The following is a 57,671-nucleotide window of genomic DNA, read 5'->3' as shown; positions in this document are numbered from 1 at the left end:
AACGGGAGACGCGATCCACGGTCGCCGGGCACGTGCGCCGAGTGGAAGGTCCACTCCACCGCGATCCGCGTGCTGAGCGCGGACACCGTGGAAGGGCGAGAGACCTCGGTCCTCAGGCGGTAGGCCCGTTCGGCGGCGGGCAGGGTGAGGGTGTCCGAACGGCTCAGGGGCCGATCCGAGGAGAAGATCTCCTCGCCGTCCGCCGTGAGCGAGGTGCTGGCGTCGCCGTAGGTGGCCTCGCCGGTGTTCCCCGCGCCGTCACCGAACATCGGCACGTTCACGCGGACCGTGTCTCCCTTCCTGACGGCTCCAGCCCACAGGTGCTCGGGAACGGAGTCCGTGCTCAGGACCGGGCCGAGGACCCCGTAGTTCATCCGCAGCGTGTGCCGGTCGCGCGGAAACGTCGTCGGAAGGGTCGTCAGCGTCGCCTCCCAGGTCGGGTCCGAGCCGTCCGCGCCGGGACTGTACTGGTACAGGTCGTACTCCCAGCGCACGTCGTCGCCGCGCAGCAGGTACTCCGTCCGCCTGGCGGGCAGCGCCATGTCGGCGGCGTCGAATCCGCTCCAGCTACTGCCCTGGTGCGTCCACGGTCCGGCGATCAGCGCCCCCGTACGGCCCCGCGCGGGCGCACCCGCCTCGACGGTCACCTCCGAGAGCTGGGAACGCCGCACCCGCGCGGTGAACCCGCTGAAGGAGGACGCCGCGCGGTTCCAGGCCAGGCGGTACGTGGCCGCGGGGCTCCGGAAGTTCTCCGCGAACTGGAAGGACGCCTCGTCGAGCGGCACCGCGGGTCCCGTCCCGCCGAAGCGGTACGGGGCCGACTCCGGGTACATCCGGTAGACGGTGCCGTACCCGTAGGGCCCGGCCACCTCGTAGGAGACGAGCCGTTCGGTACTCGACGCCTCCGGGGCCGGCGGGGTGATGTCGACCGGTCCGGCGGTCCGCGCGTCCATCACCACGGTCGCGTCCGCCGTGAGATCGAAACGGGGGCGTACGAGTACGGCGGTGCCCTCCCGCCCGGAAGGAGCGCCGAACACCGTGCCCTGAAGGGCGTAGCGGCCACGCGGCAGCCGGACGGTGACCTCGCCGTCGGCGTCCTCGACGGACCGCCAGACGGAGGCGTTGGCCGACTGGATGCCCTTGACGCCGCTGTACGCGTCACCGGTCAGCCGACCGGCGGCGTCCAGGTGCCGGATCGTCAGGTCGTAGGACTCGACCTCGCGTTCCGCGCCCAGGGCGGTGCGGGCGACGACCGTGGTGCCGGAGGTCGCCACCAGGGCGCCGCCGAACAGCCCGTCAGTGGTCCCCGACCGGGTGTCCGCGGTGACGTGGGCGGTGGCGCTGCCGCCCGCGGGCACGGTGAGCCGTGCCGGGGCGACCCGGAACATGCCCTCGGCGGCGGGGGCCCCGTCGCCGCCGAGGGCGTGGGTGGCGAGGTCGAGGGTGACGGGCTCGGCGCCGCTGTTGTGGTAGGTGACCGTCTTGCTGACCACCGGGTCGTCTCCGTGCGGCCACCGCTGGGTGCCGAAGTCGACGGCGGTGGGCGTGGTGGTGACGTGCTGTCGCAACACGGCCGCCACGTCGACCCGGCCGCTTCCCTGTACGTAGGCGGAACGCCCGGCGGAAGGGGACGCCGACGCGGTGAGGGCCCCCTTCAGACGCGGTCCGTCCCACTCCGGGTGACGCTGGGCGAGGAGGGCGGCGGCTCCCGCGACGTGCGGAGTGGCCATCGAGGTGCCCGACATCGACACATAGCCCTCACCGGCCGGGTCGCCCTCCCGGCCCCCGGCCGCGCGGGCCGCCACGATGGCGGTGCCGGGTGCGGTGAGGTCGGGCTTCAGGGCCCCGCTCGCGGTCGGCCCTCGACCGGAGAACGCGGCGGGAACGTCCCCCCGGTCGACGGCACCCACGGTCAGCGCCGCCGGGGAGCTGCCGGGCGAGCCGATCGTGCGCGCCCCCGACTCGCCGTCGTTCCCGGCCGCGACCACGAACAGCGCCCCGGTCCGCGCCGAGAGCCTGTCGACGGCCTCCTCCAGCGGGTCGGTGCCCTCGGTGTCCTCGCCGCCGAGACTGAGGTTGACCACGCGGGCGCCCTCGTCGACGGCCCACTGCATACCGGCGATGATGTCCGAGTCGTTCCCGTAGCCGCTCTCGTCGAGCACCTTGCCGTTCAGCAGCCGCGCGCCCGGCGCGACGCCGCGGTGGCTCCCCGCCGAGGCGGCACCGGATCCCGCCACGGTGGAGGCGACGTGGGTGCCGTGGCCATTGCGGTCCTCCGTGTCCTCGTCGTCGGAGAAGTTGCGTTCGGCTGCTATCCGGCCCCTCAGGTCCGGGTGGCCGGCGTCGATCCCGGTGTCCAGGACGGCCACGGTGACGCCCGTGCCGTCCAGTCCTTCCCGCCACGCCGCGGGCGTGCCGATCTGGGGCCCGCTGCGGTCCAGCACGGCGCGCCGCCTGCCGTCCAGCCACACCCGGTCGACGCCCGCGGCGACGGTGCGGCGCCCGGCGTGCGGTGACCGGCCGCGACCGTCCGCCCGCCCCGCGGTCAAGGTCTCCCACAGGGCGGCGGCGTGTGACTTGGGGGCGCTGACCGCCGACCCGTTCACCGCCGGTAGCCGGTGCTCGACCGTGGCGCCCGCCTGGACCATGTCCGGCGCCGGGAGGACAGCGCCCTTGTCGTGGGTCACGATCAGCGGCAGGTCGGCGCGCTGCCGGTCGTCGTACCCCATGGCGACCAGGGCTGTGACGTCGAAGAGGCGGGCGTCGAGTCTGCCGCGCGCGAGCGGCAGTTCCGCGTCGGCGGGCACCACATGGACATGGCCGTCGACGCGTCGCGTCGAGAAGACGACGTGCTCACGCCCTCGGGCGGGTTCGACCGTGACCCGGTCGCGGCGGTCGATGGTGACCTGGTCGCCGGTGACGAGCGTGACGGTCCGCGTGGGTTCGCCGGTGCGGCTCGCGACGGGCTGCGCGGAAGCGTGTGACGGTGTGGGGGCTGCCGCGGGCAGTACGGCGGCCAGACTCGCCGCCAGTGCCGTCAGCGCGACGGTTCCTGGTTTTCTGCGCACGGGTGTGCGGCCTCCTAGACGGTATCGGGACGGAGGAAGCGACGGCGCCGACTGGTCCGGGGCGGTTCCCCGGGTTCGGCGTGGGCCGGGCGGCGGGTGGGACGCCGCGGTGGATGGCCCTCCTCCGTCACCTGGGATCTGTCCGCCTGGAGAGGGCCGTTCCGGTGATCCCTGCCACAGGGGCAAGGAGGAACGCGCTCGGGCCCGTTGGTCCTCACTGACCGGGGGACGCCCCTCCGGTCGGTGCCCGGAGCGCCGCCGTGGAGGGTTCCAGGAGCTGGCCGAGCAGGTGCGGGGGCGCCGCGGTGATGGCGGCCTGTTCCATGGCGTGCCAGTAGGCAAGGGCGGTGGGGCCGTCAACCAGGCCCCGCACCAGCGGCACGTTCGCGCCGGATGCGTGCAGCAGCGACTCCGTCCGACAGGAGGCCAGGGTGCCGGGAATCCCGTACCGCGCCGCTGCCCCGGCGGTCGCGACGAGTCCGGGCAGGCCCTCCGCCAGGGTGCGGCGAGTCGCGCCGACCGTGAGCAGGCCCCCGCCCAGCACCAGGACGTCCCCCTCCTCGCGCATACGGGCGAGCGCCCGGCCGGTGTCGAAGCAGTGCGGGAAACTGTCGTCCACGACGACAGTGCCGGGACGCAGCCGGTCGATGTCCACGAGGGCGCCGTGTCCGCTGACGGCCGCGATGACAAGACCGGCCTCGTACACCGCGTCGGGCAGGGCGGGGTCCGAGAGGCGCACGGTGACCTGTTCGGCCAGGCCGCGTTCGCGCAGCCGCTGCGCCAGGTCACGCAGGCGCGGGCCGCTGCCCGGTACGTCGCACAACAGGAGCCGGGCTGGCGGTCGCTCGGCCAGGGTGAGCAGCAGCTCCAGCGAGGAGGCCCCGATCGAGCCGAGCCCGACCACGGCCAGGTCACAGTCGTGCAGGTCCCGGCGGATGACCGACAGCGCCGCCCGCACGGTGTGCACCACGGAGACGACCGTGGCCGCGTGCCCGGTGGTGAGCGCAGCCGCACCGCGCGAGGCGCGCAGGACGTCGAAGCCGTAGCCGGTGAGTGAGGGGATCATCCCGGCCAGTGACACGCTACGGGCGCCCAGCGCCGAAGCGGTGTCCACGGCGCGCGCGGTGTGCGCCGCCAGCGCGCCGTCGCCGACGAGTTCGTCGGCGAACAACGGCAGGGCGACGAACCCGGACCGGCCTAGCGACGTGGTGGTCGTCTCCAGCAGCCGGGGGGCCTGGTCCGGAAAGAGCAGGCGGCGGATGTCCTCGCGGCCCGCGCCGCTCTCCGGCAGGCCCGCGAACTGGGCCAGTTGGGCGGGCGCGGGCAGATAGCCGACGAGTGCGGCGTCCAGGGCCTGCCCGCCCACGTGCGGGGATCGCCGTACCGGCCGTGTCGCCCAGGACACGAGCCGCTCGCGCAGTCCTTCCGCGAACGTGGCGAGCGCGGGCTCGTCGAAGGCCGCCGCCGCACCCCGTACGGTCACCCGCAGCCGGTCGCCGTCGGGCCGCACCATGAGGAAGACGTCCGTACCGGCGGAGGGCGGGGTGAAGTCGCTGCCCTCCTCGTCCCACCGCACCGCCAGGAGGTCACTCTCGCGGGGGGCCAGGGAACGGAAGTCGAGGAAGGTGAAGAAGAACTGTGACGTCAGCGGGAGCCCGCCGACGTCGCGGGGGACGATGTCCTCGTGGAGACGGGCGGCGATCGTCTCGTCGACGACCCTGCGCACCCGTCGCGGGACGTCGGTCCTGGCAGGGGGCTGGACGCCGGGGCCGAAGGGGCGGACGGCGACGGCAGTGGCGAACGGCCCGAAGACGCGCTGGATGTCGGCCAGCGGGTGGTCGCGGCCCGACACCGCCAGCCCGATGACCAGGTCCTCCTGGCCGGTGAGCGTGGCGAGCGCCAGGTGGTAGGCGGTGAGCAGCGGCGCGTACAGGCTGGCACCGGCCTCGGCCGCGATCTCGCCCAGGGCGTGAACGACGGTGGCGTCCACGACGAAGCCGCAGGAGTGGAAGTCGTCGGGGTCGGCCGCTTCGGTCCGCCGCTGACCGGCGCTGTCGGCCGGACCGCGCAGGACCGGCTTGGTGTACGGCGCGCAGAGGTCGGCCCGGCGCCGCCGCGCCTCGTCGTCCTCCGGCCGTGGCCGCGCGGTCAGCTCCGCGAGGCGCTCCGCGTGCTCGCGGAACGTGCCGCGCAGCTCCGGCAGTCCGGGTGCCGTGCCGCGCGCCAGGGCGTCGTGGACGCTGGTCAGTTCCTCCAGCAGGAGAGCGGCGCTGTAGCCGTCGCCGATCAGGTGGTGGGCGTGGGCGACGAGGAGGTGGTCCCGCGGGGCCAGGGTGAGCACGCTGAGGCGCAGCAGGGGCCAGGCCCACGGTTCGAAACGGCGCCGCCGTTCGTCCTCGACCCACCGCGCCAGCTCCCGCGGCCCGGACACGGTCGCGAAGGTGACCGGCAGCCGCAGCGACGGGGGCAGTTCCTGCTGCACCGGTGGCCTCGCTCCCGAGGGGAAGACCGTGCGCAACATGGGGTGCCGCTCCACCAAGGTGTCGACGGCACGCTGGAGACAGGTCTGGTCGAGCGGGCCGGTCAGGCGCAGCCGGGCCAGCCAGGTTCCCGCCCCGCTGTCGGAGGCGAGGGCCCCGGCGAGCAGGAAGCCCCGCTGGCTCGGGGTGACGGGAAAGGCGTCCGGGAACGCCGGGGCGCGGTCGTCGGCCGTGGCGTGGGGGCCGTCGTCCCGCGTCGCCTCCGCACGGACGGGCTCGGCGTCGACGGCTTCGGCGAGCGCGGCCAGGGTGCGGTGCCGGTAGACGGCGGTGGGCCGGGGCAGCGGACCGTGGCGCCGCCGGGCGAGCAGGTCGAAGACCCGGAGGGCGAGCAGGGAATCGCCGCCGAGGGCGAAGAAGTCGTCGTGGCGCCCGACCTGGTCGATGCCAAGCACCTCGCACCAGACGCGCCCGAGCAGTTCCTCCGTGGCGCTCACCGGCGTCGGCGGGCCTGAGGCGCGCGGCGTGCCCGCGGCTGTTTCCTGGGCCCGCGCCAGCAGCGCCCGCCGGTCGGTCTTGCCGGTGCCGGTCAGCGGCAGGGCGGCTATCGGGATGATCCGGGCAGGCAGCATGTAGGGCGGCAGGGCGTCCGCCAGACACCGCCGCAGCGCCACCGCGTCGAACTCATCAGGTGCCGTGGGCGTGACGAAGGCCAACAGCCTGCCCGCGTCGGCCAGTACGGTGGCCTGGGCCACTTCCGGACGGGCGCGCAGCACCGCCTCCACCTCGCCGGGTTCGACTCGGTGGCCGCGTATCTTCACCTGGTCGTCGAGGCGGCCGACGAACCGCAGCGCTCCGTCGGGCAGGATCTCCACCCGGTCCCCGCTGCGGTACCAGCGGCGTCCGTCCCGCCACATGAACGCGGCCCGCGTCAGCTCGGGTTCGCCCAGGTAACCGGCGGACAGGCCACACCCCCCGATCAGCAGCTCGCCGGTGCCGCCCGGACCGGCCCGTTCACCGTCGGGGCCGACCACGAGCAGCTCCGTCCCGGCGACGGCCCGGCCGATGGGCAGCGCCGTGACGTCGTCGGCGGGGCGCTCCTCGACGAGGTGGTAGGTGGCGTTGATGGTCGTCTCGGTCGGCCCGTAGAGGTTCACGATCCGCTGCCGGGGGCCGAACAGGTCGAACCAGCGACGCACCCAGTCAGCCCACAGCACCTCCCCGCCGACGTGCACCAGGCGCAGCGCGGAGAGGTCCGGCAGCCGCTCACCGTGGCGGAGGCGGTTCTCCGCCGCGGCCAGCAGCCGCTCCCACAGCGACGGCACGGAACTCCACACGGTGATCCGCGTCCGCTCCACGTGGTCCAGCAGCAGTTCCGGGTCGCGCACCAGGTCACGGTCCGCGGTCACCACGGTCGCGCCGGTCAGCAAGGGGGCGAGCAGTTGGCGGACCGAGGCGTCGAAGCACGGGGAGGAGGTGTTGGCGAGCCGGTCGCCCGGGCCGTAGGCGAACGTGGTCACGGCCCAGTCGAGGTGGTTCTCCATCGCTTGGAAGGTGATGGGCACGGCCTTGGGACGGCCGGTGGACCCCGAGGTGAAGATGACGTAGGCCGTCGCGGCGACGTCCGCGGCGATCACGTCGGGGGAGTCGTCCGGTGGTCCGCCGTCGGGCCCGGTGGCGGTGATCACCGGTACGGCTGTGGAGGCCGCGAGCGCCCGCGCGGCTGAGCGCGTGCCGTCGTCGTGCACGACCACGCGTACGCCGCAGCGGGTCGTCTGCTCCGTCAGGCGGGCCACCGGGTGTTCCACGTCCAACGGCACCCATCCCGCGCCCGCCCGCAGGATGCCGACGACGGCGATCACCGTGCCGGGCCCCGGGGAGGTGGCCATGCCGACCAAGTCGCCCCGCCGGACGCCTCGCTCGCGCAGCCGGACGGCGAGGGCGTGACTGGCCGCGTCCAGCTCCCGGTACGTCAGGACCGTACGGCCGTCGTCGACGGCGACCGCGTCGGGATCGGCGCGGAACCGTTCCACGAGCCGTCCGGCGACGGTCGCCTGGGGGACTTGGGCGGGTGTCGGAGCCTGGAGGTCCCGCCGCGGGTCCAGGGCACGCAGTTCCCGCGCGAAGTCGCTCGCGTACCGGTCCGTCGTGGCGGCGGTGAGGAGACGCTCGGGAACGTTCCAGGACAGCCGCAGCAGGGGGCCGTCCTCCCAGAGCAGCAGGCTCAGCCGGGTGGCGGACGAGCCGGTGCCCGCGGCCGTCGGCCGGACGTCGACGGGGCACTCCGGGTCCAGGGCGGCGGGGAAGCGGGCGAAGCTGAAGCCCGCCGGGCTCACCGCGCGCGGGCCGGGGGAGTCGCCCGGCAGCATCCTGGCCAGGTCGAGGCTGCTCACGGTGGCGTGCCGCTCGCTCTCCAGCCAGGCGGAACGCACGCGTTCGGCGAGGCGGGGCAACGGCTCGTCCGGGTCCGTGCGCAGCAGCAACGGCAAGGTGTCGGCGAGGGGGCCGACCAGCCGGTCGAGTCCCGGCAGCCGCGCGTCCCGACCGGCACGGGCGACGTTGACCGCGACCGCTTGGTGCCCGCTCCACCGGCACAGGCAGCGGACGTAGGCGGCGAGCAGGAGATGGAAGAGGGAGACGTTCCACTCGGCGGCCCGTTCGCGCAGCGCGGCGACGAGACCTTCGTCCAGGGCGTCGTGCACGGCGATGAGCGGTCCCGGGCCGTCCTCGGCGTCGGGACGGCCGTCGTAGGGCAGCGGCAGGGGGGTGTGGTCCGCGAGGCGGGCCGTCCAGTACGCGAGGTCCTCGGGGCGCGCGGCAGGCCGCCGCGCGTCGGCGGTGTAGGAGGCGAAGTCGGCGGCGGGCGGCAGCGGGGACGGGGTGCGGCCGAGGGCCAGATCCGTGTAGAGCGTCCACAGCTCCGTGCCGAGCACGTTGAGGCTGTAGCCGTCGGCGGCCACGTGGTGCACGGCGAGCACCAGATGGGCCACGTCGGGGCTTTCGGTCACCAGCATGGCCCGCAGGGGGAGTTCGGTGGTGAGGTCGAGAGGCATGTTCGCCAGTTCCGCCTCCAGGGCGCCGAGCGCCGCTCCGCCCTCCGGGCACGAGCGCGTCTCGAACCACAGCCGGGAGGCGTCCCACGGCGCCACGATCTGGTGGGGTACGTCGCCGTCGCGCCCGACGCGCACCCGCAACATGCCGTGCCGCCCGACCAGCGTGCTGAGGGCACGGCGCAGCAGGGCCGGGTCGAGCGGCCCTCGCACGGTGTGGCGCACCCAGCCACGGGCCGGGGTCCGCGGATACAGCATGGTGCCGGTGTACAGAGCCAGTTGGACGGGGGTCAGCGCGAACGGTGCCCCCTCCTCGGCGGGAGCGGCCCCACCGGGTACGTCGCCGGACGGCGCCGCTGCCGCCGGGGTGCCGCTCTCTACGGCCCGGGCGTCGAGGTGGGCGGCGAGTTCGCGCACCGTGCGGTACTCGAAGAACAGCGTGGCCGGAAGCTCTCGCCCCAGGGCCTGTTCCAGCCGCCGGACCAGGTCGACCGCCGCGAGCGAGTCGAGGCCGAGCGAGAGGAAGGGCTGGTCCTGGTCGACGGCCTCCGGCGGGAGGTGCAGGGCCTCGGCCAGGAGGGCGCGTACCAGGCGGTGGGTTCTGGGCACGGCGCCGGGGGCGGTGGTGGGGGTGGCGGAGCCGGTGATGGGGGTGGCGGAGCCGGTGACGGTGGCGGGGGCGGTGGGGTCGGTGACGGGGGTGGCGGGGCTCGTGTCGGAGACGGTGGGGCCTGTGTCGGAGGTGGCCGGGTAGGCGGCGGCTCGCTCGGCGGCGCGCGCCGGTTCGGGCGCCCCCGCCGCGGCCTCGATGTCCGTCCGCTCGCCCTGCGCGGAGCCGTCCCGGTCCGTCAGGTCGGCGACGACCACTTGAGCGGTGTCGATGGCACAGGCCATGCGCAGCGCGCGCAGCGCCTCGGTCACGGGCAGGGACAGACCGCCCGCTCGCAGGGGCGCCCCGTCCCCGGCGGCGGTGAGTCCGGTACGGGCGACGGGGCCGAGGTTCAGTGCCAGCCAGCGCCGCCCCGCGGCGCGTTCGGCCGCGGCGAAGGCGTCGAGGAAGGCATTGGCCGCCGCGTAGTCGCCGAGGGCTCCCGCGGCGCCGGGAAGCAGGGAGGCCACCGAGGAGAAGGCCACGCAGAGCCCCGGGCGGTGCCCGTGGCGGTCCAGGGCGCGCGCCAGCAGTTGGGTGCCGTAGGTCTTGGCGGCCAGCGCATGGTGCGTGTCCTCGCCACGGGTGCCGCGCAGTGAGCCGGGCAGGACCACCCCGGCCGCGTGGAACACGACATCCGGTGGGGGAGTATCGGCGAAGAGGGCGTCGAGGTGCCGCTCGTCCGTCACGTCGGCCTGCCGGTAGCGGGCGTCGGCACCGAGTTCGGCGAGTTCCGTGAGCAGCCCGGCAGGGGGCCGCGGTGACCGGCCGGTGAGGACGAGCGTGGGGCGACCGCGCCCCGCGAGGTCCCGGGCGAGTGCCGCGCCGAGGCCCCCCGCGCCGCCGGTGACGAGGTAGACGCCGTCGGCGGGCAGCGGTCCACCCGCGCCCGGTGCGGAGGCGGGCGGCAGGGGTTCGGTGCCCCGCAGCAGCCGGGTACCGCGCCGCCAGGCGGTCACGGTCGTACCTGCTCCGCTGGCCGTTTCCCTCACCTCGGCGAGGACGGCGTCCAGCCGCCGCTCCCGCGGGTCCCGGGAGGACAGGTCGGCGCAGACTAGCTGGGCACCGTCGGTCTCCGCCGGGAACGCCAGTGCGAGACCGGTGAGCAGAGCCTGCTCGGGCCGTGGCGGGGCCTCACCGTCGGTGCCGGTTCGGTGGGCGTCCTCGGTGATCACCAGCAGCCGCCGCGCACCGGCCCGGTCGAACTGCCGTACCACGTCCCGGAAGTCGGCCGCCACGGACGGCCCGTCAGTGGTCCCACCGGCTCGGCGCGACAGGTGTACGACGGTGTGGGCACGGGCCGTGCCCGAGTGCGCCACCGGCACGCCGCCTTCGGCCAGCCACGTGGACAGCTCCTGTACCGCCTTCCTGTCGGGCCCGGTAACGAGGGTGACCGGGGCGGTCGATCCGGTGGACAGGGCGAGGGGAGCGGCTGCGGCCGACGGAGTGAGAGGGGTCGGCGTCCACGTGACGCGGTGCAGCAGCCGGGCGGCGCGGGTGTCGGGCCCGTAGGCGCGCCGCTGGAAGGGGTAGGTGGGCAGCGGCACGCGGCGTCCCGTCGGTGCCAGCGCGGCGTGGTCGACGGCGACGCCGCGTGTCCACAACCGGGCGACGGTGCGCAGCAGTTGGCCGCACCCGCTGCTTTCCGCACGAGGGTCGGCGGGCAGGGCGCAGAACACGCCTGCGGGGGTGCCAGGTCCACCCGCGAGGGTCCTGCGCAGCGCGCCCCGCAGATCTGTGCCGGGCCCCATCTCGACGAAGGTGTCGTACCCGTCCTCGGCCAGCCGCCGGACCGCGGCCTCGAACTGGACGGGGCGCAGCAGGTGTGCGCGCCAGTGGGCGGTGGGGAGGACCTCTTCCCAGTCGGCTGTGAGGGTGCTCATGAGCGGTATCGGGCCGGTACGGGGCGACAAGGCGCGTGCGGCGTCCCGCACCGCCCGCGCGGCCGGTTCCATCAGCGGTGAGTGGAAGCCGTGTGCGACGTGCAGCCTGCGCGCGGCGACGCCCCGCGCGGTGAGTTCCCGCACGGCGTCCTCCACCGCCCGCACCGTTCCGGAGAGCACCAGACGGCCGGGGGCGTTGCGGACCGCGACGGTCAGGGCACCGCCCGAGGCGGCGACCAGCGCCCGTACCGCCTCGTCGGCGCCGAGTACCGCGGCCATCGCACCGCGCTCGGTCAGCCCGGCGATGGCCTCGCCCCGGGCGGCGGCGAAGCGCACCGTGTCCGACAGCGGCAGTCGTCCGGCGGCACAGGCCGCGGCCAGTTCACCGACGCTGTGGCCGACGACCGCGTCCGGTACGACGCCCCAGGCGTCCAGTTGGCGGGCCAGCGCCACGCCGAAGGCGACGAGGACGGGTTGGGTGATCTCGGTGCGGGCGAGCGCGGCCGGATCGACGCCGGGATCGACGCACCAGTGGGTGAGGGTGTGGCCGTCCAGCGGGCCGAGTGCGGCGGACGCCTCGTCGAGGGTGTCCCGGAAGACGGGCGCCGTGGCGTGCAGCCGCGCGGCCATGCCCGGCTGCTGGGTGCCCTGCCCGGGGAAGAGGAAGACGAGGCGGGGGCGGCTGCGGACGGTCCCGGTGAACAGGTCCGCCCGCGGACCCTCCACCGCGGCGTCGGGCCGCTCGGGCCGGTCGTCCGCCAGGGTCGCGGCGAGGTCGGCGAGCCGCGCGCGTGGGTCACCGTCCTCGTCGCAGACGAGAGCCAGCCGGTGCCGGTCCTCGTCCCGGGACGTCGCGACCGTCAGGCACAGGTCGGCGGTGGCGACCGGCGGGTGGGAGCCGAGGTGGTGCGACAGGTCGCGGACCAGGGCGTGCAGGGCGGGCCGGGTGGCGGCGGAGAGTGCCAGCACATGAGGCCCTCCGCTCCGTCGCGGTGCGTGCGGGTGAGGTTCGGTGGGCTGCGGGTGACGGTCGGTGGCCTGCTGGAGCACGGCGTGCGCGTTGGTGCCCCCGAAGCCGAAGGCGTTGACGCCCGCGACCAGCGGGCCCTGGGACGGCGGCGCGGGCCAGGCGACGAGCCGGTCGGGCACCCGGAACCCGGACTCGGCGACGAGCGCGGAGGGCTGCTCGGCATGGAGCGAGGGCGGCACTTGGCCGTGGCGCAGGGCCAGCACGACCTTGACCAGGCCGGGGAGCGCGGCGGCGTTGAGCAGGTGGCCGATGTTGGTCTTGGCGGACCCCAGCAGCCGGGGACGCGCGCCGGGAAGCGGTGGGAAGGCGTGGGCGAGCGACTTCAGCTCGACCGGGTCGCCCACGGCGGTACCGGTGCCGTGCGCCTCGACGTACGTCACGTCGCCCGGGTCGACGCCTGCCGCGGTGTGGGCGGCGGTGATGACCTCCCGTTGGCGGGCGGGGTTGGGCGCCAGCAGGCTGAGCGACGTGCCGTCGTTGTTGACGGCGGTGCCCCGCACCACGGCGAGCAGGTCGTCGTCGGCGCGCCGGGCGTCCTCCGCCCGTCGTACGACGAGCACCGCGCCGCCCTCGCCGGGCACGAAACCGTCGGCGTCGGCGGCGAACGCCCGGCTGCGGCCGGTCGGTGAGAGGGCCTGCGCGGCGTGCAGCATCCGGTGCGCGGTCGGGGTGAGATGCAGGTTGACGCCGCCGACCAGCGCGATGTCGCACTCTCCCGCCGTGAGGCTGCGCCGGGCCAGGTGCAGGGCGACCAGGGCGGAGGAGCACGCGGTGTCCACGGCCAGGGCGGGGCCGTCGAGGTCGAAGTACTGGGCGACCCGCGCGGCGAGGAGGTTGGGAAGGTTCCCGGTGAGGGCTGAGGCAGGCAGGTCCGTGCCGTCGTCCTCGGCCGCGCGGTCCAGCAGTTCCCGGTACCCGCTCTCTCCCGCTGTGGTGAAGACGCCGATGCGGTGGGCTCGGCGGCGCGGGCCCGCGTATCCGGACCGTTCCAGTGCCTCGTGCGCCAGTTCCAGGAGCAGGCGTGCCTGGGGATCGAGGGTGTGCGCCTCCGCCTCCGACATCCCGAAGCGATCGGCGTCGAAGGCGGCCGGGTCCTTGAGGAAGGCGCCCCAGCGGGCCGCGGGGACCCGGGCGCCGTCCCAGCGGTGCGGTGGCACGGGGGTGACAAGGTCCCGTCCCTCGGCGAGCAGCCGCCAGTACGCCTCGGGCGTGTCGGCCCCGGGGAACCGGCAGGCGAGACCGATGACGGCGACATCCGTGCGCTCCGACCGGGCCGGTTGGCCGGGGCGAGCCGTGCCGGGGGTGCGCACGGGATCGCCACGGTGCCTGTCCTGCGCACCGCTGTCCGCCCGGGCCAGCAACTGGTCGACGAGCCCGGCCACCGTGTCGGCCCCGGGGCGCAGCGCCGCCGACTCCAGCGGGATGCCGAAGGCGTCCTCCAACGCGGCCAGCACCTCCATGGCCTTCAACGACGTGCCGCCCAGCGTGCGGAACGACGCGTGGCCGTCGATCCGCGCGCCGTCCGTCCCGAGGGCCTGCGCCCACGCCTCGCGCACGACCCGCTCGATCGCCGCGCGCGACCGCGGCAGGCCAACGCCGCCCGAAGCGTGCCGTGCGGCGGGGGCCGCCGGGGCCGCGCCACGAGGGCGTACGACGACCCGCGGGTACCGGCCCGCCTCGAACCGGTCCCGCAGCACGTGGCGGCGCACCTTGCCGCTGGTGGTGCGCGGGAACTGGCCGGGTGGCAGGGCGACGACACGTACGTCGTCGTGGAAGAGCGCCTCACCCACGCGCGCGGCGACCCGTTCCAGCACCTCCTCGGCGGTGCGGGGCGGGCGGGCCCAGGAGACGAAGACCACGACGCGCTCGCCGCCCGTGTCCGGGTCCGTGGACCCCACCACCGCGGTCGTGCCAGGCGGCAGCCCCGGCGTGGCGGACGCCACGTCCTCCAGGTCAGCGGCGTGGTGCTTCAGCCCGTTCAGGAACAGCACGTCCTTGTACCGGCCGGTGACGCACAGCCGCCCGCCCCGCAGGAACCCCATGTCACCGGTGCGCAGCCAGCCCTCGGGTGTGAACGTCTCGGCGGTGGCGTCGGGCAGGCGGTGGTAGCCGCGGGCTGTCTGGGGACCGCGCACCAGGACGTGTCCCACGCGGCGGTCACCCAGCTCACGCCCGGTGTCGTCGACGATCCGGACGGCACAGCCGGGCACGGGATGCCCCACGTCCATGAGTTCGACGGCGGAGCTGTCGCCGCCCGGGGCGTCAACCGCACGTCCTCGGCTCAGCGCCGCGCGGTCCAGTGCCCGGGGTACGGCGGTCTCGCCCGGCGGCGGGAACGTCACGGCGAGGGTGGCCTCGGCCAGGCCGTACACCGGCTGCAACGCGTGCGGGGCCAGTCCCGTGGGCCGTACGCGGTCGCTGAACTGGCGCCAGACGGACGCGGAGACGGGTTCGGCGCCCACGACGACCCGCCGGACGGAGGCGAGGTCGAAGCGGGCGATGTCCTCGTCGGACAGGCGTCGTGCCGCCAACGCCAGCGCGAAGTTGGCGGCCGACAGGTGCGTGGCCCGGTGGGCGGTGGCCGTCTCGAACCAGATCGCGGGCCGCCGCGCGAACGTCAACGGCCCGATCTTGACCTGCTTGGCCCGGGCGGCGAGGGGCGCGAGATGCGTGCCGATCAGGCCCATGTCGTGGAAGTACGGCATCCAGCTGACCACGACGTCGTCGGGGCCGAGGTCGGATACGGCCACGAGCTGACGGAGGTGGGTGGTGACCGCGGCGTGGGTGAGTTCGACGCCCTTCGGCACGCCGGTGCTGCCCGACGAGAACTGCACGAAGGCCAGCCCGTCGGGGCGGCATTCGGGGACCTCGCCCCTGTCGTCGCCGTCTCGCACCTCGTCCAGCGGCAGGACGACCGCCTCGGCGGGCAGGCCCTGCCGCACCGTGTCGGCACCGGCCGCGTCCACGAAGACCGGCGGTCGGCCCAGGTGCTCCCAGACGGGCAGGATCCGGCGTACGTCCGCGGCGAGGGGTACGGGAACCAGGTCCGCGCCGACCAGGCCCCAGAACATCACCTGGAAGTCCGCACCGCGGTCGGCGACCAGCGGAACGCACGTGCCGGGCCGGATCCCGGCCGCCCGCAGCCCTCCCGCGACCCGCCGGGCGGTGGTCATCAACTCCTGGTAGGTCACCTCGACTTCACTACCGTCACCGCCCACGTGCACGGTGACCTGTCCGGGCCGCTCCCGGGCAGCGTCCCGCAGGACGCTCCAGAGGGTGTTCTCGCTCATGGTTCGCTTTCGAAGTTCGGGCTGGGACGTGATGGGGGCATCGGAGTCGCCGCGGACGCCGCGTCAGGACAGGCACCTCACGGTGGCTTTCCACCCTGGTCGGCGAGGTCTTCGGGCCTGAGGTGCTGCCTGTCCTCTGGCAGCGGCACCCACGACCGCAACATGGCGGGCGCCCGCGCCCTGATGCGCGCCTCCGGTGTACCCGGTGCGGACATCGGCGGAAGCCGGTCATCGCGGTCGCGAACAGCTTCACGGAGTTCGTGTTCGACACGATCGCCGTGGACGACGGCATCCCGCCGGGCAACGGTTCCGTCCTCGCCACGCACACGGCCCGCGGACAGCCGTACGTCGACGGGGGCAGGACGGTCATGGACATCGCCATGGGCGGCTTCACCCACACGATCCTCCATCTGCTGGCCGCCGCCCAGGAGGCCCGCTGCGGCTTCCCACTGCGACACATCGACGACCTGTCCCGGCGGGTTCCCGTGCTGTGCAAGGTCGCCCCCAACGGGCGTCACCTGATGGAAGATGTGCAGCGCGCGGGCGGGGTTCCCGCCCTGCTCGGTGAACTGCGTCGCGCGGGCCTGCCCGACGAGGACGTGCACTCCGTCCACAGCCCGTCTCTCGCCGATTGGCTCAGGACCTGGGACGTGCGCGGCGGCTCCCCCTCCGCCGAAGTCTTCGAACTGTGCCACGCGGCCCCCGGCCGCGTCCGCTCCACCGACCACGCCTATGCGAAGGACGGCGGGCTGGCGGTCCTCAAGGGAAACCTGGCCGTGGACGGCTGCGTGGTGAAGACGGCCGGTGTCGACGCGTCCCTCTGGTCCTTCGCGGGCCCGGCGGTCGTCTACGAGTCGCAGGAGGAGGCCGTCGAGGAGTCGAAGGGCGGACACCTTCCGAAGAGCCGCGATCGCAGGGTCTCCGCCGCCCTGCGCGCCTACGCGGCGATGGTGACGAGCGCGGACAAGGGTGCCGTGCGCGATGTCAGCACGCTGGGCCGACACCCCTAGGCGGCGGGGCACGTGGGCGCGCTCCCTCGGAGACGTCGGTGATCCGCGCCGGTGACGGTGACCGGAGCCGGTTCGGCCCCGGGGTCGGCGACCCGCTGCGCGTCCAGCGCGGTGCAGACGACCTGGGCCACCGCCGTTTCGGTCACCTTGCCCACCAGGGGTGACAGTTCGATGAGGACCCGTTCGCCGCTCGTCCTCACCCGCACAGGGTGTGCCGCCAGTTGGGTGGTGATGCCCTTCGCCCGTTCGGGACGGCTCGGGCCGCGCAGCAGCAGGGTCACGGCCGCTGCCACGCTGACCGGCGCGACGGTGCGGCGCGGTACGACGACCAGAGCGCCGTCCCGCACGAAGTAGAGCCGGACCTTCGGGACCACGCCACCGGCGGGCGGGCCAGCCTCCACAGGACCGGTGGTGGAGATGCCGCACGAGGTGAGCGCGTACAGGGTGGCCAGCAACGGCAACCAGCCTCGACACACGGGCGCGGGCCGTCGTCGTACGACGTCTGCAGGGCGGACCTCGAACGTCGCCCGGCCTTCCCGGGGCAGGTCAGCATGGCAGACGGGGCCCGCTCGCGTGATCATGGTGCACTGTCGGCCGGACGCCCGCTCATCCACCAGACCGCTTGGCTGCCAGACGGTGCTCACTTTCCGCTCACCGCGTCCTGTGACCTGCGCACAGCCGACGCCCGCGGCCCCCGGACACGTGCGCCGACTGCTGGACGCCCTCACCGGCTTCCCCGCCTACGCCATCGCGCCCGACGCAACCTCCTGTGGTCGGTGTTCACCGACCCTACGTCTCGCCCGTTCCCCGGCCGTCCAGCGCTGCTCGACAGCAGTGCGGCGTTCCGCGACGCCTGGCAGGACCACCACATCGAGGCACCCCTTCCGGTGACGCTGTCTCCGCAGGTCACAGGCGCGCGGTAGGAGGGCGTAGACGCGTTGTAGAGATCGGGTCGACCCGTCATAGGCGCCCGCTGTCCCAGGATCGGTCCCGCGGAGTGACGGCGTGGGCCGCCTTCGCGTGACGTCGTCGCGCTACCTGGGGGAATACATGCTCATCGCCGTTCCGACGGTGCGTCACAGGGATGGTGCCGGTGCCGCCGACAGGATGCACGGTCGGGTCCGGGAGATCTCCGTCCTGGAGCAGCTCGTCGAGGCGAGCCGGGGAGGCCGCAGCCGGACCCTGGTGCTGCAAGGGGAAGAAGGCATCGGGAAGACGGCGTTGCTCGATCACCTCCGAGAGGTGTCGCGGGGCGTCCAGGTGGTCAGGGTCGACGGAGTCGCCAGCGAGCAGGGGCTGCCCTACGCCGCGGTGCAGCGGTTGTCCGCTCACCTGCGGGAGGACCTCTCGGCTGTGGCCGCCCCCCATCGGCACGTCCTGGAGTCCCTGGCGGGATCGCGGTCCGGCCATGTCCCGCCGTCCGCGCTGGAGATGGGCCTCGCCGTGCACGGACTGCTGGCCGCGGCGGCGCGACGGCATCCCTTGCTGTGTCTGTTCGATGACGCGCACCGGATGGACGAGGTGTCCCGGGAGAGCCTGGCGATCGCCGCGCGCCGGTGCACGGACGAGCGGGTAGCGATCGTCTTCGCGCAGCCCCGGGCAGCGGGCTGCCCCCATCTGGCGTCGTTACTGCACCTGACCGTCTCTCCGCTGTCCGAACAGGCCGCGCAGGCGCTGCTCGCGGACCATGTGCGGGCCCCGCTCGACGCGCGGGTGCGCGAGCGTCTGGTGGCCGACTCGCACGGCAGCCCGCGCGCGCTGCTGTCCGTACTGGCGGCCCTGTCCCCGACGGAGATGGCCCGCGCCTGGCCGAGGCCCTCCTTGCCGCTGCCGATACCACTCGATCTGGTCCGGCAGATGGAAGGGCTCACCGCGTCGGCGAGAATGGTGCTGCTGGTGGCGGCGGCGGAGCCGTTCGGCGACGTCGTCACGGTGCTGGAGGCGGCAACGCACCTGGGACTCGGTCAGCAGGCCCTCGCCGAGGCGCAGTCCAGCGGCCTGGTCGAGTTCGGGACCCGCGTCAGGTTCGCCCATCCCCTGATCCGTACGAAGACCTACTCCGCTGCCGCGCTCACCGAGCGCCGCTCGGCACATCGTGCCCTGGCACGCACCTGCGACGCGCACCTCGTCGAACAGCGAGCATGGCACGGCGGGCAGGCGGCGCCGTCCTTCGACGACGTGGTCGCGGCCCAGTTGCAGGAAGCGGCCGAGACAGCCGCCGACCGGGACTCGGTGACGGCCTCGGCGCTCTACGAGTTGTCGGCCGGGCTGACGACGGACCGCCGAAGACGCGCGCTGCGGCTCCTTGCCAGCGCGGCGGCCCGGCACCGTGCGGGAAACCTGGAACAGACACTGGACCTCCTCGACCGCCTGCACACCTCGGCCCTCGATGACGAGGAGCGGAGCCAGGCGGACGCGCTGCGGGCCCAGACCCAGTACACCCTGCACCGCGACGCCACCGCCGTGCGCGCACTCCACGAAGTCGCCGTCCACGCCCGCTCCCTCGACTCCGAACACGCCCGCGGCCCGCTGCTGGAGGTGATGGCCGCGGCCATCTACGCCGGTCGGTTCTGTCCGGCCGAGGATCTCGCGGTCGCCGCACGGGCGGCCCACTGCCTGCCCGGCGCGGCGACCCGCCCGCACGAGGTGCTGCTCGACGCGGTGGCCACGCGGACGGTGAAGGGCTACGCGACCGCGGTGGCGCCCCTGCGGCGCGCCGTCAACGCGTACCTGGCGGCGCCCGCCGCCACGGACCTGGAGGTGAACGGGGCCTGGCTGGCCTGCCAGGCCGCGATCGACGTGTGGGACGGCGACGCGTGGCAGCGGCTGGCGGACCGTCGTACGGCAGCCGCTCGGGAACAGCGTGTCAGTGCCGCCCTGCCCCCGGGACTGGCGCAGCGGGCGATGGCCCACATCCACGGTGGCCGTCTGAGCGAGGCGGCGATCCTGGTCACCGAGGCCGACGAGATCAGCCAGGCCATCGGTGCCACGCCGATCCGCCACGCTGCCCTGGCCCTGGCGGCCTGGAGCGGCGACGAGCGCCAGCTACACGCCCTGGTCACCGTCGTGAGCAAGGAAGCGGGCAGACGGGCCGAAGGCCGGCTGCTGACCACGGTCGAGTGCGCGCAGGCGGTCCACTGCAACGCCACGGGCCGGTACGAGGCGGCGCTGCGGGCCTGCGTGGGCGCGGCGCAACGCGATGAGCCGGGCTTCCGCAACTGGCTGCTGCCGGAGTTGGTGGAGGCCGCGGTGCGCGTGGGGGACCTGGACGCGGCGGCCCCGGCCGTCGCGCAGTTGGAGGAGTGCGCCCGGTTGACGGGCACGGGCTGGGCGCAGGGCCTGCACCTGCGGGCACGGGCGCTGCTCACGGACGGCCCGGAGGCGGGCGAGTACTACCGCCGGTCAGCCCGGAAACTGGCCGCGACCGGCGCGGTACTCCAAACCGGGCGCACCCAGCTGCTGTGGGGTGAGTGGCTGCGCAGGGCTGGCCGGACGGCGCAGGCCCGGGTGCCGTTGCGTGCCGCGTACGACATCTTCGACCGGGCCGGTGCCCGCGCGTTCGCGGCGCGATGCGCCGGGGAACTCGCCGCCGCCGGGGCGCGACCGGCCCGCGGCACCAGTAGCCCACCGACGGCACTGACCGCGCAGGAACAGCGGATCGCGGACCGGGTGGCCCAGGGTGAGACGTCCAAGGAAGTCGCTTCGGCGCTGTTCCTGTCGCCCCGGACCGTGGACGCTCACCTGCGCAGCATCTTCCGGAAACTGGGCATCTCCTCCCGTCGTGAGCTGCGCGACCCGTCGAGGCTGGTGTCGGACGAGAGGCGGTGACCATGGCCAAGGGCCTGGAGAGGACCACGTGCGGTGAGCACCTCGCATCCTTTATATTGACGTGACAACATCTTGGAATTCAGGCACGCCGTCCCGGGGTGCCTTCGTTACGGTTCCACGCATAGCGAGGCTCATATGGCGGAAGCGGGCACCCCGGACATCCGGTTCTTGCTGCTTGGACGGCTCAGGGCTTACCGGGGCACCGAGGAGATCGATCTCGGTTCTCCGCAGCAGCGGTCCGTGGTGGCCGCGCTGCTGCTCGCCCACAGCCGGTCCGTGAGCATGAGCGACCTGGTGGACGCCCTCTGGGAGCGCCCCCCGAGCTCACCCGCTTCCGTGGTCCGCACCTACATCTGGCGGCTGCGGCAGGTGCTGGAACCTGATCACGACCGATCCCGGCCCTGGCAGGTGCTGCGGTCGGTGACCGGCGGATACGAACTGCGCGTCGACGACGGCCAGGTGGACTGGAGAGTCTTCCAGCAGCGGCTCAGCCAGGCCCGAGCCGCCCGCGCGGGCGGTGATCCGGCGGCGGCGCGGCTCCTCTACGACGAGTGTCTCAGCCTGTGGCACGAGTCACCTCTGGCGGGCGTACCCGGCCCCCTCGCGGACAGCGAACGCTCCGTCATGCAGAGCCAGCGCCTCGACGCCATGGAGGCCCGCCTAGAGGCCCTCGTCGCGGAAGGACGCTACGCGGAAGCGGCCACCGACGCAGCCGCCCTGGTGGAGCAGCACCCCTTGAGGGAAGCCCTGCACCAACTGCTCATGCAGGCCCTCTACCGCGGCGGACGACAGGCGGAAGCCCTCGCTGTCTACCGCAAGGCCCACCGCCTGCTCGACGAAGAACTCGGTGTGCGCCCCGGGCCGGGGCTGCAAGCGCTGCAGGCCGAGATACTGCAAGCCCGCCGACCGGCGACGACCGACGCGGGGATCGTGCAGCGGAAGGCACCGGTACCGCGTCAGATACCGCACGCCATCGCCGACTTCACCGGCCGCGCGCAGGAGGTCGAACGCATTCGGGACGCGCTGGCGGACCACTCCACCGAGGCCATGCCCATCGTGCTGGTCAGCGGTATGGGCGGCGCCGGCAAGACGTCCTTGGTCATGCACAGCGTCCAGCCGGTGCTCACGTCGTATCCGGACGGGCAACTGTACGCGGACCTGCGGGGCGCCGACGGCACACCGGCGGACCCGGGTGCCGTGCTTGCCTCGTTCCTGCGCGCCTTCGGCGAGGCCGACGCCTTCATCCCCCAGGACCTGGACGAACGCTCCGCGCTGCTGCGCACGCTGCTCGCGCAGCGACGTGCCCTGATCGTCCTCGACAACGCGGCCGACATGGGCCAGGTGCTCCCCCTCCTGCCGGGCTCGCCCTCCTGCGCGGTCATCATCACGAGCCGCAACAGCCTCGCCACCCTGCCGGTCAGCCTCCGGCTGCAACTCGGCGCCCTGCCGCCCGAGGAGGCGCTGCGCCTGTTCACCCGGCTGGTCGGCGCCGCACGCGTCGCGGCCGAACCGCACGTCGCGCGGCAGGTGCTGACCGCCTGCGGGGGACTGCCCCTCGCCGTGCGCATCATCGGCTCGCGCCTGGCGGCCCGCCCCGACTGGAGCATGGCGCAACTCGCGGAGCGGCTCTCCGACGAACAGCACAGGCTTACCGAACTGAGCGTCGACGCCATCGCGGTCGCCTCCAGCTTCGCCCTCGGCTACGCCCAACTCGACGAGCCCGAGCGCCGGGCGTTCAGACTGCTCGCCCTCCCCGCGCAGAGCGGCTTCAGTACCGCCACGGCGGCGACGCTCCTGACCGAGCTGGAGGACACCGTACGGCCCATGCTGGAACGGCTCGTGAACGCGGGCCTGTTGGAGTCCCCGGCCTGGGACCGCTACCGGTACCACGACCTCGTGCTGCTGTTCGCGCAGCGCCTGGCCACCGACACCGACGCCCCGGAGGAACGCCACGCGGCGCTGGGCCGACTGCTGGACCTGCACCTCTTCACCGCCTCCGGCGCGTACCACCTGCTCCGCCCCGGCCACACGGTGCCCAGAACGGCCGCCCCCTCCCCGCTGGGGGGTCCGCGGTTCAAGGACGAGGACGCCGTGCTGGCATGGGTGTCCTCGACCCTGAACGACATCCTGCGTCTGCTCCTGCAGACCGCGGGGACCCACACCGACCGGGCGGCCACCCTGCTGCTGATGCTGGATGCCGTGCTGATGAACGCCCACCGCTGGCACGAGGTGGTGCCGGTGGCCACCGTCGTCGCCGAAGCCGCCGCCAGCAGGGGCGACGCGCGTGCGGAGGGCCGGGCCCGGTACATGCTCGCGGGGGCGCTCACCCAGGTCAGCCGCCTGGACGAGGCCCGGGTCCAGACCCAACGGGCCCTGGAACTGGCCGAACTCGCGGGTGACGAGGACGTCCACGGCATGACACTCAACGTCCACGGCATCATCGTCGGGTATGCCGATCCGGCCGGCGCGGTCGGCCATCACCTCCAGGCCGCGTCCATCGCACGCAGGCGCGGCAACACCTCCCTTGAGGCGCTCGCCCTGGGCAACATGGTGCAGACCAAACTCCGCATGGGCGTCGTCGACGACGAGACGGCCACCGCCTCGCAGCGCCAGTTGCGACTGCACCACGACAACGGCGACCGCTACGGAGAGGCGTTCGGCCTGTACCGGCACGGCCAGGTCCTGTTGGCGCAGGGCAAGCCCTACGACGCGATCGAGGCCCACCTGCGCACGTTGAGCCTCCTGGACGAGGGCGAACAGGACTTCGTACAGGCAGGCGCCCACATACGCCTGTCCGAGACCTACCTGCACGTCGGTGACACCGAACTGGCCCTGCAGCACGCCGAACAGGGTCTGGCGCTGAGCCGCAAGGTCCGCCACGACCACCTCGCCAGCCTCGCCCTGTCCGCGTTGGGGGACGTCCTGGCCGCAACGAACCGGAAGGAGCAGGCCCGGTTGCACTGGCAGCGGGCGCTGGACGACCTGCGGCGCCTGGGCTACGACGCGGCCGCCGACCGCGTCGCCACGCGACTCACGGACAGTGCCGCCGTGGAGTGAACGGCTCCACCGCTGGAGCGCCCGGAGCGTGTGGCGAAGGGCGGTGAACACGGCAGGGGGACGGGCGGCTGCTTCGCTCTCCGGCGCCTTGCCGGGCACGGGTCGCGGCCGTCCGAGGGCCCACCTACTCACGGGCTGCCAGCAGCGTCACGGGGGGTTGGCGCGTGGCAGCCCAGGCGGCGGCCAGGCTGGTCGCGGACGCCAACGCCATGACGGTCAGGACGAGCCCGCCGGTAAGTCCCCAGGGCACGGCGATGGTGGGCGTGCCGGTGACCGACGCGGCGGTCATCGCCATGGCCATGAGCGTCCCGCCCGCGGCGACCAGCCCGAGCAGCAGCCCGATGAGGGTGACCGCGCAGGTCTCCAGCCATGCCGCGCCCAGTGTCTGGGTGCGGCTGAAGCCCGCGATGCGGGCAGCCGCCATCTGGGTACGTCGGCTGGCGGCGGCGATGACGAGGGTGTTGACCACGCCGATGAGCGCGTAGACGCCGCCCAGGCCCATCACCATCGTGAGCGTGCTGGCGTTGGCGGACGTGCGTGCGGCGGTGTCCTCGTCGATCCACTCGGCGAGGGTGGAGACGGTGCCCAGACGGGACAGGGCGGCGCGCACGCTGGCCTGGTCAGCCGGTGACCGCAGGATGACGAAGCTGCGGGAGGGCGCGTCGGCGAGTGTGGCCTGCGGCACGAGGCCGACGGGCAGCAGCAGGGTCGCCCCACCGGCCATCTGGGTGGGGACCGCCGCGGTGACGGGCAGGCGCCCCAGGTCGACATCGCCGACGCGCACCCCCACCCGGTCGCCGGAGGAGATGCCCAGCGCGGCCGGGCCTGCCGCGACGGATCGCCCCGCCAGCGTGGTGAGGGACCCGCTGCCGCTGTGCGTACGCTGGTAGTTCCGCGGGGAGATGACCAGGGCCTGACTGAGTTCGGTGTACGCCAGCTCGCCGCTGCCCGTGGTGACGGCGGCGGGAACCAGGACCTCCGTGGAGGCGGTGGCCACGCCGGGGATGCCCGCGACGCGCGCGGTCGTGTCGCCGTGCGCTTCGAGGACCAGGTCGGCTCGCGTGGTGGTGCGCTGCTCCTGCCGGGCGGCGGCGGTGGCGGAGGTCAGAGCGGTGAACTGGCCGAGCAGCAGACCGACCAGGATGATCACGGGCGCCGCTGTCGAGGCGCTGCGCCAGGCGTCGTCGCGGATCTCGGCTCTGGCGAGCTGGGTCAGGACGGATGACCGCCTGACCGGAATCAGCCGGGCGACGGCCGGGAGCAGGCTCGGTCCGAAGCAGGCGAAGGCGAGGGCGGCACACACCGAGACGCACATGGCCATGGCCTGGCCGCCAGCGGGACCCCCCGTCGGCGCCAGGACGATCAGAACCGCCGCGCCCAGCAGCAGGACCCCACCGGTGATCCACCGGCTGCGGGCGAGGCGCCGCCGGGTGGGAGCGGTGTCGCGCAGCGCCTCCAGCGGGCGGACCCGTGCGGCGCGACGGGCAGCGGTCAGGACACCGAGAACGGACAGGCCGACACCGGCCGCCCCGGCGGCGGGCACGGCCCAGACGTGGAACTGCCCGGCGAAGTCATCCGGGACGAAGTCGAGTTCGCGCAGCAGCCAGGTCTGAAGCCGCATGGTGGCCAGGCCGAGCGGTACACCGCCCAGGACGCCCAGCGTGCCGAGGATGACCGCCTGCCTCAGGAGCAGTTGCCTGATCTGGCCGGGTGAGGCTCCGGTGAGGCGCAACAGGGCCAGGTCGCGGCGGCGCTGGGTGACGGTGAAGGCGAACGTGGAGGAGATGACGAAGACCGCGAGGAACGCGGCGCAGCCCAGGGTCACCGACAGGACGGTGACCGCGGTGAGCATCCGCTCGTCGAAGTCCATGCGCTGGATCGGGGAGAGCCCGGCAGCGGGCTCGAGGGTCGCGGCGGACAGCAGCAACAGCAGCGAGGACTGCACGATGGCGACCCCGAGGCAGACGGAGAGGACGGCACCGGCGAACAGCGCGGGGCGTTCCTTCAGCCCCGACCAGCTCATGCTCCACATGGTCAGGCCTCCAACGCGACGAGGTGGTCGGCGAGCGTGCTCGCGTCCGCTCCCACCACCTGGTCGACGACGCGGCCGTCCCGCAGGAAGACGGTGGCGTCCGCGCGGGCCGCCGCCGCGGGATCGTGGGTGACCATGATGATGGTCTGCCCGTCGTCGGCCACCGTCCGCAGAAGGGCGAGGATGTCGGCTGCGGAGCGTGAGTCCAGGGCGCCGGTCGGCTCGTCGGCGAAGAGCACGTCGGGCCGCGTGACCAGGGCGCGTGCGATGGCCACGCGCTGTTGCTGACCGCCCGACAGCTCACGGGGCCGGTGACCGAGTCGGCCGGACAGGCCCACGGCGGCCAGCGCCCGGTGCACGGTGGCCGCTTCCCAGTCGGCGTGCGCCAGCTTCAACGGAAGTGCCACGTTCTGTTCGGCGGTCAGCGCGCTGATGAGATTGAAGTTCTGGAAGACGAAGCCGATGCGTTCGCGGCGCAGTGCGGTCAACTGCTGCTCGCTCGCGTGGGTGATGTCGGTGTCGTGGAGCCAGACATGACCGGCGTCCAGGCGCTCCAGCCCCGCGGCGCAGTGCAACAAGGTGGACTTCCCGGAGCCGGAGGGGCCCATGACAGCCGTCCAGGTGCCGGGGACGAAGTCGACGCTCACCCGGTCCAGGGCCTTCACCGCGGTGGAGCCGCTGCCGTAGGTGCGGCTGGCGTCCTGGAGTGAGACCGCGGCCGTGATGCGGTGGTCGGTCGTAGTGGCCATGCGTGTCTCGCAATCTGTGCGCGGTCCGGGGGCCTCCGCCGACGGCGTGTGAGCTGTCCGAATCCGGGGCGGGGATCGCCTGCCGCGTCGTTGACGCAGGCGCATGAGTGCCAGCGTGCCCGAGCGGGCCCCACAAACCATCGGTGACAGTCGCCTAGTGGTCGGCACGGCCCGGTGCGACGGGGCGGGGCGCGAGGGCCGCGCCGGAGGGCGCCGTGGGTGGGCGGAGTGAGCACCGAACGGGCTGGAAGTGGCCGCGGGCTGACCTGGCGGATGAGCCGCGGTACGCCGGACAGTGAAGCATGATCACGTACGACTCCCCTGCCGACGGTGCGCCACTGGTCCGCATCGGTACCCCGGCGTTCAAGGCCGAGGCCCACCAGCGATACGCCGAACTGCGTCAGCAGGGACCCATCCACCGCGTCCGCATGGCCGATGGGTCCCTCGGCTGGCTCGTGGTCGGGTACGAGCTGGCGCGCGAGGCACTGGCCCACCCCAAACTGAGCAAGGACCCCGAGCCGTTCGCCGAGCAGTTGCGCGCGTCCGGGCGCCACATCCTCCTGGCCGGGAGCGGGTTCGGCGGCAACATGCTGATGGCGGACCCTCCGGAGCACACCCGGCTGCGCCGACTGGTGTCGGGCGTCTTCACCACCCAGGCCGTGGAGAAGCTGGCGCCCCGCATGGAGGAGCTGGCCCATGAGCTGATCGACGCCTTCGCCGGGCAGGGCGGTACCGATCTCGTCTCCTCCTACACCACCCCTCTGCCCATCACCGTCATCTCCGAGCTGCTGGGGGTTCCCGAGCAGGCCCGTGCGGACCTGCTGGCCTGGACGCGGCACTCCATGGGCGTCCCGTCGGAGCAGCAGCGGGCTGGCCTGCTCGCGCTCAACGGCTACTTGAGCGCGCTGCTCGACGCCAAACGGCGCGCACCCGCGGACGACCTGTTGTCGCGACTGATCGCGGTCAGGGACGAGGACTCCGGGAAGCTGTCCGACGCCGAACTGCTCGGCACAGCGGTCATCCTGGTGGTCGCGGGCCACGAAACCACGGTCAACCTGCTCGGCAACGCCATGGTCGCGCTCCTCGACCACCCCGAGCAGGCGCGCGTCCTGCGGAAGAATCCCGAGCACATCCCGGGTGCCGTGGAGGAGTTCCTCCGCTACGACCCGCCCCTGGAGATCACGCCCACGCGCTTCGCGACCGAGGACTTCGAACTGGGGGGCGAGCTGATCAAGGCCGCCGAGACGGTGACCGTCGCCCTGACCTCGGCCGGGCGGGACGCGCCCGTCGAGCCTGGAGCCGACCCCGACCAACTGGACGTCCTGCGCGAGCACGCCCGCCACGCCGCTTTCGGTCACGGCATCCACTACTGCATCGGAGCGCCCTTGGCTCGACTGGAGGGCAGCATAGCGCTGCGGATCCTGCTCTCCCGGCTGCCCGACCTCGCCTGGGCCGAGCCGGAGCAGCCGGTGACATGGCTGCCCACGGGCATCACCCGCGGCCCCGTCAGCCTGCCCGTCACGTTCACACCGACAGCCCGGCCGGGTTCGATCACCTGACAGCTGTGCGGGTCTGGGCTCCTGGGCGCGGGGACAACCTCCCCGCGCTCCTCACCCGGACCGTCTGCTCAGCGCGTTCACCCGGTGTGCGTCAGGGCTGGATGGTCTCCAGGTCCTCGAGGAGGCTGGGGTGGGTCGGCTGCCACCCGAGGGCCTTGCGGGTGTGGGCGCTGGACGCTGGCTGGTCCATGGCGAAGATCGGGCCGAACGGGCCGAAGGTCTCCTCCGGTACCGCCTCGACCGGCAGGCCCAGTCGCCGCCCGATGACGGTGGCGATGTCCCGCACCGCGTCGCCCTCGTCGGCGACGGCGTGCCAGGCCGTCCCGGCCGGTGCGGACTCCAGGGCCAGCCGGAACAGGACGGCCGCGTCGCGCGCGTGCACGGCTGGCCAGCGCTGGGTGCCGTCGCCCGGGTAACCGGCCACCCCGGTGCGGCGCGCCTGGTCGGTCAGCAGGCCCGCGAATCCGCCCTTGCCCTCGTTGTGGACCGTGCGCGGCATACGGACGGCCGTGCTGCGCACCCCGTGCGCGGCGAGGTCCAGCAGGGCGTTGACCGAACGGCCCCGACCGCCCACCGGTCCGTCGGTCGGCAGCGGATCGGCCTCGACGGAGGCGCGTCCGGGGACCCAGGGCGTGCCGGAGACCGTGACGATCGGGCGGTCGCTCCCGACGAGTTCCCGCCCCAGCACGGTGAGAGCGGCGCTCTCCTCGGCGATGGCCCGGGCGAGCGCGTCCGGACTGCTGTAGTCGCGTCCGAACGCCAGACTGACCACGCCGTCGCACTGCGCCGCGCCCGACCGCAGGACGTCGAGGTCGGCCAGGTCTCCTCGCAGCACTTCGGCACCAGCGCGTTCAAGGGTGCGCGCGGAGCCGTCCGAGCGGGCCAGTGCGAGGACGGTGTGGCCGTTGCCGAGGAGTTCGGCGACGACGGCGGAGCCGATGGTGCCGGTGCCGCCGGTGACGAAGACATGCATGAAGCTCTCCCTGAAAGTGATGGGACTCTTGTCCCATCACTGACCCTACAGGGTGATGGGACAAGAGTCCCATCACCTATCCTGGTCTCATGGCTAGATGGCAACCGGGAGCGGCCCAGCGACTCGTCGTCGCCGCCGTCGACCTGTTCACCGAACAGGGGTACGACGCCACGACGGTGGCGCAGATCGCCGAGCGCGCGGGCGTCACCAAGAGCACCTTCTTCCGGCACTTCTCCGACAAGCGCGAGCTGCTGGTCGCTGGCCAGGAAACGCTCAGCAGGCTGCTCGCCGAGGGCATCACCGAGGCACCCGCGGACGCCAGCCCGCTCCAGGCGGTGGCGGCCGGTCTGGAACGCGCGTCGAGCGCCATGGGACCGGCCAACCGCGAACTCGGCCCCCGCCTCAAAGCGGCCGTGGCAGCCAGCACCGAACTACAAGAGCGCGACGCCCTCAAGAGCGTCGGCCTCGCCTCCGCCATGACAGCCGCGCTCACCGCCCGCGGCGTTCCCGAGCCGACCGCGCACCTCGCGGGCGAGCTGGGCGTCCTCGCGTTCAAGCGGGGCTACGCCCAGTGGTCCGAAGGCGACCGTGACGACACCGAAGGGCTCGCGCCACACGCACTGGCAGCCTTGGAAGACCTGCGCGCGGCAACCGCGTCGCTGGGCTGACCCCCGCCGCTCGACTTCAGGAGGAGGGCGCATCGGCGGGCGCACTGCCCCCCGCGGGCGGCGGACTGCGCAGTTCGGCGTTCCACAGGTAGGACCTGATCTCGTCGATGCCGCGGGCCAGATGCCTGCGGAACGTGCTCAGTGGCAGCCCCAGGCGCTCCGCGGCGGTCTCCCGGGTTGGCGCACCGCGCAGCAGACCCGTCACCACGGCACGGTGGTACTTCTGCAACCGCGGATCGCTGCCCAAGGTGTCCAGTGCTTCGGCGAGAACCTCGCGCAGCGCCTGGGCCGCGTCGCTTTCCCCGCGCTCGGCGACCATCCGGGTACGCGTCAGGGGATTGTCCGCGAGGAGATCCTTGCGCTGCCACGCCGAGAGCGCTTCCGCCACGGCGGTGTCGAACTCCTCCCGGGTGAGCACCGTCAACGCATCCGTTCTCTCCCCGCGGCGCGCAGCCGGGCGTGCGTCCGGTCCGGCCAGCTCCACCATGTGTCCGACCTGCATCCAGCGCTCCAGGGTCACCGCTCGCCAGTCGTGCGCGTACAGCGTGAACGAGGCGTTCTCGGTGACGACCGGATCCGGCAGGGGGCGCTGGTCGATGTAGCGCATCAGCGGGTCGAGGAAGGTCCCGGTCGGCAGACCGATGTACGTCCAGGCCCGTGGCTTGGACACGATGAAGTGGGCGAGGACCCGGTGGATCATCAGATCGAGCAGGGGGGACGGCTCGCGGAACAGAGAGGGAGGCCCGTACGGTCGGCACAGCGCCGCCTGTTCCTGGGGGCGCAGGGGTCTCGTCGTCTGCGCGTGGTGCCATGCCGCCGCCGCCAGGGGCGTCGGGCCCAGCTCCATGTCCAGCTGCAACCAGGCCAGGGCCCCGACGATCCGCTGGCGGTCGGTGTCCCAGTACAGCAGGAAGGCGCGCGGCTGGCTGTCCAGCCACCGTTCCGCCGTGCTCGCGGCTGACTTCCCCTCGGCCTCGGTGATGAAGCGCAGCAGTTCCGCCCGCAGCTCGCGCCGGTAGGTGATCTCCGTGACGTGATGGTTCTCGGACCAGGTGACGAAGCGAGAGACGAAGCCGTTGTGCCGGTGGAGATACGTCAGCGCCAGGGTCGCGTGCAGAACGGAGTCAGGCTGGGCGTGCTCCATCTGTTGCAGGACGTGGCGGCGTATCCGCTGGTGCATGGCCCGGTAGCCGGACGGGTCCCGCCAGCGGAAGTCGGCGTCCAGGAGGTCGCGCACCAGTGGCTCGGGCGTCACTCCATGGCGTTCGGCGGAAACGAACGGGCGCCGACGGAGCCAGTCGAAGGCATCCCCCGCGTGTCGTGGGTCTTCCAGCACCGCCCGCAACAGGTCCTCCGTGGTCCACCTGCTGTGCGCGCTGGCCTCCAACGCGGTGCGGTGCTCCGGACCGGGCACGTCGCCGAGCATCCGGTCGAGCAGGTCCAACACCAGCTCCCGCGGGGCCTGGTCATCAGTGAACGTCCCGGCGCTGGCCGCCGCCGCAGCGAGCGCCAGTCCCAGGGGATGGCCGTGGCTGAAGCGGACGATCGCCTCGCGCGTGTGCGCGGCGGACACTCCTAGGGCGACGAGCGTCGCGTCAGCCTCGGAGCGGGGGAGCGGCCCTAACGGGACGACCTGGAGGACGTCGTGCCAGCCGACGTCCTCCAGCCAGGGCGCCTCGGGGGGACGACGGCCGGACAGGACGGCCACGGCACCGTCCGGAAGGGCGCACGCCAGGACTTCCGCCACCTGCCGTGCCGCTCCCCGGTAGACGTCCATGCCGTCGAGGAGGACCACGCCGTCCGGTTGCGGCGGTGTGGCCGCCAGCCGGTGCTGCAGCCGCCCGGGGGAGTCCACCTCGGCGGCGTCGAACGCCAGCACCTGGCGTCCGGCCTGCCGCGCCAGGTCGGCGTACCGGCGCAGAAGCGCCGTCTTGCCCATACCGGCCGAGCCGTGCACGTACAGCATCGGCCGCGGTGGTTCCTTGGCGTGGGGGGCGGCCAACAGGCGCGCGAAGGCGCCGAGCTGACGGTCACGGCCGATGAAGGCGGCGCTGCGAGCGGCCTCGACCCGGTTCGCCAGGACGTCGCCCGCGTGGGCGGGCCGTGGCCCGGGCTGGTGGTGGTCGGCGTTGGTGGGGGTCAACACAGCGATGTCCCTGGGGGAGGGGTGGGCGGCGCTCGCGCGGCCGGTGAGGACCACCGTGCACCGCCGAACGGGCGGGAGGAATCGGTGACTTGTACCTAAGGGGGAGCCGGTCGCTCCTCACGGCGGGCCGTACGGGTGGCGACTGCACACCGGGCGACGTTAGGCGAGCTTCACCGATGTCGGCACCCCGCCGCGCCGGGACAGTGGCGGTGTACCGCGCCACCTCGCACGGGGCTCGCTGGAAGCCTTCCCCGGCAGCGTGGGCGGCTCGTATCCCAGGCCGGAGGAACCATGCCCCATCACGTGACCGACAACCGGGACGCCTCCCGGTACGAGATCTTCGACGGGGACGAGCGCGCTGGCTTCGCCGAGTACCACCGCTTCAGGGACGAGATCGCGTTCCTGCACACCGAGATCGACGAGCGGTTCGCGGGTCGGGGCCTGGGCGGGGCGCTGGCCGCCGCCGTCCTCGACGACGCGGTACGGCAGAACCTGAAGGTGCTGCCGTACTGCCCCTTCATCCGCAAGTGGATCAGGAACCATCCGGACGACTACGCGGCACTGGTGCCTGAGGCCGACCGCGAACGGTTCGGTCTGTGACGCCCGGCGACGCCGCACGGCCGACCGCGACGCACCCTCGGGAGACGGATGTGAGCAACGCCGAGAGCGGCCCGCGGCCCGTGGTGCGCGGCGGTCGCCGGGGCGTGCCCGGTCAGCCCGTGCACGAACTGCTCTCGCCCCGGGAGGCGTCCCTCGGCGGGAGCACGGTGGTGCGCAGGTTCCTGCCCAACCTGGGTCGGCGCATGGTCGGAGCGTGGTGCTTCGTCGACCACTACGGACCCGACGACATCGCTGACGAGCCGGGGATGTGGGTCCCGCCCCACCCGCACACGAACCTGCAGACGGTGAGTTGGCTGCACGAGGGAGAGGTGCTGCACCGCGACAGTCTGGGCAGCGAGCAGACGGTGCGCTCCCGTGAACTCGGTCTGATGACGGCGGGCCACGGCATCTCGCACGCCGAGCAGTCGCCCCGGTCCCACGCTCGACTGCTGCACGGCGCTCAGCTCTGGGTCGCCCTGCCCGAACGGCACCGTGAGACCGCTGCCGCCTTCGAACACCATGCCCGTCTTCCCGAGCTGCGCTCAGGAGGCGGACTGAAGGCGATGGTCATCCTCGGCGAGCTGGACGGCGCGGCCTCACCGGGCACCACGTACTCGCCCCTGGTGGGCGTGGACATCGCCCTCACCGAGGGGGCGGATGCCCGACTGCCTCTGGAGCCGGACTTCGAGTACGCCGTGCTGACCATGTCGGGCACCACGCGGGTGGACGGGGCACCGCTGCCGCCGGGCTCCATGCTGTACCTCGGGTGCGGTCGCAAGGAGCTGCGGCTGGAGGCCGACAGCGACGGTGGCCTGCTGCTCCTGGGTGGAGAGCCGTTCGACGAGGAGATCGTCATGTGGTGGAACTTCATCGGGCGCAGCCAGCAGGACATCGAGCGCGCCCGGCGGGAGTGGATGGCCGGGGACGCCAGATTCGGTTCGATCGTGGGCTTCGACGGGGCGCCTCTGCCCGCCCCGGAACTGCCCCCGACACCTCTGAAGGCACGCGGCCGGGTCCGCTGATGACCGGGGGGACGCCTGGTCGTCGGCGGTGCGTCCTGCCGAATCCCGGAACCTCACACCAAAGGTTGACGCGTCAACGTTCTGATGTATTGTTGATGCATCAACAAAAAGGAGATCCCATCATGAAGGCGCTGGTCGCGCGGTCCTACGGGCCGCTTGAGGAACTTTCCACCGTGGACCTGCCCACCCCCGTCCCCGGCCCCGGGCAACTCCTCGTCCGCATGGAGGCCGCCGCTCTCAACGCGGTCGACAAGGTGCTCGTCACCGGCGCGATGCGCGACGCCATCCCCGTGACCCACCCCTTCGTCCCCGGTGTCGACATCAGTGGGACCGTGGAAGCGGTGGGTACGGCAGTCACCCGGTTCCGGCCCGGGGACCCGGTCATCGCCTGGAACAGCGTCGCCTCAGGTGCCCTCGCCGAGTACGCGCTGATCAACGACGCCCCGTCCGCCGCGCGGCGCCCAGCGGAACTCACTCCCGCGCAGGGAGCCGCCCTGCCCACCGGAGCCCTCACCGCCGCGGCCCTGCTGGAACTCGTCGACGCCCCCCAGGGCTCCGGCGTCCTGATCGTCGGCGCGGCGGGAGGCGTGGGCTCCTACACGGTCCAGCTCGCCAAGCAGGCGGGGCTGACGGTCGTGGCCACCGGCCGTGCGGGCGACGAGGCATTCCTGAGCGGTCTCGGTGCCCACCACGTCCTCGACTACCGCGCGGTCGACATCGTCGAGGAGACCCGCCGTCTGCTGCCCGGTGGCGCCGACGTCGTGATCGACCTCGCCAACGCGGGCCCCGGCCTGGCCGCCACCGCCGCGGCGGCGAGGCCAGGAGGCCGTCTGGTCTCCCCGCTGGGCGGCCCGCCCTCCTTCGACCGAGAGGTCACCGCCCTGTACGGCGGCACCCGCGCCACCGAGGGACGCCTGGCCGCCCTCGCCGCGCAGGCGGCCAAGGGCGAGCTGTCCATCCCCATCGACTCCAGCTACCCGTTCGCCGAGGCGCGTCAGGCCCTCATCGACTTCGGTGCCCGACATGTCCAAGGCAAGATCACCGTCACCTTCTGACCCGCTGACCCCTCCCGCCGGGCGGCACCCGCCGTCCCGCCGGGACCCATGCCTGACCGACCGCCCTCCCATGCCCTTCCCGTCAGGAGACGAACGACTGTGACGGAATCCTTCCTCGACTTCACCGGCAAGGTCGTCCTTGTCACCGGAGGCGCCAGCGGTATCGGACGCGCCGTGGCCCTGGGCTTCGCCCGGCAGGGCGCCACCGTCGTCATCGGCGACATCGACGAGCGCAGCAACGACACCGTCCGCCTGATCGAGAAGGAGGGTGGCACCGGCCTGTTCGTCCCGACCGACGTCACCCTCGCCCGCGACGTCGACAGCCTCGTCTCCACCACCGTGGACACGTACGGCGACCTGCACATCGCGTTCAACAACGCGGGCGTCTTCGTGCCGCCCGCCCCGCTGGCCGAGCAGTCGGAGGAGGACTGGGACAAGGCCATCGCGGTGGACCTCAAGGGCGTCTTCCTCTCCCTCAAGTACGAGATCGCGCACATGGTCAGGGCAGGCGGCGGCTCCATCATCAACACCGCCTCGATCGCCGGTCTCATCGGCGACCCGGACATGGCTCCCTACGTGGCGGCCAAGCACGGTGTCATCGGACTCACCAGGGCCGCCGCCGTCGACTACGCCAAGGCTGGCATTCGGGTCAACGCGCTCGCCCCGGGCCTCACCAGGACCGCCATGACGCAGCCGTGGCTCGACGACCCGGTCAAGCGGGACATCGTCATGGCCGGGCCGCAGATGGGGCGCGCGGCCGACCCCGAGGAGATCGTCGGCATGGTGCTCTACCTCGCCTCGCCAGCCGCGTCGTTCACCACGGGCGGTGTGTTCGTCGTCGACGGCGGTCAGACGGCGCACTGACGCCCCTCCGGAACCCGTCCTGGCGGGCGCGCCGGGGCCGGTGTCCCGTCGGGCCCCGGCGTCGGCGGATGCCAGCCCCGACGCCGGAGCCCGAGCGGCTCCCCGCCGAGGACGGCGAAGGGGGCGCCCGGTCAGGGGCGCCCCCAGTCACCCTCACCGCCGCTATGGAGCCGACATGACGACAGCGCCCGCCCCCGAACAGACCTCGGAGCCCCAGCCCTCCGGCGAGGTCGGCATCCTCATCGCCCGCCAGGTCGACCCCGGTCACGAGGAGGAGTTCGAGCGGTGGGCGCACGGCATCCTCGACGCCGCGGCGGCCTTCCCGGGTCACCTCGGCTACGGTCTGTTCCGCCCCGCCCGCCCCGGTGACCCGTGGTTCCTGGTCCACCGCTTCCGGGACGCCGACGCCTGCGCCGCCTGGCAGGGCTCACCGGAGCGGGCGGCCTGGTTCGAGCGGGCGGGCACCGGGCACCGGGAGATCCACCGGCGCCATCTCAGCGGGCTGGAGGGCTGGTTCCCGCAGCGGGATCCCAGCACCTCCGCCATGCCCGCCCGGTGGAAGATGTCGCTGACGGCGGCGGGCGGCATCCTCCCCCTGTCGCTGTTCACCGGCGTGGTGCTGCAACCGGTGCTGTCCGCGGTTCCGTTGCTGCCGCGGACCGCGCTGGTCGCCCTGTTCTTCAGCGGCTTGATGACGTACGCGCTGATGCCCGCACTAACCCGGCTGCTGCACCGGTGGCTCTACCCGGGCTGACCAGCGCGGGTCAGGCGACCTCGTGAGCGGGGGCGGTCCCGCTGGCACCTGGCGAGGTGAGGCAGGAGTCGAGGAACGACAGCAGCGCGGACTGCCAGTGGGGCGTCACCGAGGGCAGACCCGTTCCGCCGTGCGGAGCGTCGGGATAGACCTGCAGTGTGGTGTTGCCGTTCGCCAGGGCCCAGCGCCGCTCCAGGAACAGCGTGTCGTCGATGAGGTGATCGGCCGTTCCCACCCCGAACAGGACGGGAGGCAGGCCGGTCAGGTCCGCGTAGAGCGGAGACAGGTCCGGATGGCGGCGCTCGGCGGGGGAGCGGTCGGGATGCGCCAGGTCCATCATGCCGCGCAGGACAGCCGCGCTGAGCACGTCGTGGTCCGTCTCCTGTGCGGCGCTCGGCGTGCCCGAGAGATCGTAGACCCCGAACTCCAGGACGATGCCCGAGAATCGGTGGGCGGTGCCCCGCCGACGCAGCCGGAGCAGGGTGGCCGCGGCGAGATTGGCCCCCGCGGACTCGCCGTTGATCAGCAGTCTTGAAGTGCCGAACTCGGCCGCGCCGTGCTCGACCAGCCACGACGCCGCGGTCTCGCAGTCGTCGTGAGCCGCTGGGTAGGCGTGCTCGGGGGCGAGACGGTAGTCGACCGAGACGACGGCGATGTCCAGGGCCCGCGACAGGGCAGCGTTCAGACCGTCGTTCATCTCCGGGGCACCCATGACGAAGCCGCCGCCGTGAATGTTCAGCAGTACCGCGCGGGCCGGGCGGTCCGGGGTGAAGACGCGCAGCCTGACCCTGCCGCGCGGACCGTTGACGTACCGGTCGACGGCCGCCACCGCGCCGGGCACCGTCAACTGCGCCCGTAGCTCGCTGAGCGCCTCGGCGTCGTACGCCGTGGCCGTGCCGCCGGGGAACACGGCACTGAACGCCCCGGACATGGCCTCGGCCATGGCGCGCCCCTCACTACGGATGGCGGGGCGCAGCTTGTCGATCTCGGCACTCCACAGCGGCATACCTGTCGGTGTCCTTTCAGGGCGGATTCGTGCCCCCAGTCTCCGCCGCCGTGCTCAGGCCGGACCTCGGTGAACGTCGCCTATCAAGGGCGCGGGGCGCTGTGGCGGAGCGCGGGCCCCGGTGCGGCCCTCGTCCGCGGTTACGGCCTCCCGGCCGGACGTCCCCCGGAGACCGCGCTCGGTGCGGTGCGGACGGCCCGGAGCACGCTGTCGAGGAGGCCGGGGAAGCGGGCGTCGAGGTCGTCGCGGCGAAGCTGGTGCAGGACGATGCGTCCCTCACGGCGAGCGAACAGGATCCCGGCCTCCCGCAGGACGTGCCAGTGTCGGCTGGCGGTGGACGGGGTGACCTCGGGCAGGACGGTGGAGCAGGTCAGTTCCTCGCCGTCGGCGAGCCGCTCGATGATGCGTAGCCGAATGGGATTGGCCATGGCGTCCAGGACGGCCTCGATGCTCAGCTCGTCGCGGTGCGGGTGCGTCAGCGGCTTCATGGACACCAGGATACGTTAGTTCGTATATACGTGAACAGTGGTGATGGATGTCACCCTCGCTCGGGTTGCCTCGGCGCGTGCTCGGCAGTTCAATAGTTCGCGTAAGTGCAAACTAACGAACTAATGAGGAGCCCTAGCCGTGAGCGCCTACATGGTCATCAGCGTCACCCCCGACGACGACGAGAAGATGCGCGAGTACGAGGCCCGCACCCTGGAACTCGTCCCGCGTTTCGGAGGCAGGCCCCTCGTCCGCGACACCGACTGCTTCGTCATCGAGGCGGACCAGCGCCCGGCCATCGGGGTGATCATCGAGTTCCCCGACAAGCAGGCGGTCAGGGCCTTCTACGAGTCGGAGGAGTACCGCCCGCTGAAGGAGTTCCGCCACACCTTCGCCACCGCCAGCGCCCTCGTCGTGGGCACCGACTGACGGCTGCTCCGGCACGCCGTCGCCGGTGGGGGAGCCGTACGATGACCGGGGTACTGCCGGGACCGCGCGCTCGCGACGACCGCGACGACGCGGGCCGAAGCCGTAGGCGAACATCGCCGATGCGCGGCGCGGCCGTCACCGAGGACAGTGGCAGCCGGTTGCCCGCGCCGGGATGAGGGCCGGGAACCGCCCAGAACGGAGGCACACATGGCAGACGCGAAGGCCGCGGTCAACGTGGTCCACAACGAGAACGGCAAACGTCTGGAAGCCTACGTGGACGGGCAGCTCGCCGGGATCGCCGAGTACATCCCGGCCAAGCAGGTGCTCGCCTTCGTCCACACCGAGGTGGAGCCCGCCTTCGAAGGCCGCGGCGTGGGGTCGGCGCTCGCCAAGGCCGCGCTGGACATGGTCCGGGAAGCGGACACCCGGTACTTGGCCGTCTGCCCCTTCATCGCCGCCTGGGCCGCCAGGCACCCCGAGTACGAGCCCTGGAGCTACCGGTCGACCAGCAGGGTCGTCGACTGAGTCGGTCCGTCGCCTGACGGCCAGGCTCGCCACGCTGGTCCTGAGTCGGCCGGTCCTTCCCGCGCGGGAAGGACCGGCCGACTTCGCTGTACGGGGTCAGCGGTGGCCGATCCCCGAGACCGGAGTCACGGCGTCCCGGAGGGGTGAGGAAGGCGTCACGGTGGCGCGGAGCTCCTCGAACGCGGCTGCCGTCCGGCTCGCTGGTTCGGCCTGGTAGACGACGAGTTGCTGGTGCGGGGCACCGTTGACGGTGAAGGCCGAGAACCTGATGTGCAGGTCGCCCACCGTGGGATGCCTGAGGTGCTTGCCCTCCTGCGACTTGCTCTTCACCTCGTGCATCTTCCACATGTCGGCGAACTCCGCACTGGCCGCGCGGAGTTCCCCGACCACCGAGGCGATCCGCTCCGACTGGGGATCGTAGCCGTAAGCGGCCCTCATCTCGGCTACGCAGGAGTGTGCCGCCCGCTCCCACTCCTGATAGAACTCCCGGCCCGCGGGGTCGACGAACACCATGCGGGCGAGGTTGTCGAAACGGTAGAATCCGCTGTGCAGGGCGATGGCGAGGGAGTTGGCCGCGAGGACGTCCAGGGCGGGGCCGAGGACGAACGCGGGCGTGTGCGCCCAGCCGTCCATCAGGTCAAGCAACTGGCGGCCGACCTGCCCACGGCCCTCCCACTGGCGCGGCCTCTGAGAGGCGGCCAGGCACAGCCGGTTGAGGTGGTCGGTGGCTTCCTCGTCCAGCTTCAGCGCCCGCGCCACCGCCTCGACGACCTGTGGGGACGGGCTGTTCTCGCGTCCCTGTTCCAGTCTCACGTAGTAGTCGGAGCTCACTCCGGCCAGCAGGGCGACTTCCTCCCTGCGCAGGCCCGGTACCCGACGTCGCCCGTGCTCGGGCAAGCCGACATCATGCGGCTTCAGCGCTTCCCGACGGGCTCTGAGAAATTCACCCAAGGGTGTCCCATTGCTCATGCTGACAAGGCTAGGCAATCGGAGCGATGCCGCTCCTCGTTCCCTTCCCGCAGGACCGGGTCGCACCCGACCGGGGCTACGTAATGCTCACCGATGCAGGGGTGGGGAGGTGGTTGCGAAGGTTGGTGCGGCGGCCGCGATCAAGGCCGTCACCGATACGACGAGGGAGACGACATGGCAGCCAAGGGCATCACGTACACCGGTCTCGACGCGCTTCTGGAGCCGCAGAAGTCGGTCCTTCTGCTGATCGACCACCAGGGTGCCCAGTTCGCGGGGATGCGCAGCATGGACGCCACCCTGGTGGTCAACAACGTCACGGCGCTGGCCAAGGGCGCGAAGCTCTTCGACGTGCCGACGATCCTGACCACGGTGGTGGAGGACCGCGGCGGTCGCATCATCCGCCAGCTACAGGACGTCTTCCCCGACCAGACGCCGATCGACCGGACGGCGATCAACACCTGGGAGGACCAGCGGGTCGTGGACGCGGTCGCCGCCACCGGCCGCAAGGACCTGATCATGGCCGGTCTGTGGACGGACATCTGCCTGGCCTGGCCCGCCATTCACGCCCTCGCGGACGGCTACCGCGTCTTCGCCGTCACCGACGCCTCCGGCGCCACCACGACCGAGGCGCACGAGCGGGGCATCGAGCGCATGATCCAGGCCGGTGTCATCCCGACCTGCTCCGGCACCGTCATCTCCGAGTGGCAGCGGGACTGGGCCCGCGAGGAGACCGTGCCCGGCATGACCGAGATCCTCCTGGAGCACGGCGGCAGCTTCGGCACCAGCCTTGCCTGGGAACTGCAGCTCCTCGGCCAGAACAAGGGCTGAGCCGAGCCAGCGCTCACCCACGCGTCCACCACGTCACTCGGTGGCCGTACCCCTCTCGGTGTGCGGCCCGCCGTGCGCCGACAGCTTCGAGGAGCCCAGATGAACATCACCGTGATCGGAAGAGGACACGTCGGCGGCGGACTGGCCCGCCTGTGGGACGGAGCTGGCCACCAGGTGACGAGCCTGGGCCGGGAAGGCGGCGACGCCTCGGACGCCGACGTCGTCGTGGTCGCCGTGCCCGGCTCCGCCATCGCCGAGGCGCTCGACAAGGTCACCGGACTCCACGGGCAGGTCACCATCGACGCGACCAACCTCTACACCGCCCGCGCCGACGGCTTCCCCTCCCTCGCTCACCAGGTCAAGTCGATCATCGGCGGACCCACCGCGAAGTCCTTCTCCACCGTCTTCGCCTCCGCCTACGACCAGATCACCGAACAGCGCGTCACCCCGAGCAACCTGTACGCGGCCGAGCCGGGGGCCAAGGACGTCACCGCCCGGCTCATCCGCGACGCCGGATTCGACCCGGTCTTCATCGGCGACCTCACCCCTGGGGCGCGCCTGCTGGAGGACAGCTCCGGCCTGACCCGCGCCCTGGCCGCGCAGATCGGCCCCTTCTTCTACCGGTACGCGGCTCCCGGGCAGTTGTAGAGCCGCTGTCACCACCGTGACTCATTCCCCCCGACCGAACGGACCAACGACATGATCAGGATCGCCATCATCCTCGGCAGCACCCGCCCCGGACGCAACGGCGAGGCCGTGGCCAACTGGGTGTACGACATCGCCAAGCAGCGTGACGACGCCGAGTACGAACTCGTCGACATCGCCGAGTACCGACTGCCCCACCTCGACGAGGCGGTCCCGCCCTCCCTGGGCCAGTACGCCCAGCCGCACACCAGGGCATGGGCCGAGAAGATCGCCTCCTTCGACGGCTTCGTCTTCGTCACCCCCGAGTACAACCACTCCACTTCCGGCGCCTTGAAGAACGCCATCGACTTCCTCTACGCCGAGTGGAACAACAAGGCCGCTGGCTTCGTCAGCTACGGCAGTGTCGGCGGCACTCGCGCGGTCGAGCACCTGCGCCTGGTCATGGGCGAACTCCAGGTAGCCGATGTCCGTGCCCAGGCCGCCCTGTCCCTCTACAGCGACTTCGAGGACTTCAGCCTCTTCCGGCCGGCGCCGCACCAGGAGGCCGCGGTCGGTGCCGTGCTCGACCAGGTCGTCGCCTGGAGCGGAGCCCTGGCACCGCTGCGCACCGCGCCCACCGCGGACGCCGCCTCCTGAGGGGCCGCGCGTAACGCGCCCGGGGAGCCCGGAATACGACCTCCCCCACTGTTGTTGACGCGTCAACATGGCGGGAAGTTGAAGCGTCATCCACTTGGAGAGGGTGCACCATGACAGATCTCGTACTCGGCCTCGACACCTTCGGCGACGTCCCCGTGGACGCCGGCGGCGTCCCCCTCTCCCACGCGGCCGCGGTGCGGCAGGTGGTGGAGGAGGCCGTGCTCGCCGACGAGCTGGGCGTCGACGTCATCGCCGTCGGCGAGCACCACCGCCCGGAGTACTCGATCTCGGCCCCGGAGACCGTCCTGGCCGGTATCGCGTCCCGCACCTCGCGGATCAAGCTGGCTTCCGGCGTGACCGTACTCAGCTCCGACGACCCCGTCCGCGTGTTCCAGCGCTTCGCCACCGTGGACGCGATCTCCCACGGCCGCGCGCAGGCGATCCTCGGCCGCGGCTCGTTCACCGAGTCCTTCCCGCTCTTCGGCTACGACCTGAGCGACTACGACATCCTCTTCGAGGAGAAGCTCGACCTTTTCGTGAAGCTGCTCGACGAGAAGCCGGTCACCTGGAGCGGTACGACCCGTGCCGCGCTGGAGAACGCGGACGTCTTCCCCAAGACGGAGTCCGGCCGCCTGGACACCTGGGTCGGCGTGGGCGGCTCGCCCCAGTCGGTGGTGCGCACGGCCCGGCACGGGCTGCCGCTCATGCTCGCGATCATCGGCGGGTCCCCCGCCCGCTTCGGTCCGTACATCGACCTGTACCAGCGCGCCGCCGACAAGTTCGGCACCGTCGCGCATCCCGTCGGTATGCACTCGCCCGGGTTCGTGGCCGACACCGACGAGGAGGCCAAGGAACTGTTCTACCCGTCGTACAAGGTGATCCGGGACCGGATCGGGGCGCTGCGCGGCTGGCCGCCGCTGCGGCGTGAGGAGTTCGAGGCCGAGGTGGAGCACGGATCGATGTACCTCGGCTCTCCGGAGACCGTGGCGAGGAAGATCGCCGGGGCGGTCAGCACGCTCGGCGTCGGACGCTTCGACCTCATCTACAGCTCCGGAACCCAGTCGGCTGCCGCCCGCGTACGAGCCGTCGAGTTGTTCGGCGCGAAGGTGGCCCCCATGGTCCGCGACCTCCTGGCGGGCTGAGCCATGACCACACTCGGCATCCTCGGCGCCGGAAAGGTCGGCACCGTACTCGCCCGGCTCGCCACGGCAGCGGGGTACGACGTCCTGATCGCCGGGTCCGGCGACCCGGCGAAGATCGCGCTCATCGTGGAGGTGGTCACGCCCGGCGCGCAGGCGGTGAGCGCGGCCGAGGCCGCCGCGCGGGCCGACATCGTCGTGCTGGCCCTTCCGCTCGGCAAGTACCGGTCGCTGCCCGTGGCGGCGTTGCGCGGCAAGCTCGTGGTCGACGCCATGAACTACTGGTGGGAGGTGGACGGGGTCCGACAGGACCTGACCGACCCGCACACGTCTTCCAGCGAGATCGTACGGGACCACCTGGCGGACTCCCGCGTCGTCAAGGCCTTCAACCACATGGGCTACCACGACCTGGAGGAGGGGGCGCGCCCAGCGGGCACCCCGGGGCGCAGGGCGATCGCGATCGCCGGGGACGGCGAGGACGACGTCGCCGCCGTCGCGGCCCTCGTCGATGCTCTCGGCTTCGACCCGGTCCTCGCCGGACCGCTGGCCGAAGGCGTGCGTATGCAGCCCGGCACCGAACTGTTCGGCGCCAACACCGACGCCACCGAGGTCCGCGCGATGCTGGAGCGGTTCCCGGGCACGGACTCCGGCCGCATCCTCGCCGAGGCCCGCGGCGACGCTGTCTGACCACACCCGCGTGAAGGCCGTGGACCAGCGGGCGGTTCCCTCACCGGCCGACGGGTCGCCCGGCAGGCCGCTCGTCGGCCACGGCCTCCCACGGGCTGAGGAGTCCAGCGGTGACGGCGTGCAGCCGCTTCCTGAACTCCGCGTTCAGCACGTCGGGATGAGGCTGCGCCGGGCGTCCGTCGTCGATGTAGGCACCTGAGTGCGGCAAGGGGAGGGTCGAGGCGTCGATGACGTTGGCCGCTCCGTGGCTGGGGGCGGCTCCCCGCACGGCGAACATGGCGTGCAGGAGACCGGTGTCGATGACACCGGGGCTGATACTGACGATCTGAGGGCCCGTGGAACCCCACTGGTCCGCCTGCCACAGGGCGTGCCCGACCATGGCGAGCTTGGACCGGGCGTAGGCCCGGAAGGGGCTGTAGCCGTGTTCCGACTGGATGTCGTCCAGGTCGAGCGTCACGGAGAGGTGGGTGGCGGAGGCGACGTGGACGACGCGGCCCGTGCGTGGGGGCAGCAGGGGTGCCAGCCGGTCGGTGAGGAGGACCGCGGCGAGGTAGTTGGTCTGCAGCGTCACCTCGTAGCCGTTGCCGCTGATCTGCCGCCGCTCGGCCCCGGGCCGTCCGGCGTTGTTGACCAGGACGTCGACGCGGTCGGTCAGGTCGCGGACGCGGTCGGCCAGTCGCACCACACCGCTCAGGTCGTCGAAGTCGGCCTGCACGTAATGGACGTCCGCGTTCCCCGCTGCCGACAGCCGTCGCAGCAGCCGGAGTACCGACTCCTCGGGTTCGGGACCGTGCACGATGAGGCGGTCGGCCGTCGCGGCGAAACGCGGCGCGCTGGCTTCGCCGATCCCGCTGGTCGCGCCGGTCAGGACGATGGTCTTGTCAGCCATGGGAGATGCTCCTGTACATGGGGGGAGGGACCGACCTGGGAGGGCCGGAGGACAGTCGGCGTCCCGGCCTGATTGCCCCACTCCGGGCCGCCGTCGGTACCGGTCTGTCCCCGTCGACGGGCGGGGCGACACCGGTGACGAGGGCGGCTTCCTCGCTGGCGAGGCAGGCGATGGCGGAGGCGACCTCGTCGGCCTGGGCGGATGGTGTCGGCGTGCACGCCGTACTTGCCCTCGGTCTTGTGGCATCTCGGCCGCGGCCTGCTCCAGGCGCTCCTTGCGGCGACCGGAGATGACGACCGAGGCGCCCTCATCGAGGAACCGCCGTGCTGTGGCGAGGCCGATGCCACTGCCGCCACCGGTGATGACGGCGACCCTTCCCGTGAAACGAGCCATGGCATTTCCTGCCTTCACTCACCGAGAACGGCGAACGTGGAATCGCACGGACCGGAAGGCCGGTCCTCTCATCCCTGTGCGGGGAAGTCGGCACCGTGAGCAACGTCCCCCCAGGCCACGAACTCGGTCTGCTTCGCTTCGAGATCGGCCATGGCGACGCGGTATGCGTCCGCGCCGAGAAGGAGACGGTGAGGGGGACGGGCGGCACTGACGGCCTTCAGCAGGGCGCGTGCCGCGCGATCGGGATCACCGGCCTGCTTGCCCACCGAGTCGTGGTAGGCGCGACGGGCGGCACCGGCGCTCTGGTCGTAGTCCGGGATCGGGTTCCGCGTCTCCTGCGAGGATCCGGCCCAGTCCGTGCGGAACGCCGACGGTTCGACGGTCATGACCTTGATCCCCAGGGGTTCGACCTCGTGGCGCAGGCTCGCGGAAAGCCCTTCCACGGCGAACTTGGCGGCGCAGTAGTAGCCCACAGCCGGGTGGCCGACCAGACCGCCGATCGACGTGAGGTTCACGATCGTGCCGGAGCGGCGAGCCCGCATACCCGGCAGTACGGCGTGGATCACGCGCGCGGTGCCGTGGAAGTTGACGTCGAAGAGACGTTCCACGGCGTCGGTCGGTGTCTCCTCGACGGCGGCGAAGTAGCCGATGCCCGCGTTGTTCACCACGACATCAACGCGACCGAAACACTCCTCCGCTTCGCGCACCGCCCCGTCGACGCTGCTCTCGCTGGTGACGTCCAAGGGCACCGCCAGGGCGTTGTCCCGGTCGCCGAGTTCCCGGACGGAGTCGGTCTTCCGCGCGGTGACGACCACCCGGTACCCCTCGTCCAGCAGATGCGCTGCGATGCTCCGGCCGAACCCGGTAGAACACCCAGTCACCAGCCAAACCGGCGCATCCTGCGTTTCAGGCATGTGCGTCCCCTTTCCAGGTATCCATGAAATGGACGGCTGTTGTGCGCCGCCCTTCCGGTTGGCACATGAAAAGGGTGACCGTCGCCGCACACGGGAACCAGGTCATGCTCTGCCTAGGAGCACGACACCCCGACGGGACTGGCACGAGGCCGGTGCGTGGCCAACGGCTGTACGAGGTACGGCTGGCCGAGCTGAACGCGGCAGCGATTGGATGCCAGCCCGCCCCCCTCCCTGGCTGTGTCGGCCACCCACGGCGCTGACCGGACTCGCTGTTCGCCGACCGCGGCTACGACCCCGACGTCTGCCGTGACCAGGTCCGCGCCCGGGGCATTGCCACTCACCGGTAGAGGCCGAGTCCGATGGCGTGCCAGGTGTTTCGGGGGGACGATGGCTGGCACGCTTCCTGAAGCTGTCCTGCTGCCTCATCACCCACCGCCAGCTTCGGTCACTCTGTTAGTCGCTGTCGTCATCTGTAGGGAGACAGCAGGGATGACCAGCAGGGGCCAGCATCACCGTGACGCTGTCCTGTGGTTGACACCCGGCCTCCCGCGCACCGAGATCCCGAGGGTGCGATACCTGCCCCATCGGGTTCCTCCTTGGTGATCCTCCAGCCCAGCAGATCGGCACCGCCCATGCCTAAACGGCTGCCGTCGTCAATCTGCTCGCTGACCGGGACGCTCGCCGAGTGCGACCGGACCGGCGACGGCCGCGCCAACTACTCCCACGAGCACCGCCGCCAGGGGGTACCGCCCAATCGGGCGTCGAGGCGCAGGCCCCCGTTCGTCGGCCTGGCGTGTCTGGCCCAGCTCTCCGCTGTGGCGGGGCTGAGGCCGAACAGATCGGCGTCGACGATGGGCGGGGGCGTGGGGACGGCCTCGATCATGGCGGTGTTCCTGGCGCCGAGGACCGGCAAGTCGGGTTGCCTGAGCGGGTAGTCCACGCCGGACCGGGCACTGGTGATGCGGACCAGGCGAGGCAGCGTGCTGTCGTTGAGGCAGCGGCGTCGCTGGAGCGGGCTCGATCACGGATCGCCATGCTCGGTGTGACCCAGCAGTATCCGGCCATGGTGACACTCGACCGCGCGACCGCCAGCACGGGAAATGAGAACTGGAACCCGTCCAGCGGGCCATCGCGGAGCGGTTCATCCGGGACATCACCGAAACGGCCCACTGATGCGCGACACTGCGTACCGCTCCAGAAAGCCCACAAAAGGTGGAGCAGAGCCCTTGAACGGGCGTCACTCGTAACGCAGGCGCAGGGACTCCCGTTCGGCCTCCTCGATCTGGGCGATGGTCAGGCCGGGGAGGTTCAGTTGGGTCAGGGTGACCTCGGCGCTGGTTGGCTGGGCGTCGGCAGGGAGCCAGCGCTCTGGTTGCCAGGTGTTGGCGCGTAGCAGGGACTTGGGGCAGTGGGGGTAGACCTGCTCGACGTGGACGACGATCGCCGTGACCGGTGGTTTGCCGACGGGGGTGAGCTGGGTGAGTAGTTCCGGGCGCGCGGAGACGCAGGCGCGGCCGTTGTTGACGCGCAGTGTGGTCGGGCGGCCGGGGATGAGGAAGAGCAGGCTGACGCGTCCGGTCCGCAGCACGTTGTGGAGGGTGTCGAGCCGCCTGTTGCCGGTCGCGTCGGGGATCACCAGGGTGCGGGCGTCGAGCACCGAGACGAATCCGGCCGGGCCACCCCGCGGCGTCACGTCCGCGCGGCCCTCGGCGTCCGCGCTGCCGACGAACACCAGGGAGGAACAGCCGATCAGCGCCCGGGTCTCGTCGGTCAGGTGGTCGATCTCCTTGCGGAGGGCGTGGGGGCTCGGCTCCGGGTAGAGCTCGCGTAGTTGGTCCGGGGTGGTGAGGGCGTCCGTCTGGAGGGACTCGAAGAGGGAGCCTGCGGTCCCCGTGTCGATCATCATGTGGATGACCCTAGGAGATGGCCGAGGTGGTCGTGGCTCCCCATGCGTTCGCGCACAGGGTTCGTTCTACCGCGTCCGTGTAGAGCGCCGCGGCGAGCCAGGCTTCGGCGAAGTCGTGGGTGTTGGTCGGGAGGAGGCGGCCGAAGGCGTCGCGGGAGCGGTGGGTGGCGGTGGTGTGGAGGTGGTCGAGGAGGTCGGCCGCCGTGCTGAGGCCGAGGCGGCGCAGGCGGGTGCTGTCGCCCGTGCCACCGTGGGCGGTGGCCAGGACGCGGCGGCCCCCGGACACCGTCTGGTGGACGCGGCGGCGTAGCAGGTGCAGCGGTGCCTCGTCCGTGGTGGGGACGGGCGGGGGCGGGGGTGCGAGCGGCCCGGTGGGCAGGTCCGCGTGGAGGAGGCGGTCCAGGCCGAGGTCCACCCGGGTGTCCGGGTCGGAGGGGTGCTCGGTGGCCAGGAGCAGGGCGCGGGGGAGTTGACCGGGCGTCAGGCGGGCGATGATCCGCAGGCTGCGGCCTCCCGCTGCGGCGAGCAGGCGCAGGTTGTCGCGGTACGGCAGCGCGGGGTCGTCGTGGGCGGTGGCCAGCCGCAGGGGCAGGCCCGCGCAGTCGGCCAGCAGGCAGTCACCCGTCGTCTCGCGCACCGCGCCCCTGAGGGTCACCTCCAGGAACAGCAGGTCCCGCCCGCCGTCCAGGGCGCGGGCCACCTGCTCGGCGGCGGGTACGGCCCACAGCCGGTCCAGCGGCTCGGCGCGCCACGCGGCGCCGGACGCGCGCACCGCCCGTACCCCGGCGCCCGCGCCGAGACGGCCCGTCGGGGAGACGGTCGCACCGGACACGGCCAGCCCCGCGCGGGACAGCTCACGGTGGGTCAGGGCGGTGTCGCCGACGCGTACGGTCCGGTTGGCGGCGCCGGTCGCGCGGGAGGGGCCGCCGGGGGCGACGTCCGACACCGTGTAGAGGCGGCCGTCGGCGTCGGCGGTCCAGGTGACCGCGCCCGCGTAGCCGGTCGCCGTGAGGACCGGTTCGGAGAACAGCCCGTACAGCCGCAGGGAGCCGTCCGGCCGGTACGGCTGCCGCGCCGTGCCGCGCAGTTCGGCGAGGTCCGCGCCGGTGGCGTGCGGCAGGCGGTGGGCGACGGTCAGCACCTCGGCCAGGGCGCGGGTCAGGTCCGCGAGGCGGTACCCGGGGTCGGCGGAGCGGGCCGCGCGCACCTCGGTGACCACGGAGACCGCCGCGGCGAAGGCCCGGTGCAGGCCCGCGAGGCGGGCGGTGTGCGCGGCCCGCAGCAGCTCCGCCTGCGCCACGGCACCCGCGCCGTCCGTACCCGCGTCCAGGACGGCGGCGGCAGCGTCGTACACGGCGCGGGCGGCGGTGATGGCCTCCGGGTGCGGCTGGGGCGCCGATGTCTCCGGCGCGCCGTCCTGCCGCGCTTCCGGCGCGTCGGACGCGGCCGGAGGCGGCGGTGCGTCCTCGGCCACCGGTGCCGCCGACGCCGCCGCCGCGCGGTGCAGGCAGTCGGGGGCCAGCAGGCAGCCGCACTGGATCGCGTCGGCGCTGGTCACCGTGGTGCCGGACAGGCGCAGGGTGACGTCGGTGTCGTCGTCGACCGCGATGCGTACGGTGTCGCCGTCCCGGGTGACCGGGCGGGCCGCGAGCTTGGCCACACCGGCGTCCAGGCGCTTGCGGAGCCGGGGGGAGAGCGCGCCGACGAGTTCGGCGGTGACGGACGGGACGACCGGAGGCAGGTCCGGGCTCATGCGATCTTCTCCCCTACCCAGCGGGCGAGTTCGAGTGGACTGAGGGCGGCGACGGGCATCCCCGCCGCGACGAGCTGACCGGCGACCCCCGTCGAGTAGCGCGGCCGACCGGTGTCGTCGAGGCTCGCGCACCCCAGGACGTGGCACCCGGCCGAGACCAGCGCGCGGACCTCGCCGAGCAGACCGCCCAGCGGGTAGCCCTCCTCGAAGTCGCTGACGACCACGACCAGGGTGCGTGACGGCACGGTGACGAGTTCGCGCGCGTGCCGCAGCCCCGCGGCGATGTGCGTGCCGCCGCCCACGCTGACCTCCAGGAGCAGCGACAGCGGGTCCGCCACATGCCCGGAGAGGTCGATGACCTCCGTGGAGAACGCCAGGAAGTGGGTGGAGAGCGTCGGCACCCCCGCCAGCACCGAGGCGGTCAGCGCGGCCCAGACCGTGGAGGACTCCATGGAGCCCGACACGTCGGTGACCAGGATCAGCCGCCAGTCGGAGGCCCGGTGCGCCCGGGTACGGAACACCGGCCGCTCGGGGATGACCTGGACCGCGCCGTCCGGGCCGCGCCGCGCGGTCGCCAGGTTGGCGCGCAGCGTGCGCGGCAGGTCCAGACCGCCGCCGGGGCGTCTGCTGGGGCGCGGCAGGGTCGTGCCGTGCAGGGCGGGACGCAGCCGGGTGGCCAGCTCCCGGGTCAGCGCGTCGACGAGCCGCCGTACCAGGGGGCGCAGCGCCGCCAGCCGGGCCTCGGGCAGGCCGCCCGCGTGCCGCAGCACCGTGCGCAGCAGGTCCACCGAGGGCCGGACGCTGTCCGCGTCCAGCTCGGTGAGGACGTCCTTGCGGCCCGACGCCGCGGCTGCCGCCAGCACCTCCTCCCGGATGCCCGGGCCGAAGAGGGCGGCCAGCTCCTCGGACCACTCGCGCACTCCGGGGTACGGCGCCTCCCGTCCGCCTCCGGCTCCGGCGCCGCGGCCCGTGAGGTCGCCCCGGCTGCCCTCGCCCCGTCCGCTGCCGTACAGCTCGTCCAGCGCGGTCGCCAACGGCGCGGCGGACGACGGCAGTCGGTCCGTGCGGCGGCCGAGGAGGAGGCGCCAGCGGTCGGCGGGGGCGAGGAGGCGCTTCTCCGTCGGCCGTGGCGTGGCGGGCGGCGCGGGTTCCGGAGCGCTGTCGTCCGCTGGGGTGCCGAGCGGCGGAGCGTTGTCGTGTGCCGGGGTGCCGAGCGGCGGAGCGTTGTCGTCCGTCGGTGCGCCGAGCCGCGCGGGCAGCAGCCCCAGGGACCGCAGCGTCGCGCGGGCCGTCAGGTCCGCGTTGGTCCAGGTGGCGAGCGCGGCCGGATCGACGCCGTGGGTGTCGGCGACGCGGGTGGCGTCGAGGCGTTCCTCGACGGCGGCGAGGAGGCGGTCGCGGGCCGCGGGGCTCAGGGTGTCGAAGCCGCCGCGCAGCGCGGGGAGCCGGTCGAGGAACTCCCGGTCGGGGAGTTCGGAGATGCGGGTGAGCAGCGGCTCCAGCGCGGGCGCCGCCGCCTCCAGCAGCGGACCGGCGGCGGTCAGCAGCCCGGCGAGGCGGGCGGTGAGCGCGGCGCGGGCGTCCGCGGTGGTGGCGCCGTCGACCCAGGAGGCCACCCGGCCGCCGAAGTCCCGGGCGTCCTCCTGGCCGAGCAGCACCCGTACGGCCCCGGCGGCACCGCGCATCAGCGGGGACCCGTCGGCGGCCAGCCGGGCCAGGGCGTCGGCGAGTCGGATGCCGCCCAACAGGTCGGCGCGGTGAGCGAGTTCGAGCAGGGCGTGCGCGTCGGCGGGGTCCTCGGAGCCGGTCAGCCCGTCCACCTGCCGTACCGCGGCCGCCGTGAGCAGTTCCGCCACGGCGCCCGCCCGGGTCGTACGGTCCGGGTCCGCGCCGAGCCCCGGGACGTGACCGGCCCGCAGCCGGTCCAGGAGGGCCAGACCGGCGAGGAGTTCCGGCAGGGTACCGGCGTGCGGCAGCACCTCCGCGACGTCGTCGAGCCGCTCGTCCGCGAGCGCCGTCAGACCGCACACCGCCGCCTGTTCCAGCCCCGTCAGCGCCTGCGCCGCGGTCGGCCCGCCCTCCTCGCCCTCCAGGCGCCGCCGCTCGCGCAGCACCCCCTCGGCGGCCTGCGCGGCGGTGACCCCCCGGACACCGGCCGCGGTCAGCATGGCCGCCGTGGCGGGCGTCCAGCGCACCTCCCAGCGGGAGGTGAGGGCCTCGGCGCCGCCCGCGCCGACGACCTCCCTGGCCTCCCCGTACGGCACCCCGCACACGGTGAGCCGCCTCAGCAAAAGTTCCCGGCGCCGGTCGAGGCCGGAGCGCAGCGGGTCGAGGCGCAGTTCCCGGGACGGGCCGCTCGCCTCCGGGCCGGGCAGGCCGAGCCGCGCCACCTCGTCCTCGACGGCGGGGCCGAGCCCGCTGCGCGGTGCCCCGGGGGCGGGACGCCCGGTGCGCGTGCCGACGAGGACGCGCTCCATCGCCCGTGCCACGGCCCGCCCCCTCCCGTACGGCTCACCCTGCGCGAGCACCGTCTGCACGGCTTCGACCAGTTCACCGCGGCCCGCCGCGGGCAGCCCGCGCAGGCGGGCGAGGTCTGCGGCGAGTCGGCTGATCTCCCGCGCGTCGGCGGGCCCCGACGGGTGGCCCAGTTCCCGCAGTTCGCCGCAGACCCGCACCGCCGCCCGGGTGAGCGCCTCTTCCAGCGCCGCCGGATCGCCCGCCGCGCGCAGCACCATGTCCTGCCACTCCGGGTCCCGGATGCCCGCCGGGTAACCGGACCGCTCGTCGAGCAGCGCGTACGTGTACGGGATGAGCGAGGTCGTCCAGACGGACGTCGAGGCCGCGTCGGCCACCGCGCTCGTGTCGTCGGCGGCGTCCGGCCGTACCAGCGCCGGGGCGTGGAACGCGCCGACCACCATGGCGGCCCGCTCCCCGCCCGCGGTGGCCTCGGCGAGCCGGGCCCGCATCCACCGCTCGCGCCGCAGGTCCAGCTCGGGCACGCCGCCCGAGGCGACCGCGTCCTCCCGCAGCGCCCACCCGGTGAGCAGCGCCGCCCGGCGCAGCGCCTCGGGCGGGGAGCCGGGCGCGGTGGCCTCCACGAGCCTGTCCCACAGGTCGTCCCCGGTACGGCCCGTCAGCCGGGCCCGCAGCGCGGTGGCGAGACCGGGCCCGCCGTCCGGCACGCCCGCGGCCCGCCGTCCCTCGCGCCACGCGCCGTCGGCGAGCGGCAGGTCGCAGGCGACCGTCGGCACCCCGTGGCGGGCGGCCCAGCGCACCGCGGCCAGCTCCGGCGAGAAGTCGGCGAACGGGTAGAACGCCGGTCCGTCACCGCCGCCGTCACCCGGGGCGGCGGCCAGCGCCACCGGGGCCCGGGTCTCCTCGTGGCCCAGCCAGGGCAGCCATTCCTGCGTCTCGGCGGGCAGTTCGACGAGCAGCACGTCGGGCTCCGCCGCGTCCAGCAGCGCGGGCACGGCGGCGGCCAGGGACGGCGCGTGGTGCCGTACGCCGATGAGGCAGGGCGCGGTCGGGCCGGTGAGGGCGGCGAGCGCTTCGGCGGGGGCGGGGGAGTGGGACACGGCGTCAGCCCTCCAGGACCGTACGCAGGTCCCACAGGGTGCGCCAGGTGGCGGAACCCTGCTCGGCGCGGCGCCGTACGGGGCCGTCCCAGTAGCCGCGCAGCCGGGCGGCGTCCGAGGGGTCGTCCTTGCGGACCACGCCGAGCAGATGGCCCGGCAGCAGCCCGAGGACGTCCCGGTCGCCCGGGAAGTACGCCGCCGCGAGGGCGAGCGCCCCGGCGACGGACACGGCCTCCGCGGTGCTCATCACCGTCGAGGGACGCTCCACCTCCCAGCCCTCCGCGGAGCGGCCCTCCCGCAGGTCCCGGAACGCCGTGACCAGCGCCTCCAGCACGGCGTCGTCGACCTGGAACGGCGCCCCGGCCCGCGCCACCGACGCCCGCGCCTGACTGCGCACCAGCGCCGTCTCCGCGTCGAGGTCCCCGATCGGGCCGACCGTCTCGAAGTTGAAGCGGCGCTTGAGGGCCGCGGACATCTCGGAGACGCCCTTGTCGCGGAGGTTGGCGGTGGCGATCAGGTTGAAGCCGGGCGCCGCGTGCGCCAGCGCGTCCTCCGTGCCCGCCAGTTCCGGTACGGCGATCCGCCGCTCGGACAGCAGCGACACCAGCGAGTCCTGCACCTCGGGCAGACAGCGCGTGACCTCCTCGACGCGGGCGACGGCGCCCCGCGACATCGCCGTCAGCACGGGCGACGGCACCAGCGCCTGCCGGGTGGGCCCCTGCGCCAGCAGCAGCGCGTAGTTCCAGCCGTACTTGAGCTGGTCCTCCGTGGTCCCGGCGGTGCCCTGCACGACCAGGCCGCTGGTGCCGCACACGGCGGCGGACAGCAGCTCCGACAGCATCGACTTGGCCGTGCCGGGCTCACCGACGAGGAGCAGACCGCGCTCCCCGGCGAGGGTCACCACGCACCGCTCGACCAGCGCCCGGTCGCCGACGAACTTGCCCTCGACCACCAGACGGCGCGGCACGCCGTCGGGCACCTCGGCGCCGTCGGGCAGCTTCAGGGCGTCGCCCTGGCTGCCCATGACGAACGTGACGACCGCGCGCGGGGTGAGCCGCCACGCGGGCGGTCGCGGCGCGTCGTCGTACGCGGCCAGGAAGGCCAGTTCGGTCGCGTACCGCTCCTCCGGCGGGACGATCTGGCGGGCCGGGGCGGAGGCGGGGGCAGTGGTCATCGGCGAGGGTTCTTCCCGGTGCGGGTGGGGGGCGGTGGTCATCGGCGGCGGCTCTTGCGGGTGGTGGGTGACAGTCATCGGCGGCGGCCTTTGCGGGTGGCGCGGGTGGTGAGTTCCTCGTAGGCCGGGGCGTCACCGGCGCGCACGCGGTCCCACGCGCGCCTGAACAGCTCGGGCACCGGCGTCAGCGGTGCCGCGCGGGCGTGGTCGCGGACCGGGTAGAGGCCCTGCTTCCACAGCTCCACCGGCAGCGCGGGCGCCGTGAGGTCGAGCCAGCCGCACGGCAGGAACAGGGTGCGCCCGGCGCGCGACCGCTTCGCCTCGACGACGAGGCTGGTGGCCGCCAGTTCGGCGCGCGCCGTCCTCATGCGGGCGGGCTTCCAGCCCGTCCAGCGGACGCAGTTGCGGTCGGTCGGGTCGGGCAGCGCCAGCAGTTGCAGGTAGAGCGCCGCCGCGTCCGCGCTGACGCCGTGGGCGCTGGCGGCCTCGGCGACCAGGTCGGGCACGCTGACGGTCGGGTCCTGGGCGTACCCGGTGAACCCCTCGGGGTCGGTCCCCGCCGCCAGGGCGCGGGCGAGGCCGTCGTCGAGGATGGTGCGCAGCGCCCGCAGGTCGTGGCCACGCCACGCCCCGACCAGCCCCTCGATCAGACCGAACACGGGGTCATCCGCCCCGTGCAGGGCGCCCGGGCGGAGCAGGACGGTCTCCTGGTCGCCGTACCAGGGCCGCAAAACCAGCGCCTCGCCCACGGCGGTGTGACCGTGCGCGTCGGCGCCGCCCGTCGCGGGCAGTCCGTGCGCCTTGCGCAGTTCGGCGGCGGTCGACTCGCCCTTCTCCGTCCAGCCGAGGTCCAGGTCGAGCAGCAGCCCCGGGTCCGCGACACGGCGGCGCAGCGCGGCCAGCCCCTCCGGCAGCGCGGCGCGCAGCGGGTGCCCGTACGGCAGGGAGTAGGCGAGCCCGGCCAACGCGGTCACGGCACGCGTCAGTTCGCCGCGCCCGGGGATCGCGCGGGGGTCCTCCGCGACCAGGTCGCCGTCCTTGTCGGGCCGCTGGACGGTGGTGCGGCTGAGCCACGGGGTACGGCGCGGGTTGAGCACCTCCTCGGCGGACGTCGTGGACAGCCCCGTCAGGGACAGCTCCCCGGCGAGGTCCTCGGGCAGCCGGACGACGTCCCCGAGGCGCTCCGCCCACACCCGGCCCGCCGCGTCCGTGTCCGGCCCGACCGTCCAGAGGTCAGCGGGCCGCGCGGGCAGCAACGCGCCGATGAGCGCCCGCTGGTCGGCGGCGGCCAGCGACGACAGCAGGGTGTCACCGAGCTGCTTCTGACGCGGCTTCAGACCGGTCGCGGCGACCACCTCGTCGGTGAGCTGCGACGGCTTCCCGGCGAGCAGCAGGGCGGCCTGCACCGGCCCCAGCCGGTTCCCGGTCACGGCGCCGAGGGCGGCGGTCGCCTCCGGCTGCCAGGGCGCGGCACCCTTGTCCCGGACCAGCCGGGTCACCGCCGCCAGCTCGGCGGCCGGGAAGACCGCCGGGTGCGCGGTCTCCCGCTCCAGGGTGAAGTGCGCGACCGCCCCGAACGCCCCGGTCGGGTCGTGGTCCAGCGCCAGCCAGTTCACCCGGCCCGCGTGCAGGTCGACGTTGTGGCAGCCGAGGATGACGACGGTGCGGCCCTCGCGGCGCAGCACCTGACCGACGCGCTCGCGGTCGCCGTCCGGCTCGCTCAGGACGACCTCGCGCACCGCCGCCCCGGGCGCGGCCAGCGGCCCCTCCACGATCGCCTCGAACAGCAGCAGCAGCGCCTCGCGGTGCGTCGCGGTGACGGTGGGTGAGGCGGCGCGGTAGGCGAGCGGGCGCAGCGCGTCCAGCACGGACAGCCACCCCTCGCCGCCGCCGGGAACGGTGCGCTCATCGCTGCGCCACCCGTCGGCGGACCCGGTGGGACCGGCGCTGTCGCGCAGCTCCTTGCCCTCGGCGGGCTTCCCGGACAGGACGTGGTTCACGGCGCGGATCTGCCGCAGCACGCTCCACTGCCGCTGGCCGCCCCACCAGCCGTTCAGCTCGGCGAGCCCGGCGATCGCCTCACGCAGCGTCTGGTTGTCGCCGTCCTCGGGGCGGTAGTCGGCGAACATGCCCTCGGCCTTGCGCCGCGCCTCGGACGGGTCCGCCGGGGGCGCCACGAACGCGGCGATCGACACCGCGAGCCGCAGCACCGCGTGCACCAGGGAGGCGACACCGGTGAGCAGAGAGGGCTCGGTGAGATCGGGCAGCTCGCGGGAGACGGCCTCCCGCACGAACACGTCGGCGGCCGGAACGGCGGGCTCGTCGGCGCCGGACGTCGCCGTGTTCCGGGAGCGGGACCTGAGGCCACCCGCGGAAGCGCGGTGCGCCTCGCCCCCCGCGGCGGTGATCCGCTCCTGCCGCTCCTCCAGCGCCCGCGCCCCGGCCCGCAGCAGCCCGGCCGCCCGCTCGTCGCCCAGCGCCCGCAGGAGCGCCGACGCCGCCTCGTCGCGGGGCCGCAGCGCGTGCCAGAAGTCCACCGGCACGACGAGCCGGGTACCGGCGGCGAACTCACCGCCCGCCTCCAGCGGCGTCACCCTGCCCAGCTCCCCACCGGCACCATCGCCCTCCAGACAGAGGGCGATGTGACGGTGCCCCGCCACCGCGAAGGGCTCGGCGCCACCGGGCAGCCGCAGCGCGCCCAACGGCACGCCCGGCGTCCGGTCCTGTGCCGCCGTCGGCAGGGTGACGGTACGGCCGTCCGGTGTCCCGGCGGTCGTCCGCGCCCCGGCGCCCGCGCCCTCGGTGCGCACCCAGCGGCCGAGGACCGTGCCGTCGGTGCCGAACGGGCTGTCCTCCAGGCCGGGCTGGAGGGGCAGCACCGCGCAGTGCTGCTGGAGCAGGGTCGCGCCCTCCCGGACGCCGGACCGCAGGAACGCGGGCAGCGAGGCCCGCCCGTGCGTGCCGGTCGCCGGGTCGTACTCCAGCCACACCTGCTGCCGCCCCTGGCGGCCCTGGCGCCAGTACGAGGTGCCGTCCCCCAGGACGCGGCGGCGCGGCGGCACGACCGTGTCACCGGCGTGCAGGGCGCGCCCACCGCTGGCGCGGCCACCGTCCGGCAGCGGGATCGAGGTCGCCTCCCCGGCGCCACCGCCGCCGTACCAGTACGGGAGCTGCTCACCGCCGAGCGGGAACACCTCGGACGGGCGGGCCGACCAGTAGCCGTACTGCTTGCGGTCCTGCCGCCACATCACCAGCAGCTCGCCGTCCGTGTACCGGAACGCCGGACGCTGCCACTGGTCCAGCTCCACCGGGAGCCGCAGCTCGTGCTCGAGCAGGATCTCCCGCGGTCCGACGACGATCGCCTTGTGCCGACGCGAGAGGATCAGCGCGGGCCAGGCCTCGTGGACGGTGAGCGCGTCGTCCTGGTCGGGCCGGGTCTCCGCGTCGAGCCGCCGCAGCGCCTCGTCGAGGGCGGGCCAGCCCAGTTCGTCGAGGATCCCGGCGCGCAGGGTCCGGCCCAGCAGCGGCGCCACCTCGGCCGCGGCGACCCGCTCGACGGCCCGCGGGCTGACCCGGGCGGCGACCGCGCGGAACGGGCTCATCCGGTTCAGCGCGGCGCGGGCGGCGGGCAGGCCGACGGCGGCGGTCAGCTCCCCGGCCGCGTCGTCCAGCCACTCCCGCAGCACGTCGGCGAGGACGGGGTGCCCGGCCAGCGACTCCATCGCCTCGGCGGCGCGGTAGTGACCGCCGAGGTTCCCGACGGAGTCGTACAGCAGGCGCCGAAGGCGCGGGTCCGCGGCGACGGCCGTCAGGTCGCGCCGCCCGGGACGGGTGTCCGCCAGCCACTGGACGAGGGGGAGGAACGGCTGCTCGTCGGCCCCGGGCAGGGCCAGCGGGACGTCCAGCGCCGCGCACAGGTCCAGCAGGTCGAGGTCGGCGCTCGTCTGCCA

General features: G+C 73.4%; 33 protein-coding genes and 4 pseudogenes (2 of these 37 cut by a window edge). 19 read left to right on the top strand and 18 right to left on the bottom strand.

The window, feature by feature from the left end:
- Both ACFQZ6_RS00985 and ACFQZ6_RS00980 read right to left on the bottom strand, forming a co-directional pair.
- Positions 1–3,068: the 5' portion of a S8 family peptidase gene (locus ACFQZ6_RS00985; RefSeq protein WP_381604409.1), read on the bottom strand. The gene continues 238 nt to the left of window position 1, outside the view; only the first 3,068 of its 3,306 coding nucleotides appear in the window; the start codon lies at positions 3,066–3,068; its stop codon lies beyond the left edge, outside the window.
- 214 nt (positions 3,069–3,282) lie between these two features.
- Positions 3,283–15,450, bottom strand: a complete 12,168-nt coding sequence (locus tag ACFQZ6_RS00980; protein ID WP_381604408.1) for an amino acid adenylation domain-containing protein — start codon at positions 15,448–15,450, stop codon at positions 3,283–3,285.
- Between the two features lie 162 nt (positions 15,451–15,612).
- On the opposite strand from ACFQZ6_RS00980, the pseudogene ACFQZ6_RS00975 reads away from it, so the two are divergent.
- Positions 15,613–16,328 (top strand): annotated as a pseudogene (locus ACFQZ6_RS00975) (dihydroxy-acid dehydratase domain-containing protein); the annotation flags it as partial.
- Between the two features lie 128 nt (positions 16,329–16,456).
- Here ACFQZ6_RS00975 and ACFQZ6_RS00970 read toward each other — a convergent pair.
- Positions 16,457–16,915 carry a hypothetical protein gene (locus ACFQZ6_RS00970; RefSeq protein WP_381604407.1) on the bottom strand — a complete coding sequence of 153 codons (459 nt, stop codon included), beginning with the start codon at positions 16,913–16,915 and terminating at the stop codon, positions 16,457–16,459.
- A 652-nt stretch (positions 16,916–17,567) separates the two neighbouring features.
- Between ACFQZ6_RS00970 and ACFQZ6_RS00965 the strand changes: the two genes are divergently transcribed.
- Together ACFQZ6_RS00965 and ACFQZ6_RS00960 are read left to right on the top strand one after the other, a co-directional pair.
- Positions 17,568–20,288: an AAA family ATPase gene (locus tag ACFQZ6_RS00965; RefSeq protein ID WP_381604406.1), complete on the top strand. Its 2,721-nt coding sequence runs from the start codon at positions 17,568–17,570 to the stop codon at positions 20,286–20,288.
- Between the two features lie 135 nt (positions 20,289–20,423).
- Positions 20,424–23,345 carry an AfsR/SARP family transcriptional regulator gene (locus ACFQZ6_RS00960; RefSeq protein ID WP_381604405.1) on the top strand — a complete coding sequence of 974 codons (2,922 nt, stop codon included), beginning with the start codon at positions 20,424–20,426 and terminating at the stop codon, positions 23,343–23,345.
- Between the two features lie 124 nt (positions 23,346–23,469).
- Here the strand turns inward: ACFQZ6_RS00960 and ACFQZ6_RS00955 are convergent, their stop codons facing one another.
- Together ACFQZ6_RS00955 and ACFQZ6_RS00950 are read right to left on the bottom strand one after the other, a co-directional pair.
- Positions 23,470–25,368, bottom strand: a complete 1,899-nt coding sequence (locus ACFQZ6_RS00955; RefSeq protein ID WP_381604404.1) for an FtsX-like permease family protein — start codon at positions 25,366–25,368, stop codon at positions 23,470–23,472.
- A gap of 11 nt (positions 25,369–25,379) precedes the next feature.
- The gene (locus ACFQZ6_RS00950; RefSeq protein WP_381604403.1) at positions 25,380–26,126 is read right to left on the bottom strand and encodes an ABC transporter ATP-binding protein; all 747 of its coding nucleotides are present in this window, start codon (positions 26,124–26,126) and stop codon (positions 25,380–25,382) included.
- 302 nt (positions 26,127–26,428) lie between these two features.
- Here ACFQZ6_RS00950 and ACFQZ6_RS00945 point away from each other — a divergent pair, with 302 nt between their 5' ends.
- Positions 26,429–27,685, top strand: coding sequence for a cytochrome P450 family protein (locus ACFQZ6_RS00945; RefSeq protein ID WP_381604402.1), 1,257 nt, complete (start codon positions 26,429–26,431; stop codon positions 27,683–27,685).
- Positions 27,686–27,776: 91 nt separating this feature from the next.
- On the opposite strand, the gene ACFQZ6_RS00940 is transcribed toward ACFQZ6_RS00945, so the two are convergent.
- Complete coding sequence (locus tag ACFQZ6_RS00940; protein WP_381604401.1) at positions 27,777–28,658, bottom strand: SDR family oxidoreductase; 882 nt, start codon at positions 28,656–28,658, stop codon at positions 27,777–27,779.
- An 89-nt stretch (positions 28,659–28,747) separates the two neighbouring features.
- Between ACFQZ6_RS00940 and ACFQZ6_RS00935 the strand changes: the two genes are divergently transcribed.
- Positions 28,748–29,326, top strand: a complete 579-nt coding sequence (locus ACFQZ6_RS00935; RefSeq protein ID WP_381604400.1) for a TetR/AcrR family transcriptional regulator — start codon at positions 28,748–28,750, stop codon at positions 29,324–29,326.
- 16 nt (positions 29,327–29,342) lie between these two features.
- Here the strand turns inward: ACFQZ6_RS00935 and ACFQZ6_RS00930 are convergent, their stop codons facing one another.
- Positions 29,343–31,472, bottom strand: a complete 2,130-nt coding sequence (locus ACFQZ6_RS00930) for an ATP-binding protein (protein WP_381604399.1) — start codon at positions 31,470–31,472, stop codon at positions 29,343–29,345.
- A 291-nt stretch (positions 31,473–31,763) separates the two neighbouring features.
- Between ACFQZ6_RS00930 and ACFQZ6_RS00925 the strand changes: the two genes are divergently transcribed.
- The 5 genes from ACFQZ6_RS00925 to ACFQZ6_RS00905 all read left to right on the top strand — a co-directional run bounded on the left by ACFQZ6_RS00925 (position 31,764) and on the right by ACFQZ6_RS00905 (position 35,767).
- A complete protein-coding gene (locus ACFQZ6_RS00925; protein ID WP_381604398.1) occupies positions 31,764–32,072 on the top strand; it encodes a GNAT family N-acetyltransferase in 309 nt (102 codons plus the stop codon).
- A gap of 50 nt (positions 32,073–32,122) precedes the next feature.
- Positions 32,123–33,094 (top strand): pirin family protein, encoded by a 972-nt coding sequence (locus tag ACFQZ6_RS00920; protein WP_381604397.1) that lies wholly within the window; start codon positions 32,123–32,125, stop codon positions 33,092–33,094.
- Between the two features lie 122 nt (positions 33,095–33,216).
- A complete protein-coding gene (locus tag ACFQZ6_RS00915) occupies positions 33,217–34,149 on the top strand; it encodes an NADP-dependent oxidoreductase (RefSeq protein ID WP_381604396.1) in 933 nt (310 codons plus the stop codon).
- A 99-nt stretch (positions 34,150–34,248) separates the two neighbouring features.
- Entirely contained in the window at positions 34,249–35,013 is a 765-nt protein-coding gene (locus tag ACFQZ6_RS00910; RefSeq protein ID WP_381604395.1) for an SDR family NAD(P)-dependent oxidoreductase, read from the top strand.
- Between the two features lie 175 nt (positions 35,014–35,188).
- Entirely contained in the window at positions 35,189–35,767 is a 579-nt protein-coding gene (locus tag ACFQZ6_RS00905; protein WP_381604394.1) for an antibiotic biosynthesis monooxygenase, read from the top strand.
- Between the two features lie 10 nt (positions 35,768–35,777).
- On the opposite strand, the gene ACFQZ6_RS00900 is transcribed toward ACFQZ6_RS00905, so the two are convergent.
- The gene (locus ACFQZ6_RS00900) at positions 35,778–36,773 is read right to left on the bottom strand and encodes an alpha/beta hydrolase (protein ID WP_381604393.1); all 996 of its coding nucleotides are present in this window, start codon (positions 36,771–36,773) and stop codon (positions 35,778–35,780) included.
- 140 nt (positions 36,774–36,913) lie between these two features.
- Positions 36,914–37,261, bottom strand: coding sequence for an ArsR/SmtB family transcription factor (locus tag ACFQZ6_RS00895; protein ID WP_381604392.1), 348 nt, complete (start codon positions 37,259–37,261; stop codon positions 36,914–36,916).
- A 139-nt stretch (positions 37,262–37,400) separates the two neighbouring features.
- Here ACFQZ6_RS00895 and ACFQZ6_RS00890 point away from each other — a divergent pair, with 139 nt between their 5' ends.
- Positions 37,401–37,688 (top strand): DUF1330 domain-containing protein, encoded by a 288-nt coding sequence (locus ACFQZ6_RS00890; RefSeq protein WP_381604391.1) that lies wholly within the window; start codon positions 37,401–37,403, stop codon positions 37,686–37,688.
- Between the two features lie 207 nt (positions 37,689–37,895).
- Positions 37,896–38,213, top strand: coding sequence for a GNAT family N-acetyltransferase (locus tag ACFQZ6_RS00885; protein WP_381604390.1), 318 nt, complete (start codon positions 37,896–37,898; stop codon positions 38,211–38,213).
- 96 nt (positions 38,214–38,309) lie between these two features.
- On the opposite strand, the gene ACFQZ6_RS00880 is transcribed toward ACFQZ6_RS00885, so the two are convergent.
- Positions 38,310–39,182, bottom strand: coding sequence for a helix-turn-helix transcriptional regulator (locus ACFQZ6_RS00880; protein ID WP_381604389.1), 873 nt, complete (start codon positions 39,180–39,182; stop codon positions 38,310–38,312).
- 174 nt (positions 39,183–39,356) lie between these two features.
- Here ACFQZ6_RS00880 and ACFQZ6_RS00875 point away from each other — a divergent pair, with 174 nt between their 5' ends.
- The 5 genes from ACFQZ6_RS00875 (at position 39,357) to ACFQZ6_RS00855 (ending at position 43,117) form a co-directional block, all read left to right on the top strand.
- Positions 39,357–40,010 (top strand): hydrolase, encoded by a 654-nt coding sequence (locus ACFQZ6_RS00875; protein WP_381604388.1) that lies wholly within the window; start codon positions 39,357–39,359, stop codon positions 40,008–40,010.
- Positions 40,011–40,109: 99 nt separating this feature from the next.
- Positions 40,110–40,658 (top strand): dinucleotide-binding protein, encoded by a 549-nt coding sequence (locus ACFQZ6_RS00870; RefSeq protein WP_381604387.1) that lies wholly within the window; start codon positions 40,110–40,112, stop codon positions 40,656–40,658.
- A gap of 51 nt (positions 40,659–40,709) precedes the next feature.
- Positions 40,710–41,291, top strand: a complete 582-nt coding sequence (locus tag ACFQZ6_RS00865; protein ID WP_381604386.1) for an NADPH-dependent FMN reductase — start codon at positions 40,710–40,712, stop codon at positions 41,289–41,291.
- 110 nt (positions 41,292–41,401) lie between these two features.
- A complete protein-coding gene (locus ACFQZ6_RS00860; RefSeq protein ID WP_381604385.1) occupies positions 41,402–42,433 on the top strand; it encodes an LLM class flavin-dependent oxidoreductase in 1,032 nt (343 codons plus the stop codon).
- A gap of 3 nt (positions 42,434–42,436) precedes the next feature.
- Positions 42,437–43,117, top strand: coding sequence for an NADPH-dependent F420 reductase (locus ACFQZ6_RS00855; RefSeq protein ID WP_381604384.1), 681 nt, complete (start codon positions 42,437–42,439; stop codon positions 43,115–43,117).
- A gap of 40 nt (positions 43,118–43,157) precedes the next feature.
- Here the strand turns inward: ACFQZ6_RS00855 and ACFQZ6_RS00850 are convergent, their stop codons facing one another.
- The 3 genes and pseudogenes from ACFQZ6_RS00850 to ACFQZ6_RS00840 form a co-directional block, all read right to left on the bottom strand.
- Complete coding sequence (locus tag ACFQZ6_RS00850; protein WP_381617969.1) at positions 43,158–44,006, bottom strand: SDR family NAD(P)-dependent oxidoreductase; 849 nt, start codon at positions 44,004–44,006, stop codon at positions 43,158–43,160.
- A 237-nt stretch (positions 44,007–44,243) separates the two neighbouring features.
- A pseudogene (locus ACFQZ6_RS00845) lies at positions 44,244–44,399 on the bottom strand (SDR family NAD(P)-dependent oxidoreductase); the annotation flags it as partial.
- Positions 44,400–44,467: 68 nt separating this feature from the next.
- Entirely contained in the window at positions 44,468–45,313 is an 846-nt protein-coding gene (locus ACFQZ6_RS00840; protein WP_381604383.1) for an oxidoreductase, read from the bottom strand.
- Positions 45,314–45,537: 224 nt separating this feature from the next.
- On the opposite strand from ACFQZ6_RS00840, the pseudogene ACFQZ6_RS00835 reads away from it, so the two are divergent.
- Positions 45,538–45,770: pseudogene (locus ACFQZ6_RS00835) on the top strand (IS5/IS1182 family transposase); the annotation flags it as partial.
- A 208-nt stretch (positions 45,771–45,978) separates the two neighbouring features.
- Positions 45,979–46,059 (top strand): annotated as a pseudogene (locus tag ACFQZ6_RS00830) (IS5/IS1182 family transposase); the annotation flags it as partial.
- Positions 46,060–46,550: 491 nt separating this feature from the next.
- Here the strand turns inward: ACFQZ6_RS00830 and ACFQZ6_RS00825 are convergent.
- The 5 genes from ACFQZ6_RS00825 to ACFQZ6_RS00805 all read right to left on the bottom strand — a co-directional run.
- On the bottom strand, positions 46,551–47,219 hold the full coding sequence (locus ACFQZ6_RS00825) for an MSMEG_1061 family FMN-dependent PPOX-type flavoprotein (protein ID WP_381604382.1): 669 nt from the start codon (positions 47,217–47,219) through the stop codon (positions 46,551–46,553).
- Between the two features lie 10 nt (positions 47,220–47,229).
- Complete coding sequence (locus tag ACFQZ6_RS00820) at positions 47,230–48,972, bottom strand: hypothetical protein (protein WP_381604381.1); 1,743 nt, start codon at positions 48,970–48,972, stop codon at positions 47,230–47,232.
- Positions 48,969–52,547, bottom strand: coding sequence for a vWA domain-containing protein (locus ACFQZ6_RS00815; protein WP_381604380.1), 3,579 nt, complete (start codon positions 52,545–52,547; stop codon positions 48,969–48,971). Before ACFQZ6_RS00815 ends, ACFQZ6_RS00820 begins: the two co-directional genes overlap by 4 nt.
- A 4-nt stretch (positions 52,548–52,551) precedes the next feature.
- Entirely contained in the window at positions 52,552–53,721 is a 1,170-nt protein-coding gene (locus tag ACFQZ6_RS00810) for an ATP-binding protein (RefSeq protein ID WP_381604379.1), read from the bottom strand.
- 74 nt (positions 53,722–53,795) lie between these two features.
- A protein-coding gene (locus tag ACFQZ6_RS00805) for a hypothetical protein (protein ID WP_381604378.1) crosses the window boundary here: on the bottom strand, positions 53,796–57,671 show its 3' portion. Its footprint extends 1,224 nt past the window's final position; 3,876 of the gene's 5,100 nt are visible here — the last part of the coding sequence; the start codon falls outside the window, past its right edge; its stop codon occupies positions 53,796–53,798.

This window comes from Streptomyces flavalbus (assembly GCF_042674625.1).
GTDB classification, from domain to species: Bacteria; Actinomycetota; Actinomycetes; order Streptomycetales; family Streptomycetaceae; genus Streptomyces; species Streptomyces flavalbus.
Note: the sequence above shows the minus strand (reverse complement) of the source record. Positions and strands in the feature narration are given on the sequence as shown.

What these genes read in the sequence shown, in the direction of transcription:
- ACFQZ6_RS00915 (WP_381604396.1), top strand. Translation starts at nt 33,217, where the DNA reads ATGAAGGCGCTGGTCGCGCGGTCCTACGGGCCGCTTGAGGAACTTTCC.
- ACFQZ6_RS00840 (WP_381604383.1), bottom strand. Translation starts at nt 45,313, where the DNA reads ATGCCTGAAACGCAGGATGCGCCGGTTTGGCTGGTGACTGGGTGTTCT.
- ACFQZ6_RS00945 (WP_381604402.1), top strand. Translation starts at nt 26,429, where the DNA reads ATGATCACGTACGACTCCCCTGCCGACGGTGCGCCACTGGTCCGCATC.
- ACFQZ6_RS00955 (WP_381604404.1), bottom strand. Translation starts at nt 25,368, where the DNA reads ATGAGCTGGTCGGGGCTGAAGGAACGCCCCGCGCTGTTCGCCGGTGCC.
- ACFQZ6_RS00885 (WP_381604390.1), top strand. Translation starts at nt 37,896, where the DNA reads ATGGCAGACGCGAAGGCCGCGGTCAACGTGGTCCACAACGAGAACGGC.
- ACFQZ6_RS00965 (WP_381604406.1), top strand. Translation starts at nt 17,568, where the DNA reads ATGCACGGTCGGGTCCGGGAGATCTCCGTCCTGGAGCAGCTCGTCGAG.
- ACFQZ6_RS00870 (WP_381604387.1), top strand. Translation starts at nt 40,110, where the DNA reads ATGAACATCACCGTGATCGGAAGAGGACACGTCGGCGGCGGACTGGCC.
- ACFQZ6_RS00960 (WP_381604405.1), top strand. Translation starts at nt 20,424, where the DNA reads ATGGCGGAAGCGGGCACCCCGGACATCCGGTTCTTGCTGCTTGGACGG.
- ACFQZ6_RS00865 (WP_381604386.1), top strand. Translation starts at nt 40,710, where the DNA reads ATGATCAGGATCGCCATCATCCTCGGCAGCACCCGCCCCGGACGCAAC.
- ACFQZ6_RS00820 (WP_381604381.1), bottom strand. Translation starts at nt 48,972, where the DNA reads ATGAGCCCGGACCTGCCTCCGGTCGTCCCGTCCGTCACCGCCGAACTC.
- ACFQZ6_RS00810 (WP_381604379.1), bottom strand. Translation starts at nt 53,721, where the DNA reads ATGACCACTGCCCCCGCCTCCGCCCCGGCCCGCCAGATCGTCCCGCCG.
- ACFQZ6_RS00825 (WP_381604382.1), bottom strand. Translation starts at nt 47,219, where the DNA reads ATGATGATCGACACGGGGACCGCAGGCTCCCTCTTCGAGTCCCTCCAG.
- ACFQZ6_RS00980 (WP_381604408.1), bottom strand. Translation starts at nt 15,450, where the DNA reads ATGAGCGAGAACACCCTCTGGAGCGTCCTGCGGGACGCTGCCCGGGAG.
- ACFQZ6_RS00935 (WP_381604400.1), top strand. Translation starts at nt 28,748, where the DNA reads ATGGCTAGATGGCAACCGGGAGCGGCCCAGCGACTCGTCGTCGCCGCC.
- ACFQZ6_RS00855 (WP_381604384.1), top strand. Translation starts at nt 42,437, where the DNA reads ATGACCACACTCGGCATCCTCGGCGCCGGAAAGGTCGGCACCGTACTC.
- ACFQZ6_RS00895 (WP_381604392.1), bottom strand. Translation starts at nt 37,261, where the DNA reads ATGAAGCCGCTGACGCACCCGCACCGCGACGAGCTGAGCATCGAGGCC.
- ACFQZ6_RS00940 (WP_381604401.1), bottom strand. Translation starts at nt 28,658, where the DNA reads ATGCATGTCTTCGTCACCGGCGGCACCGGCACCATCGGCTCCGCCGTC.
- ACFQZ6_RS00860 (WP_381604385.1), top strand. Translation starts at nt 41,402, where the DNA reads ATGACAGATCTCGTACTCGGCCTCGACACCTTCGGCGACGTCCCCGTG.
- ACFQZ6_RS00900 (WP_381604393.1), bottom strand. Translation starts at nt 36,773, where the DNA reads ATGCCGCTGTGGAGTGCCGAGATCGACAAGCTGCGCCCCGCCATCCGT.
- ACFQZ6_RS00925 (WP_381604398.1), top strand. Translation starts at nt 31,764, where the DNA reads ATGCCCCATCACGTGACCGACAACCGGGACGCCTCCCGGTACGAGATC.
- ACFQZ6_RS00950 (WP_381604403.1), bottom strand. Translation starts at nt 26,126, where the DNA reads ATGGCCACTACGACCGACCACCGCATCACGGCCGCGGTCTCACTCCAG.
- ACFQZ6_RS00875 (WP_381604388.1), top strand. Translation starts at nt 39,357, where the DNA reads ATGGCAGCCAAGGGCATCACGTACACCGGTCTCGACGCGCTTCTGGAG.
- ACFQZ6_RS00905 (WP_381604394.1), top strand. Translation starts at nt 35,189, where the DNA reads ATGACGACAGCGCCCGCCCCCGAACAGACCTCGGAGCCCCAGCCCTCC.
- ACFQZ6_RS00850 (WP_381617969.1), bottom strand. Translation starts at nt 44,006, where the DNA reads ATGGCTGACAAGACCATCGTCCTGACCGGCGCGACCAGCGGGATCGGC.
- ACFQZ6_RS00880 (WP_381604389.1), bottom strand. Translation starts at nt 39,182, where the DNA reads ATGAGCAATGGGACACCCTTGGGTGAATTTCTCAGAGCCCGTCGGGAA.